Origin of the sequence: Psychrobacter sp. NPDC078409 (genome assembly GCF_050268505.1) — a bacterium.
In the GTDB taxonomy this organism is placed as follows: Bacteria; Pseudomonadota; Gammaproteobacteria; order Pseudomonadales; family Moraxellaceae; genus Psychrobacter.
The window spans coordinates 403,701-461,371 of the sequence record NZ_JBNNGW010000003.1 but is presented as its reverse complement, the minus strand read 5'-3'; the positions used below and the strand labels follow the sequence as shown (position 1 = coordinate 461,371).

Below are 57,671 nucleotides of genomic sequence, written 5' to 3'. Positions count from 1 at the left end.
TGAATAAAAGCAACACCGCCAGTATCTGCGGGGGTAGGCATCCATCATCTAGACAAGTTTATATCATGAACCCACAACTTCGACCAAAAAATATCGTCGCGCATGGTGGTCATCAAGTATTGGACGCAGCTTTATATCCTCTCTTCTTATCTGGCTATGCATTACGCATATTAAGACAGTAGTGACGATAAAAATGTATTTCTACGCGCCCTTTGTCATAAATAACAAAGTGCTTAAGACTTCCCTGCGTCGGTACTAACCGCATCAGGTTCGGCGGGTGATCTCTCAGCGAATGTATCAAGGCGACTACTTTAATAAAGCAAGTTTAGTAAAGTGAGCCAAAAATACACCGCACCCCGAGTCTGTCAGTGTTGTAAATCAGCCTTCATACTAACAAAATTCTGTACCAACGGCTAATGGTATTTGGATACAAATATTCTGCGTCAAACACATGGTTCAATATTTTCGTGAATAATTTTTCTGAGTGTTGATAGATGAGCATGCTTAGTATTATTAGGTTGTAGACAGATTATTCAAATATTATGTAAAGCGAATGAAGGATTCTAGAAGTTGTCATTAAACTGTCATAAAGATTTGGCAAGATAACACGCATATCACAAGCAATGCTTTTTTATACCGTTGTTAAACTTCAGGAGTCCTACATGCGTTATTCGTTATTAGCAGTGGCCGTCAGTTGTACATTAATGCTTACGGCGTGTAATAAGTCAACAGATACGGCGGAGCCAACTGCTGATACTAGCAGTAGCGCTGTGACAACAGCTGAAACAACTTCTCAGACAGCATCTTCTGCTACGTCAGATTTTAAATCTGCTGAAAATATCGCTATGAATATTACAGGTGCAGGTGCGTCGTTCCCGCAGCCTATCTATGCGAAATGGTCATATGACTACAATGCTGCGACCGGCGGCCAAGTCAACTATCAGTCGATTGGCTCGTCTGGTGGTATCAAACAAATCCAGTCAAAAACAGTAGACTTTGGTGCTTCTGATGCACCGATGACGCCTGAAGAATTAGATGAAGCAGGTTTGATCCAGTTCCCAACAGTCATCGGTGGTGTTGTACCAATCGTCAACATTGATGGTGTCGAGCCTGGTGCACTGAAGCTAGACGGCACAACGCTGGCTGATATCTATTTGGGTAAAATCAGTAACTGGAATGACCCTGCAATTAAGGCGATGAACCCAGATTTGACCTTGCCAGATGCCCCAATCACAACAGTATTCCGCTCAGATGGTTCAGGTACGACGTTTAACTTCACTGACTATCTTGCCAAGGTTTCACCAGACTGGAAAGACACCGTTGGTGTTGATAAAACCGTCAAATGGCCGACCTCTGCTACTGGTGCAGGCGGTAAAGGTAACGAAGGCGTATCAAGCTATGTAAACCGCATGAAAAACTCTATCGGCTATGTTGAGTATGCTTACGCTAAGCAAAATAAGATGTCACATACTGCACTGAAAAACGCAGCTGGTAACATCGTACAGCCATCTGCTGAGACGTTTGCTGCGGCAGGTGATATCGATTGGTCACAACAAGAAGGCTTTTATAAAGTCATCACTAACTCTGAAACTGACCAAGCATGGCCTATCGCTGCTGCGACCTTTATCTTGGTCCATAAGCAACCAGAAAATCCTCAGCAAGTCGCTGGCGTGTTGAACTTCTTTGACTGGGCTTATACCCAAGGTGATGACAGCGCCATGGAACTAGACTACGTACCATTCTCTGACACGGCAGTGGCCTTGTTCAAAGAGAAGTGGAACGAAGTAAAAGGTAGCGATGGACAGCCTGTCTACAAGCCAGCTCAGTAATTTGTTTCTGCTAAATACTATTTAGCAACCGACAAGTTATCCTCTCGAATAACTATTCTCCGGTAGTTGTTTGAGGGGTTTTAACACAGTAAATTTGATGAATACATCTCGATAGATATGCTTACTCATACCGTTTAAGTTTGTTGTGTTAAAACCTGAGATACCTCTTTTTAATATTTCGATTCATCCCATTCAATGCTGAGACACTTATGACAGACTTAAGGTCCCAACTGGCTAAACAAAAACGTTACGACGCTTTATTTGTGAATTCTACCAAAGCGTTTGCCATACTCGTCCTCCTATCTTTAGGGGGCATTTTGGTGTCTCTAATTGTTGGAGCATGGCCGAGTATTCAAGAGTTTGGTTTGGGATTTTATACCAGCAATAACTGGGATACAGTCGCCAATGAATACGGTGCATTAGCGCCTATTTACGGTACCTTAGTCACCTCATTTATCGCTATTATTATCGCGGTTCCAGTCAGTTTCGGTATTGCGATATTTTTAACCGAGATGTGCCCTAAGTTCCTCAAAAAGCCACTTGGTATCGCCATTGAGTTGTTGGCTGGTATCCCATCTATCATTTATGGTATGTGGGGATTATTCGTATTTGCGCCGTTCTTTGGTGATCACATTCAGCCATGGTTTATTGAGCACGTCGGCCCTTTGCCCATTATCGGTAAACTGTTTGCAGGTGCGCCTATGGGGCTAGGTATGTTTACCGCCTCCCTAGTGCTTGCCATTATGATCATACCGTTCATCGCTGCCACTATGCGTGATGTTTTCTCTGTTGTACCAGACTTACTGAAAGAGTCAGCCTATGGCATGGGCGCGACGACTTGGGAAGTGATGTTCAAAATTATCCTACCTTATACCAAAGCTGGTGTTGTTGGTGGCGTAATCTTGGGTCTGGGTCGTGCATTGGGTGAGACGATGGCAGTTACTTTCTTGATTGGTAATGCGTTTAATATCAGTCCAAGCCTATTCACGTCTGGTGTGACGATTACTTCGGCCTTGGCAAATGAGTTTGCTGAAGCGTCAAGTGAGCTGCATCTAGCGTCTTTACTACATCTAGGCTTAATCTTATTTGTCATCACCTTCATTGTGCTGTCTTTAGCAAAACTGATGCTCATGCGCATGGATCACAAAGCAGGTAATCGATAGATCTGTTACCGATTTATTGAACCTTGATAGATATTGATAAAAGATATGGGAAATAAATATTATGCCTGCTAACAATGCGATCAATGCACCACTACCTACTAAGCCAAACGGCGCTACCCGCTACAATCAAAGCCTGTATAACAAGCGTCGTTTGACCAACAAGTTAGGTCTAGGCTTTGCTATGTCAGCGATGGTTTTTGGCCTCTTTTGGTTATCATGGATTTTGATGACTTTGTTTGTTGAAGGCTTCCAAGGCATGGTACAGCTGCCAATCTTTACCGCTGATACGCCGCCACCAATGAGTGCAGGCGGTTTGCGCAATGCTATTGTTGGTTCGGTCATGTTGGCGTTTTCAGGCTTGTTTATCGGTGCACCTATTGGTCTTATGACAGGTATTTACTTATCTGAGTTTTCTAAAGGCAGTATGCTTGGCAAGGTCACTCGCTTTTTAAATGATATTCTATTGTCAGCGCCATCGATTGTCATCGGTCTATTTATCTACGCATTGATGGTAAAAGGTCAAAGTTTCTCTGGTTGGGCAGGCGCGTTGGCATTGGCATTGATTGTTATTCCAGTGGTCGTACGTACGACAGAAAACATGCTGAACTTGGTACCTAATAGTCTACGCGAAGCGGCCTATGCGCTAGGTACTCCTAAATGGAAGCTAGTCACTCAGGTCACGGTAAAAGCTGCGCGAGCGGGACTGACCACAGGTGTGCTATTGGCTTTTGCTCGAATCACTGGTGAGACAGCACCGTTACTATTTACCGCACTTAACAATCAATACTTCAGTACAGATATGGGTCAGCCTATTGCTAACTTACCCAATACCATTTACCAGTTTGCGATGAGTCCTTATGACAACTGGCATACATTGGCTTGGGCGGCAGCGCTGCTTATCACAGCATCTGTCCTAGTATTGAATATTTTGGCAAGATTTATCGGTGGTAGAGGTCAGCCCAAATAAGGGCTGAGAGCAGACCAGACTGTAGTACGCTACACGCTAAGCATTTACTTAAACTTATATGAAATTAATTGAGCTAGGTTGAAATATTATGAATGATGTCCTAAGCAACGTCCGTACGAACACGACTGCTGACAACTTTAATACGGCAACAGGCAGCCTATTAAATAGACCCATGTCTACTAGCGCCCAAGCTCAGCAACCAAACACTGCTGATTTTAATAAACAAACGATTCAAGATATTCCTAAGAATATGCCTGCTGCAAAAATGGAAGTTCGAGATCTAAACTTCTATTACGATGATTTTCAGGCATTAAAAAACATCAATATCGATATCGCGGATAAAAAAGTGACTGCTTTTATTGGTCCTTCAGGTTGTGGTAAGTCTACGCTACTACGTACCTTTAACCGCATGTACGATCTATATCCAGGTATGCGTGCAGAGGGCAACATCAATTTGGATGGCAAAAACATCTTGGGTAAAGACATCGATGTGAACTTACTGCGTGCACAAGTTGGTATGGTTTTTCAGAAGCCAACGCCGTTCCCGATGTCAATCTATGACAATGTCGCCTTTGGCGTACGACTGTATGAAAAATTAAGCAAAGACGAGCTGGATCATCGCGTAGAGTGGGCACTGAAAAAATCAGCGCTATGGCCAGAAGTGAAAGACAAGCTAAAAGCATCAGGGTTGTCGTTATCAGGTGGCCAGCAGCAACGTCTGTGTATCGCTCGTAGTGTGGCGACCAAACCTGAAGTGCTGTTGCTTGATGAACCGACATCAGCCCTGGATCCTATCTCGACGGGTGCTATCGAAGATTTGATCGAAGATCTGAAAAACGACTACACCATCGCTATCGTCACTCACAATATGCAGCAAGCAGCTCGCGTCTCTGATTATACGGTCTATATGTATTTGGGCGATATGATTGAGATGGGTGAGACCGATCAGATATTTACCAAACCTACCCAAACCGCGACAGAAGACTATATTACAGGTCGTTATGGCTAACATTGATTGGGATTGAAATCGGTAGAAGCAAACAAAGCTGATTGGCATGTCATAAGCCGACTTTCTAACTTCACAAGCACACCGCGCTATTAAAATATAGATTCTAGGGAATACCTCTCATGCAAAGTGATAAGCATATCTCCAAAAGTTTCGACCAAGATCTTGATGAAGCTATCCGTTTATTTTTATATATGGGTGATAGCGCGGCTAACCAAGTGGCCAAAGCCATTCACGCTCTGATCGATAAAGATGAAACACTGGCACAAGAAGTCATCGATATGGACTTCGATATCAATCGAATGGAAGTTGAGCTCGACGAGCACATTTTATTATTGGTTGCCAAGCGCCAGCCAGCTGCCAGTGATTTGCGCTTAGTCATGTCGATCAGTAAAGGTGTGGTTGATTTGGAACGTATCGGCGATGAAGCAGTAAAAATTGCGCGAATGGCCAGTAAAATAGCGGCAGAAGGCAAATCAGCATACGGCTATGCTGAAGTTCAGCATCTGAGTAATCAAGTTCGTCTGATGCTAAACAACTCGCTAGAAGCTTTTAGTCAATCAAATGCGGAGCAAGCGTTTGAAGTGATGCGTAATGATAGCGTTGTCAATACCGAATATCAGTCAGCCATTCGTGCTTTGATGACCTATATTATGGAAGACTCACGCCATGTATCAAAAGTCATTAATATTATGTGGATATTACGATCGCTTGAGCGTATCGGCGACCATGCACAAAATGTCGCAGAGCTAGTGATTAACTATATCAGTGGGCAAGACGTACGTCATTCAGACTATGCCATGGTCGAAAAAGCGGTGCAGGAAGCCAATGATCGCTTAGCTGCTCGTCAAGTTAGTACATTGTCAACCAATGAGCTAGAAACGTCAGATAGTGATGAAGGCTAATACAAAGAACTATGCTTTTTACCTTATAATAAAAAACGCGCTATAGTAAGCGCGTTTTTTTATAATTACTAAATGTAGCTAGTAGAAAGCTAGTAAATACTAACTTTCTGGTGTCCAGCCTTGTGCACGCTCATAGTCTTCGTTGTCTAAGAACTTATCACGCTGCTCTGTTAAGAACTTTTTAGCGGCAGGATCCATCATGCTGAGATGATTCTCATTGATAAGCATCGTTTGATGCTCAAGCCATTCTTTCCACGCCTTTTCAGATACGGTCTCTTGCAGCTCTTGACCTTTTTTATTAGGGAAGGGTGGATGCGGCATCTTTGGTAAATCTTGCTTATATTTACGACAAAACACAGTATTTACTTGAGGATTAAAAGTCTCAGTCATAAGGCATTCCTTATTCATTATATTAAGTGGTTAAATCAGATATCATATGAGTCTATGATAACGGTCTTGGTAGATTTAGCAAAGGGGACTAATGTATATCGTCAAGCCTCTATCCATTTGTTATAAAGTCGTTGGTAGTTGGTGTGTGACAATATTATCTACATTCAGCCTTTTTATTTAGATTTTCAAAGCTAGTGATATTTTGAAAATGACATTGGCGAAACCAGTAAAGGTAATAGGACAAATAAAAACACCCGCATAGATAGCGGGTGTTAAATTTATATTAGCAGGTTAGCTTTTATTCAAAAGTACTGATTAAGCAAAGGCTTTTAAGCGAGCGCGGCCATTGACCACCGCTTGCTTGACTTGGTTTGGTGCAGTGCCACCTAGATGGTCACGAGCTGCTAATGAGCCTTCTAGCGTTAGATAATCAAAGACATCCTCACCGATAGCATCGCTAAATTGCTGTAGCTGTGCCAATGACAAGTCACTGAGATCAACGCCCTCTTTGATGCCTAAAGCAACAGCGTTACCAACCACTTCATGAGCGTCACGGAATGCTACGCCTTGACGTACTAGGTAATCTGCCAAGTCAGTCGCAGTCGCATAGCCTTTCATTGTAGCAGCACGCATACTTTCTTTATTTGGCGTGATGTTTGGTAGCATATCAGCAAACGCTAATAGCGAACCTGTTAACGTATCAACGCAATCAAACAAAGGCTCTTTGTCTTCTTGATTGTCTTTATTATAGGCGAGCGGCTGGCTCTTCATTAGGCTAAGCAAAGTCATCAACTGACCAAAGACACGTGCCGCTTTACCGCGTACCAACTCAGGTACGTCAGGATTTTTCTTTTGCGGCATGATCGATGAGCCAGTACAGAAGCGATCTGGTATCTGCACAAAATTGAACTGCGCTGACATCCAAAGAATAATCTCTTCGCTCATGCGTGACATATGCATCATCAAGATAGAAGCCGCTGAAGTAAATTCAATCGCAAAGTCACGGTCCGAAACAGCATCGAGTGAGTTTTGACAGATACCTTCAAAACCTAGCAATTCAGCAGTGATGGTACGATCGATTGGGAAAGTCGTACCAGCAAGCGCTGCGCTACCAAGTGGCATCTGATTGATACGGCGACGTGCATCGACAAGACGCTCAGTATCGCGATACAACATCTCAAACCATGCCATCACGTGATGCCCAAAGCTAACAGGCTGTGCCGTTTGCAGATGAGTAAAGCCTGGCATGATAGTATCAGTATGTTGCTCAGCCAAATTAAGCAAGCCACTTTGCAATCGTACTAATAACTCAATAATATTATCAGTCTCTTCGCGCAACCATAGGCGAATGTCTGTGGCTACCTGATCGTTACGGCTACGACCAGTGTGTAGCTTTTTACCAACGGCACCTATAATGTCAGTCAAACGTGACTCGACGTTCATATGCACGTCTTCAAGGGCGATCGACCAGTTAAACTCACCTGCTTCAATCTCGCGCAATACTTGCTGAAGGCCATCAATAATAGTGGCGACTTCATCAGCAGTTAAAATATCACATTCTTTCAGCATCGTTGCATGCGCAATTGAGCCTTGAATATCGTGACGAGCAAAGCGTTGGTCAAAGCCTACAGAAGCAGTAAAGGCGGCAACGAAGCTATCTGTCGCTTCACTAAAACGCCCGCCCCACATTTGTTGGCCTTGGCTACTAGCAGGCGCAGTCTGCGTTGTGGTACTTGTTATAGAAGCATCTGTGCTAAAATCAGAGTCAGATGAACTTTTACTTGATTCAGGATTACTAGGTTTTGAAGAATTGGCGTTCATATCGGTACAAGACAAGTCAAGAGAATAAGAACTCGAGTATAGCAAATGATGAGGTTGCCTTACTAGCTACACGCTTAGAGTTTTTTATTCCTAAACTCATGGAAATCATGAGGCCTTGGCAGTGGCTGACATATATCTTTTTTTGGTCACTGTTTTTGACGGTGATTGAGCGCCATGGTCTATCAGGCTGGTCTGATTTTATTATCAAGTTTTTTTCTCGCGTGATACAAAATGCACTGACAGTTATTCCCGCACTATATTTGGTCGATTATTTGCGTCCTGTCTTCAAAAACGCGAGCATTCCTAGTGTGAGTTTGCGTATTGTCATGCTCATGATGTTTTCTGCCACGGTCTCTATGGTGTTGGTGGTTTTGGTTATGATCAATCTAGGGTGGATGGAGTATAACCGTCAAGCTTTTGTCATTAATTTGCTTTTCAACACAGTGCTTACCGGTGGTTTTACTGCTGTGTTCTTATTGTATTTTTTGCGTAGCTATCGTGAGCTTAATGCGCTTAAGTTGTCCTTTGAATATAAATTGACTGCGCAAAACGATCTAATAAAAGCGCGTACGGCTCCGCACTTTTTCTTCAATACTATCAATACACTCGTATCACTGATTGAGTCAAACCCGCCTAAAGCCGCTGACTTATTACAGCACGTCTCTGCATTGTTCCGTGCTAGTTTTAGTGGTACACGCGAGATTAGCTTCGAAGAAGAGGTCGATCTCTGTGAGCATTATTTGGCGATTGAATCTAGTCGTCTAGCAGATAAGCTCGAAGTCAATTGGAAGTTACCTGAAGAAGATATCATGTACGACATGGTTATCACTGCGCTAACGCTACAAAGCGTGCTAGAGAAAATACTGCTCAATGTGGTAGAGATGACCACAGAAACTATCTGCATTAATATCGAAGTCACGTGGGAACAACACCGAGTTAAAATCATGATTGATGTTGCGCTTCCCAAAAAGACACTAATCATTAATCATGACTTGCGCCAACATATTGATTTCTATATTCAAGCTGATCGTTTGCGCGCCCATTTTGGACAAAGTGCTGATATACAAAGCTCGATAGCCAGTACTCAAATTATCACTATCATCGACTATCCTCTACAAGACGTCGGTTTATAACTTACTGTTCTTTATTAGCTTTCTTCATTTTTTCAACTCCTAAAAGCCTATGTGGCATACTTATTGCATCACCATGTATAGGTATCACAGTTTGTGTTTGATAAATAATGATTACGAATCAGTAATATCATAACTACCGTGAAACACAATTACACCATATAAAATCTACCTATAGCAGGAGTATATTGTCCGCTATAAAAACTGGTAGTTTTCGTCAGAATTTTATTAAATGATTTAGGTTTTATATTCTAAGTGATTGATAATGAGTGCTAATATAGCCGTAATACTATTGAAAAAAATATTAAGTATGTCCTTGGATGGGAGTTTGCATGCGTATCGTAGTTTGTGATGATGAGCCCTTAGCGCGTGAGCGCTTGGTGAGAATTGTACAGGAGTCAGGCCATGAGGTAGTTGCTCAGGCCACAACAGGTGCAGAAGCCATCGTCGCTGTAAAAACCCAGCAGCCAGATATTATATTATTAGATATCCGAATGCCTGAAATGGACGGAGTGCGCTGTGCTCAAGAGCTTGCCAAACTTGAGCATCCACCAGCGATTATATTTGTGACGGCATACGACCATTATGCGATCGCAGCGTTAAAAGCCAATGCAATTGGCTATTTGTTGAAACCTGCAAACAAAGATGAGTTACTAGAGGCATTAAACAAAGCAAAGAACTTAAATGCCGCTCAACTAAATGAAATTCGCAAGCTTGAAGACCCGACAGCACGTCCGATACGTGAACATATCGCTGCTCGTACGCATCGCGGTGTTGAACTGATTAAGCTAAAGGATATCTACTATTTTGCAGCAGATCAAAAATACGTCAAAGTGCGTCACAAAGATGGCATGGTATTGATTGATGAAACGCTAAAAGAGTTAGAGCAAGAGTTTGATGATCGTCTGTTCCGAGTACATCGCAATGCCATTATCAACCTTAGCTATTTAGACTTTCTAGAAACTCTAGACGCAGGTCAGTATCAGATACGTTTTAAAGGTATTGATGAGACGCTAGCGGTCAGTCGTCGTCACTTACCTGCCTTACGTGATAAAATCCAAAGCATGTAATAGGCTGTCCTGATAGCGACCAATCATTCCATATCATCAAACCCTTATTTATGCTTAAATAGGGGTATTTTTTTGCGTCAGCATCTACTATTAATCATTTGAGTCGCCTATTCTTTGGCAAACTTGCCCTATCGAGTAATATCGATATTATTCAGTATAAATATGAATAGTACTGACATAGGGACTATAGCCACTATAGTATTAGTATCGAACTTATTGAGGCCCTTTATGAGCAATCCGCAGCAACCTATTTTGACTACTCTAAATATCGCTACACGTCAAAGTCCTTTAGCCTTATGGCAGGCCGAGCATATCCGTGATCGTTTATTGGCGTTGTATCCTAATCTGACGATTAATTTACTAAAAATTGTCACTAAGGGTGACAAGATTTTGGACACACCTTTGGCCAAAATCGGTGGCAAAGGATTATTTGTAAAAGAGCTTGAACAAGCGCTGTATGACAAACAAGCAGATATTGCAGTGCACTCGCTAAAAGATGTGCCCATGCAGCTTCCCGAAGGCCTCACATTAGGCGTCTACTGTAAACGCGCCTCCCCAACAGATGCCTTTGTCTCAAACACTTATAATAGTATTGATGAGCTACCACAAGGTGCAGTCGTTGGGACATCGAGTTTACGTCGTCAATGCCAGATCAAAGCCTATCGTCCTGACCTGCAAATCAAAACGTTGCGCGGCAATGTAGGCACTCGTTTGGGCAAGCTAGATGCTGGTGAATATGATGCCATTATTCTGGCAACGAGCGGCTTGCAACGTATTGAGCTAAACGCGAGAATACGCGGTGAGCTTGATATCGCAGCTTGCTTACCTGCAGTTGGGCAAGGTGCTTTAGCAATCGAATGCCGTGAAGGCGATGAAGAAGTGCTCAATTTACTTGCACCACTCAATGATGACAAAGCTCGTATTCGACTTATCGCTGAGCGCGCCCTGAACCGTCATTTAGAGGGCGGCTGCCAAGTACCGATTGCCGCTTATGCAGTTCTGCAGACAGCTGAAGAAACCAGTGTTAATAATGACAACAATGGTGATAACGGCAATAACGACAGCGGGAATGTGCTGTGGCTACGTGGTCGAGTGGGTCAGGCCGATGGTAGCGAGTTGTTGAAAGCGGACAAACGAGCTACGTTGGTTGGGACACAAGCTGAGCAAGAAGCCCAAGCCAATCAATTAGGTATCGATGTCGCAGAAATGCTGCTTGCTGATGGCGCAGGCGCTATTTTGTCAGCCATTTATCAGCCTGAGTAGTATAAGTACAGTCGCTATAGGTTTGATTAACCGTAAGATAGGCTGATCTAAGCATCAGCCATTTTTATATACTTAAGCCTTTTTCATTCGTTTTTGTCATGGTATATCGATGTCATCAGTGCCAACTCAAGCTACATACACAACTTCTCATAGGAATTGTTCTAATGAGAAGTCAAAAGTAATGCCGCAAATTGTCATCAATACTCGCCCAGTAGAGCGAGCAACATCGTTGACGCAGCATTTGCAAGCGGCAGGATTGATAGTGGTTGATATGCCAATGTTGACGCTACGACCACGTCAAACAACTGATCTAGATATTGCATTAATGCATCAGTGGATGGCGGGGGAGTACAAAGCACTTGTTGTCGTAAGTCCAACTGCAGCGGCTTCAGGGTTAGCCGTTTGGCAATCACTTGAAAATGAAAAGCGTAAATACAAAGCGAAAGATAGTAATGGCAAGTATGTGCAGAGATTGTCAGAAGGCTTGTCACTACCTAGTCCTCTGGTTGCGGTTGGTAAAGCAACGGCGGCAGAGTTCAGTCAGATGCGTATAGATGCAACAAGCTATCAAATACTTCAGCCTAAGACGGCCAATAACGAAGGCATGCTAGCAATGCCTGAAATTGATAGCTTACAAGCAGGCGATAAATTGCTGATATGGCGCGGGCTTGGTGGACGTCGATTATTGGTTGATACATTGCAGGCGCGCGGTGTACATATCGATAGTATTGCTTGGTATGAGCGTACGATGCCTATCGATGCAATAGCTGAGTATCAGCAGTGGCAACAAGATTTTCTTACTCATAGTACTGCGTCAGATATTGCCCTACTAAAGCAGTCAAAGCCAATAGTCGTAATCAGTAGTGCGGCAGCTTTTGAGCATTGGTCAAATATCGTCAATGATGGCCAATCAAAGATAATAAACAAAGAGCAAGATTCTGATGCAGTGGCTAATACAACACAGCTTCTATCGCTTACGTTAAAAGATTTTTCTTACGTTGTGTTGGGTGAGCGTTTGGCCAATATGGTTGCCGCACAGCAGTTGAGCTACTGGCGAGTAGAGGATTTGTCGCCAGCTACGATTCTCTCAGCTATTCATTCTAAAATATAATACCTTAAACTTCTCATTTACTTTAAACATGTTTATCTATACCAATAACGGTACTGCCTTATGTCAATGAATTCTGAGTCCTTATCTAAGGATCCTTCAACTGTTCAGCAGCGCCGGCAAGCAAATATTTTGCTGCTACGGATGCAATGGCTGGTTATCTTATTACTGATCGCTGCATTATTGTGGCTATATATTAGTCAGCAGCGCTTTCAGCATAGTGTCAACGATCGTTTGCAGAGTAGTGAGCAAGTAATCAGTCGATTAAACGAAATGGACGATCGTCTATTTGCCATGAGTCAGCAGACGTTGCCAGAACCTAGAGTTAAGGCCAGTAGCCAAGCTCAGAATCAGTTGGATCTGTTGCGTATCCAAATCAAAGCTGCTGATAGACTGTTGGCGGATAATAATGACAGTGCCGCGATTGAGTTATTGCGAGGTCTACATTGGCAGTTATCGCAAAGCAGTAATGAGATTGCGCCTGCGTTAACCATCGTTATCAAGCAAAGTTTGCTCAAAGATATTGAGCGTCTGCAGGCCCAAAGCTCGCAGCCAAGCCCGTGGCAAATACAAAATCTGGCGATTCAAAACATTCAGGAGTTTTTGCACAGTCATGAGCGTCTTGGCAGTTATGAAGGTACGGATTTACAGCGTCGAGAGCTGGTAGATGCAGCTACTGAGAACAGACAGCAGCTCAAAGCGAATGATACTTCAGCGACTAGTGATACAAATTTAACGCGTCGTCAGCTCACTATTCATGAAGTCATCATGACGTTAAATTTAGCAAGCCAAGCCAGCAATATGCGTAAGCAGGATCAACTGGTCAGCTATTTGGAGCAAGCACGCAAACAGTTAAAAACGTTGGTGTCTAAGGCCTCAAATAGCGACAATAAAAAGTCAGTACAAGCTGGCGCGATTGGCATTGTACAAGCAGATAAAAAACCAATCGATGGTCAAAGTAATCTTGAGACAATGAAAGCACCGAGTGACATACCAGAAGTAATTGTGTGGCTAAATCAGTTGATTGCTCATGCACCAAAACCAACGCCATTATTGACGACAGAAATTTTGGATAAGCCTCAACGCTAACGGAAGCTAGTCACAATAGTTAATACAGAAAATATAAAATGTAAGGTAAGCAATGACCCATTCCAATGAAAAGTCAGCATCTATGTTTGATACAGCAAACGAACACCGCCCTGAATTACTAGCTCATTATCCTGTTATTCATCATCAGCCGATACAGTGGGGAGAGATGGATGCCTTTAATCACCTGAATAATGTGGTTTACTATCGTTACGCTGAGTCAGCACGCATTAGTTATTTGCATGCGCTAGGTATGTTTGATGGCAATATGGTCACTGTCTTAGCCCAGTCTAGCTGCCAGTATTTACGCCCAGTTACCTATCCTGATACGTTATTATTAGGAGTTCGTTGTAAGCGTTTAGGCAATACGAGTATGGCGATGGAATATAGTTACTATAGTACCGCGCAAGAGATCATCGTTGCTACGGCAGAGGCCGTGGTAGTGCGTCTAGATAGTGATGGAAAAAGTAAATTGCCATGGACGGCGGCAGAGCGTCAACAGCTGTTAGCACTGGAAGCCAAGTTTGGTCATACGCCTGAGCTTTAGGGCATGTTCTATATGAATCGATTACTTATTTTATCGAAAAAGCTATCTTGAATTAAAAGCTAAAAACAAAAAAGGCACGCTAACATAATGTCAGCGTGCCTTTTTTATCACTCATTCTTCAACTAATCTCTTAAACAGTCGTTAGTCTTGTTGCGGCGCATGAACAAAATCAACCACGTTTAGATCAAAACCTGACAATGCAAAAAACTTCATTGGTGATGACAATAAGCGCATATCACGGACACCTAAATGACGTAATATCTGTGCACCAACACCGATACTACGATATGGCTGTTGCGTGATGGTTGATTGCGACTCGTTGTCTGCAGCTTTGTCCAACGCATCTCCCAAATCAACTGGCTGATTGCTACCAATCCATACGAGCACACCGCGATCTGAAGCACTGATTTCTTCTAATGCTGACTGTACGCTCCAACCACTACGGCCAGTCATATCATTTTTAGCTGCAAACAAATCGCGTAATGGGTGGAAACCATGAACACGTACGGTACTGACGCCTTCACTGACATCACCTTTTACCAAGGCTAAATGTGTTTCTTCAGCACCAAACTCACGGAAGCGATGTAGCGTAAAAGTACCGTGTTCAGTTTCAAACGGATGTGACTCAATTTCTTCTACCGTTTGCTCATTAGCGATACGGTAGTTGATAAGGTCAGCAATCGTGCCTATCTTGATGTCATGCTCTTTTGCAAATATTTCAAGGTCGTCACGGCGCGCCATCGTACCATCTGCATTGATAATCTCTACAATTACCGCTGCTGGCTCTAGACCTGCTAAACGTGCTAAATCACAACCCGCTTCTGTATGGCCTGCACGGTGAAGAACACCGCCGTTTTGTGCCATAATTGGAAAAATATGTCCAGGCTGAACAATGTCTTCAGGCTTTGCTGACGAAGATACCGCCGCCTGAATAGTACGTGCACGATCACCAGCAGAAATACCGGTGGTGACGCCTTCAGCCGCTTCAATAGATACAGTAAAGTTGGTGCTAAACTTCGCCTCGTTACGATCTGACATCAGTGGCAGTGCTAATTGCTGGCAACGTGCTTGTGATAAGGTCAAACAAACCAAGCCACGCGCGTGAGTAATCATAAAGTTAATATCTTCAGGGCGTACATGGGTCGCTGCCATGATGATATCACCTTCGTTTTCGCGGTCTTCATCATCCATCAAGATGACCATTTTTCCAGCACGAATGTCTTCGATAATCTCAGGGATTGCATTTAAACTCATAGTAAATCTCAATATTTTATTATTTATAAATAGGTGTCATTTGGAATATAGGGCTCTATCTGCTTATTGTAGCAGTAGGTAATACAAAGCGCTGTTACGGTCAAGCAAAGCGCTACTACGGTCAAGTAAGTCGCGCTATAAGCAATATAATTTGATATAAAAGTGACTCGCTTAATTGCTTGTATATATCATTATGAGGTTATTTTAACGCTTTTCAGCGTCACGTGCTGCGCCATCTTCCCACTATATCGTTCAGTATGTCAAAAATAGTCATAAATATTATCAATGAACATTAAAACTGACTCATAAATCTGTGCGTTAACTTTTTTATTAACTTAGATTTTACGCGATTACTCATTACTTGCTGCTTGAGTTTTTAGCCAATCCATAAATTGCTTACTATGCTGCTCACGCTGATTATCTGCAAACTCGTAAAAACTGGTACCAACCAAATTATCTGGTAAGTAGCTTTGTGGATAGTAATGGTTAGGATAATCATGCGGATAAGCATAACCTTGACCGTAGCCTTGACTACGCATCAGTTTGGTCACGCCATTGCGCAAGTGTAGCGGTACAGGTGAGGCATCTTTTTCAGCCAACGCCATCGCAGCATTGATTGCTTTATAAGTGCTATTGCTTTTGGCACTGGTCGCTAAATACACCACGACTTGACCTAAAATAATACGCGCTTCTGGCATGCCAATAGATTGCACACTACGCAATGCTGCATCAGCTAGGAGTAAGGCATTAGGATTGGCATTACCAATATCTTCACTGGCCAAAATCACCAAGCGCCGCGCAATAAAATCAGCAGGTTCGCCGCCTACGAGCATACGTGCCATCCAATACAATGCCGCATCCGGATCGGAGCCACGGACTGACTTTATCATCGCTGAGATAATATCGTAATGCTGCTCACCATCTTTGTCATATCTCACCAAAGCAGTCTGGGCTACTCGGCTGACCAATTCATCATCGATAATCACTGGCAACTGCTTAGCATCAGCGGTCTGAATGGCTAACTCTAATAAGTTTAGCGCTTTTCTAGCATCACCGTGGGCCAGCTGACTGATGGTATCTTTTGCTTGTAAGTCGACGGTTAGTTTTTTGAGTATATTATCTTCTGAAAGCGCTCGTTGTAGCACGGTACTTATCTGCTCAGGTGTTAACGGCTCTAAACGATATACTTGGCAACGTGATAGTAGAGCGTTATTGACACTAAAAGATGGGTTTTCAGTGGTAGCACCAATCAAAGTAATATCACCAGACTCTACCGCACCTAATAGAGCATCTTGCTGTGCTTTATTAAAGCGATGAATTTCATCAATGAAGACCACAGGTGATTCAAACGCCAACGAATCTTTATTATCTAGGACTTCGCGTAACTGTTTGACACCAGTATTTAACGCGGAGAGCGCATGAAAAGGTCGATTAACGGCATCGGCTAACAACATCGCAATGGTTGTTTTGCCAATACCTGCTTCACCGTGCAGGATAATAGATGGCAGATGCCCTTGCTCTACCAAACGGCGTAACGGTGCACCAGCTGCCAGCAAATGCTCTTGACCAATAATATCAGTAAGAGAAGTAGGGCGCATACGCTGAGCAAGTGGGGTATCGGCGTGGAAGTTAGGTGGCATAAGACTCTCTATCGGAAAATAAAAAAACTATCTACTAGCTGCAATGGTAGTAATGGCAAGGCATCTATAGCTAAACCCAAATAACATCATACTAAGCTACCTTTATGATTTTCATTGGGTTTCGACACTCATATACGTTTGGCATGATTTTCGCAGCAATTTTATAATATTAATGAGTATTAGACATCAGCAGTAGAAGTAGGCTAGTTTATAAGGATGGTACTTGTTACAAATCATACGTGCTAGGTTAACGCAAAAATATGTTAATGAAAGCTAACTAAGCGTATAGCTTGTGTCCGGAGCACTTTAGTTTTCGTCATTCATCTATATTAACGGCTCTACTATTAACAGTTCTACCGTATCGATGGGAAAAGCTGGCCAATCGCGACCATTAACTATTAGAAGTAGCTTACCAAAGATGTAGCTTATCAAATATAAGGTATTACATTAACGATGTCTGAACCGATTCTTAAACGCTTATTCAATCGTTACGTGCGTAGTGATACAGGCAAGCAGCAGTCACGTTATCTGACAGCTGGCGAGATAGCGTTGGCGTATTCAGTATTTGGTGACAGCATCAAACTTGATGAAGTGCAGTTGAAGACAGCGTGGTGGGTACTAAAACATTATGCAGTCAGTCCTAATGGCAATATTTATTTTAATTCAGTCGATTGGATTACGGATTTTAGCGAAGCTCCACTGAGCAAACAAAGCTGGCTCATACACGAGCTAACGCACATATGGCAGTTACAGCAAGGCTTAAAGGTTGTACGCGGAGCGATCATCAACCGAAAATACGACTACGTGTTAGAAACAGGTAAATCATTTTTTAAATATGGTATTGAGCAGCAGGCACGCATGGTTCAAGACTATTTTGTACGTCGTCAGCGTGGTCAGAACTGCCAAGAGTGGGAAGCTTGTATTCCATTCTTGACGGTGCAGTCTATTGTTAAGGCAGAAAGTACTGATGGTGCATCAATCATCTAATTTTTAAAAGTAACAGTAAGCTTGGCTATGATAAGTCATAACCGAACTATAGAACTATAGAACAATTGAGCTCTACATTAATTGAAACATATGGCAGTTGGATAAATACTGGATAACTATATTGGACGATTTAACAGTCAACTGTGTCGCTAAAAAACAAAGAATAATGAACCGCAATTGTAATTTACCCTTTAATAATTTTGCTTTACCAAAGGATATGTACTCTCATGTTTAAATTTTTGTCAGTAAAGCCTAATGTTGATACTCGATATCCACCGACCTTGCTTGTAGCCGCACTGTCAGGAGTGTTGTTTTTGACAGGCTGTCAGCAGTCTGACACATCACCTGTAGCTGATGACAGTCAAACCAGTGAAAAAACAAGCGTAGAAGACAGTCAGCCTATGCCAAAAAGTGACTCAGCTGCGGCGCGCATAAAACAATTCCAGCCGATATATGTCGCACAGGCGCAAAGTTTACAGAGACGATTGCAAGCAGAGTATGAGTCATTGCAAGCGGCAGATGCGTCAGACAGTGAGGAGCTTTTATTACTGAATACTAATAATAGTGAAAATACAGATAGTAATAACGAAGTAGCGACCGATAATACCGCTCCTAACGCAAATACTACCGCTACCAGTCCTGAAGAAGTGGTGCCATCGGGTAGTTCAGAGGTTGACACGAAAGATGTAGATGCAGAGGTTGACGTCAATACTAGCACTGAAGTTGGTGAGCGTGACTTAACGGTTTTAAAACGTATCAGTCTTGAGCCGCGTAAACCTGTTATGTTGACCGAGGACCAAATCATAGAACGCTATCAGCAGACCATGGACGCTTTATATCAACCGGTGACAACACCGCTCAGTGCAGAGGATTCTGATACATTAATCAATGTGGCGACCTTGGTTCCGCAGTTATTTGAGCATGCAGAGATTGCTGGTAGAGTGAGTGCGAAAAGTCCGGCACTTGCCCGTTTAATCATTCAGCATCAGGTATGGGAACAAATAGAAGCTCAACAAGTGGTTGATATGCAGCAAATGAAACAGCAGCAGCAACAAGAGTTTGAAGCGCTAATGGCTAAATTTAATGAAACCATCGAAGGATACGATGAGCAGATTGCCAAATATGAGCAAACGTTAAAAGAGTTTCAGTAACTGACTATAATTTTACAAACTCACTTAGTTAGTCATTTCTCATAAAACAGCCAGTATCTAATAAAGAGAGTTAAGACAACAAAAAATCCCGCACGATGGCGGGATTTTTTATTGGATAACGATTATTTTTGCTTACTTGCGATCTTCAACTTTTACAAAATCACGGCGCGTTTCACCAGTGTATAACTGACGTGGACGACCGATTTTGAACGGTGCACTGTGCATTTCTAACCAATGGCTGATCCAACCTGAAGTACGAGCCAATGCAAAGATTACGGTAAACATTGACGTTGGGATACCAATGGCTTTCAAGATGATACCAGAGTAGAAATCAACGTTTGGATATAGGTTACGCTCGATGAAGAACGGATCTTCTAACGCAATTTTTTCTAGTGCCATTGCCAATTCAAGCTTAGGATCGTTGATACCTAGTGCTTCTAGTACTTCATCACAAGTCTCTTTCATTACTTGAGCACGTGGATCGAAGTTTTTGTAAACACGGTGACCAAAGCCCATTAGCTTCACTTCACGGCTTTTCACTTTTTCCATGAATTCAGGCACGTTCTCAACAGTACCGATTTCGTCTAGCATCTCAAGAACAGCTTCGTTCGCGCCGCCATGTGATGGTCCCCAAAGGGCTGCGATACCAGCAGCGATACACGCATAAGGGTTTGCACCAGTAGAACCAGCTAAACGTACCGTTGACGTAGAAGCATTTTGCTCGTGGTCAGCGTGCAAGGTAAAGATTTTGTCCATTGCGCGAGTGATAACGTCGTTTTTCTCGTAGTCTACGTCAGCAGGCGTTGCAAACATCATGTATAAGAAGTTTTCTGCGTAGTTGAAGTCGTTACGCGGATACATGAACGGTTCGCCTTGTGAGTATTTATAACTCATTGCAGCAAGCGTAGGCATCTTAGCAATCAAACGAATAGCTGTGATTTCGCGATGTTCTTCATTGCTCACGTCTAGGTCTTCATGATAGAACGCTGATAAGGCACCAACGACACCAACCATGATAGCCATTGGATGCGCGTCACGGCGAAAGCCTTCAAAGAACTTACGCAATTGATCGTGAACAGGAGTATGCTCGCGGATTTTTTCAAAAAATTCTGCTTTTTGCTCAGCAGTAGGTAGGTCACCATGTAAAAGTGCATAAGCAACTTCTAGGTATTCAGCATTGTTCGCTAGCTCGTCGATAGGGTAGCCGCGGTGTAATAACTCGCCTTTGCCACCATCAATATAAGTAATCTTTGATTCAACAGGAGCAGTTACTTTAAAACCAGGGTCATAAGACCAAAATCCTGAGTCTTGTAAAGCAGCAATATCGATAACTGGGCGCCCTAAAGTACCTTTAATAATAGGAAGTTCGTATTCTTCACCATTCACGGTTAGTTTGGCATTAGTATCAGCCATAAATTGCTCTCCATTGGTTTGACTTGTTAGAATAAATTACTACAGACGCATACCCTCGCGTCATTGTCGGTTGAACGGTAAAAGTGCATTCAACTCATTTAGTACGCAGGGTATATTAGCAGCAATTCTTTATGATTTGAAAAAACTTTTATGGACCATGTGTCCAATTGGCGCGGTGTGGCGGTAGTTATTCGCTGTAATTTTTGTATCAAAATATGTCTGTCAGGTTATTTTGCTTAAAATTCATCTGTTTTTGAGCAAGTTTATAGCAGCATTATCGAGCCAATATTTTGGGTTCTTAAATATATTTTAGAGACAAATCTCATAAATAATGACACCAAAAACTGGCAGACTATACCTAGTAAGCGGATTAAAGTTTGTCATAATAATCACTATTAAAACCAGTATTATTCTTATCCATTCATTTATTGATTAAATATGTATATATTCTTACTGAATGGATAAATTTGTAATTATTGCTCAGGCATTTTATAATTGTAGGAATTAACTGGCACTAGCTTTGCGCGAATTAATAAATGACCATGTTATAGTGTCGTTCAGAGCGTCTTCTATTCATGCTTATTTACGATTGTCTGGTGTTACGATAGACCAAACCGCATTCTATGGTTTGAATTTTCTTCTTAACCAATCTTTTTTATTTGTTTGGCACAAGATTTCAAGTGCCCAATATAGGGTCTGCTCTGATATGGAAGACATATTAACGTTGTCTTACTATTCATACGACCTCTAAAATAGACTGGTTAGTCGATATTACTCATGTTTATTTTCTTTGTTGTATAATAGATAGGTTGTTTGATAGGCCTGTCGATTCGACAAGCGACATTGAACAGTCTATCAATACCTTTATATACATAATCCTTTCTTCATATTTAGCGCAAACTAAACGAAGTCAGCTAGCTCTTCCTTACTTTATTCGTCTCGTGTGTTGCTCAATGCTCAATTGACACTATTTATGTCATGCGTTGATAGCAGATACAGGAGTATAACCGCAAAAGGATGCCCGCTGTGAAAAGCAACCGACCTATTGATCTGCCTTTAAGCCAAGTGATTAGCGTTAATCGCTCACCGATCGCGATCGCCTCTATCTTGCATCGTATCTCTGGCATTATTCTATTTTTATTGATTCCTGTCATGTTATGGATACTACAGAACTCATTGGCATCGCCTGAGAGTTTTGCGACCGTATTTGACAACGTACTTGTGCGCTTTTTGGCATGGATATTTGTTGCCGCCATTGCATATCATTTTGTAATGGGTATCAAACATTTATTTGCTGATATGGGCATGAACGAAGAGCTAAAATCTGGCCGCACTGCCTCTATGGTAAGTTTTGTGATTGCAGCGATTTTAGTTGTCGCGTCATTTGTATGGGTGATGTTCTAATGAGAAAAAATGATTCAGGAATCAAAAGTGCTACTGGTCTGACAGGTTCAGGCTCACGTGATTGGATTGTCCAGCGTATTAGTGCTGTTGTTTTAGCCGTTTATAGTGTGGTATTGCTGGGCTTCTTTTTGACCCATGGCGATGTCACTTTTGTTGAATGGTCATCATTTATGACCAGCCTACCAATGCGTCTATTCAGCTTGGTTGCAGTACTTGCATTAGCTGGTCATGCTTGGGTTGGGATGTGGACAGTATTTACTGACTATATTACATCTGGCAAGATGGGTGAAAGTGCGCCAAGACTACGTTTGGTATTACAGACTTTGATGATTATCGCTATTTTAGTATTTCTATTTTGGGGCATCATGATTTTTTGGGGTAACGGTTTCGGTATCGCTGCCGTTTAACCATCTCATAAAAAGCTCTGATATCTATATATAACGACGGATGCATCCAACTGATACATTAGTTGGCAAAGTGTTTTTAGAGTCATCCGTTGATAGCCAAGAATAGTCATAGCATTGGACTGGCATTACTGATCAGCTAATCTGATTATAGTTGAGTAGGCTTAGTTCAGTATAACGATAGATATGCAAATTAAGTGGTTAACGACTATTAAGACTCTTTATTTTATAAGCGTATGAAATGGCCAAATAGTAAGCCTTTATAGCTGTAATAGAGATGTCTCAAAAAGTCTTTGATTTACTTTTACGCATTAACAGGCATTAGGAAAACCGTAATGGCAACTAGACAAGACAATACCATTAGTAATATCAAGACCCTAAACTACGATGCAGTTATCGTTGGTGGCGGCGGCTCAGGTATGCGTGCTTCATTGCATTTAGCGGAAGCGGGCATGAAGGTTGCAGTCCTTACCAAAGTATTCCCAACGCGTTCGCACACAGTTGCCGCTCAGGGTGGTATCGGTGCAAGTTTGGGTAACATGAGCAATGACAACTGGCACTTTCACTTCTATGATACCGTTAAAGGATCAGATTGGTTGGGTGACCAAGACGCTATCGAATATATGTGCCGTGAAGCGCCAAAAGTAGTCTATGAGCTTGAGCACATGGGCATGCCGTTTGACCGTAACGAAGACGGTACGATCTATCAACGTCCATTCGGTGGTCATACGTCTAACTATGGCGAAAAAGCAGTACAACGTGCTTGTGCCGCTGCTGACCGTACAGGTCATGCACTACTACATACGCTATATCAGAAAAACCTAGAGCAGGGTACTGAGTTCTTTATCGAGTGGATTGCCCTTGACTTGATCAAAGACGAAGCTGGTAATATCAACGGTGTCGTCGCACTTGAGCAAGAGACGGGTACGATTGCAGTATTCCAGTCACCAATTACTGTCCTAGCGACAGGTGGTGCTGGTCGTATCTTCGCAGCTTCTACCAATGCTTATATCAATACTGGTGACGGTATTGGCATGGCAGTACGTGCTGGTATTCCATTACAAGACATGGAGTTCTGGCAGTTCCACCCAACTGGTGTCCATGGTGCAGGTGTACTATTGACTGAAGGTTGCCGTGGTGAAGGTGCTATCTTGCGTAACAAAGATGGCGAAGCGTTCATGGAGCGTTATGCACCAACCGTGAAAGACTTGGCACCACGTGATCTCGTATCGCGCTCAATGGACCAAGAAATCAAAGAAGGCCGTGGTTGTGGTCCTAATGCTGATCATATCGTAATGGATATGACGCATCTAGGTGTTGAAACCATTATGAAGCGTCTACCATCAGTATTTGAGATTGGTAAAAACTTCGCCAACGTTGACATCACTAAAGAGCCAATTCCAGTAATCCCAACCATTCACTATATGATGGGCGGTATTCCAACCACTATTCATGGTCAAGTGATTGTGCCGGATCTAGAAGCAGGTACTGATGAAGACGGCCTATATGCTAAAGGCAACGTCGTTAAAGGTCTTTATGCAATCGGCGAATGTGCTTGCGTAAGTGTACATGGTGCTAACCGTCTAGGTACGAACTCTCTACTAGATCTATTGGTATTTGGCCGTGCAGCTGGTAAGCATATCGTTGATGAGTTCCATCATGCAGATCACAACTACAAGCCGCTTGATCCACGTGTACTTGATTTTACAGTGAAGCGTTTAGACAAACTGCAACAGTCTACTGAAGGCTACAATGCTCAAGACGTGGCTGATGAGATTCGTGCTACGATGCAAAAACACGCTAGTGTATTCCGTACGCAAGCGATGATGGACGAAGGCGTTGAGAAGATTTTAGCGCTAGGTGAAAAAATCAACAAGATCCATCTTGGCGATAAATCACAAGTGTTCAACACAGCACGTATTGAAGCATTCGAAGTTGCTAACTTGTATGAAGTAGCGAAAGCGACAATGATATCTGCAGCGAAGCGTCATGAAAGCCGCGGCGCACACAGTGTATCTGACTATGATCGTCCAGAAGATGATGATTACGCACCTAACGGCCGTAATGACCACGATTGGATGAAGCATACCTTATGGTACTCTGAAGGCAATCGCATCATTTATAAGCCAGTACGTAAAGTGCCATTAACCGTTGATTATATCGAACCAAAAGTTCGCGTCTACTAATTCTAGACTGCATACTTTATATATAGTTGATAGATAACAGCACTGTTAACGTTTTATCCCTTATTAATTTATTAAAAAGGTGACCGCCAGCTACATGCTCATGCCAGCGCTACGACGCTATTAATTGGTATCCGATATTGGTTATCAGTACTGATTAATAGCTAGCGCAAATATGTTGCAATCTTTGTATGCCCGCCATCACCTACGTGTGGAGTTTAGCATTATGAGCCGAGGTACTCGCACCATCGAAATCTATCGCTACGATCCTGATCTGGACGCAGCGCCACGCATGCAAACTTATACGATTGAGCTACTTGATTCAGATCGTATGTTGCTTGACGTGTTATTACGCCTAAAAAAGGAAGATGAAACACTGACCTTCCGTCGCTCTTGCCGTGAAGGCATCTGTGGCTCTGATGGCATGAACATTAATGGTAAAAACGGTCTAGCATGTCTAATCAACATGAACACGCTACCAGAAAAAGTAACGGTTCGTCCGCTACCTGGTTTGCCAGTAGTTCGTGATTTGGTTGTTGATATGAACCAGTTCTATGAGCAGTATGAAAAAGTACATCCGTACTTAATCAATGATCAGCCAGCACCGCCAACAGAGCGTTTACAGTCACCTGAACAGCGTGAAAAACTGAACGGTCTATACGAATGTATTCTATGTGCTTGTTGTTCAACCAGCTGCCCATCTTTCTGGTGGAACCCTGATAAGTTCCTAGGTCCATCAGCGTTACTGCATGCTTATCGCTTCGTTGCCGATAGCCGTGACGGTGATACTCAAGCACGTTTAGCTCGCTTAGACGATCCGTTTAGCTTGTTCCGTTGCCGCGGTATCATGAACTGTGTATCAGTTTGTCCAAAAGGCTTGAATCCAACCAAAGCGATCGGTCATTTACGTAATATGTTGATTGACCAAGCTGGTTAAGCATAAATAATTGATCTTTATAGTTACTATACGAAAAACACCACCTACATATTAGGTGGTGTTTTTGTTAGTTAAAAAGCTGATACATAGGTTTACTACTCTTTATAGCTAACTTGTCATTTAAAAAATATGGTGAATTTAGCCTATTAAAAAATAGGTATTAAATGATTTATGAGTAAAACTGTATGGTCAATACGTTGGTCGTATGTAAGAAGAAATAATATATAGACAATCACCCTATATAATCGAATATAGACATAGTCGAATTTTGTTATAATTGTATTTGGTATTTAATAAGATGGTTAGAGCGTCTTTTTTAGCGCTTAATATGTGCCGTTTGAACACATTATGACATTATCGGGCTAAAATACTATGCGCACAATGATTATGCGTTTATAATTGATGATAGATATTCATTACATAAATACCTAGTATTGAACAAACAAACTATGTCGCAAAAAATGGGCATGATAATCTATACAGCAATGTATGTCTGTCTGAAAAGGCAGGGTTTATCAGCAAATTTAGGGTAATTCAGCATCAATAACCAGTTCATAGGTTAGCTGAAAATATAATTATCTATTAATAGCTTATCATTAATGGATCGGTTATGACTCAAAGAAGTATATATAAATTAATGTTGTGAAACGAGCTAGATAAGAAAACTGAGCGTTCACAAATAGTTTTATTTTTAGACGGGTATTGCAATAAGACTTGTTACCACTATTTAGCATCACTTGCTCTTGTAGACAATGACAGCAATATTCTATGGTGATGGCAATACTTAGGGATAAAAGTGTTTTATCGAATAGTATTTAACAGGATATGACACATTGTCTAACTACCTGGGCATACAACGACTGACACAATAATAAGCACGATTCCATTCATTTATCTATCAAATAGACGATTATTATGAATAGTATAACCAAAGAAAAATCTGGCCAAGTACATACCGAATTGGCTGCCGATAACGCCAACTATATAGAAGCTCTCTACGAGCAATACCTAACAGACCCTGATAGTGTTGATACTGACTGGCAAACGTACTTTGAACAGTATAAGTCGCAGAACGATGCTCAGCACAACGCTATCAAAGATCAGTTCTTACTACTTGCTCGTAATCAAACGGCAAATAAAGGTAGCAGTACTGACACCGACTCTAGCAGCTCTGCCAACTGTGATCCTAAGCAGATGGGCGTACAGCAACTAATCTCAGCATATCGTCGTCGCGGTCATCGCCGTGCCAAGCTTGATCCTTTAGATTTGCATCCACGTGCAGAAGTAGAAGATTTGACGCTTGCTTATCATAATCTGTCAGAAGCTGATCTTGATACCGTATTCCCGACCAATGATTTAGTCATCGGTAAAGATGAAGCGACATTGCGCGAAATCATCGAAATCATGGAACGTGTTTACTGTGGCCATATCGGTGTCGAGTATATGCACGTTACCACCAGTACCGAAAAACGCTGGATGGAAGAATACCTAGAAACCAATCTAGGCTATATCAAATTCGATAAAGAAAAACGTTTATCTATCCTTGAGCGTTTAACGGCTGCTGAAGGTCTAGAAAAATACCTTGCTCGTAAATACACGGGTGTTAAGCGTTTTGGTTTGGAAGGGGGCGAGAGCTTCATTCCTGCGATCAATGAAATCATTCAACGTGCTGGCGGATATGGCACAAAAGAAATGGTTATTGGTATGGCTCACCGTGGCCGTCTAAACCTATTAGTCAACATCTTAGGTAAAAACCCTGCAGACTTGTTTGATGAGTTTGATGGTAAAGTACAGCCAGAAAAAGGCTCAGGTGACGTTAAATACCACAATGGTTTTTCATCTAATGTGATGACACCAGGTGGCGAAGCGCATTTGGCTTTAGCATTTAACCCATCGCATCTTGAAATTGTCGCGCCAGTACTACAAGGCTCAGTACGTGCCCGTCAAGTACGCCGTAACGATCAGCCACTACTAGATAATACTGGTGGTAATTCAGTATTACCTATCGTGATTCATGGTGATGCTGCTTTTGCTGGTCAAGGTGTGGTCCAAGAAACCTTCCAGATGTCACAGACCCGTGCTTATACCACTGGCGGTACTGTGCATATCGTAATCAATAACCAAGTTGGCTTTACTACTAGCCGTCAAGAAGATGTTCGTTCAACTGAATATTGTACTGATGTCGCTAAAATGGTTCATGCTCCTATCCTACATGTAAACGGTGATGATCCTGAAGCAGTCGTATTTGCCGCTCAGTTAGCATTAGATTATCGCCATAAGTTTGATAAAGACATCATCATTGATTTGTTCTGCTATCGTCGTAATGGCCACAACGAAGCAGATGAGCCATCTGCAACTCAGCCATTAATGTATGCTGTTATTAAGAAGCTTCCGACTACTCGTACTCTTTATGCGCAAAAACTTATCGCAGAAGGTATCTTGAATGCTGAAGAAGAGAAACAGTACGAAGATGACTATCGTGAGTCTTTAGACCGTGGTGATTATGTTGTTAGCTCATTGGTTCAAGAGCCTAACGAACAGTTATTTGTAGATTGGAAACCTTATCTAGGTCATGACTTGGTTGATGACTGGGATACCAGTGTTGATATCGAAAAGCTCAAAGGTTATGGACGCCGTATGGCCGAAATGCCAGAAGGCTACAAGTTACAACGTCAGGTTCAAAAAGTCGTTGAGCAGCGTCTAGCGATGCAAACTGGCGAAGAGCCTCTTAACTGGGGTGCAGCTGAGACATTGGCTTATGCATCATTGGTCGATAACGATGGCGTATTAGTACGTATTACTGGTGAAGATGTAGGCCGTGGTACTTTCTCACATCGTCATAGTGAAATATATAATGTGAATGATGGCAGCATGTATGTGCCGTTGTCTCATTTGAGTGAAAATCAAGCGCGCTTTGCTACTTACAACTCATTGTTGTCAGAAGAAGCGGTACTAGCCTTTGAATATGGTTACGCGACCACCGTACCGAACGCATTGATCGTTTGGGAAGCACAGTTTGGTGATTTCGTGAACGGTGCTCAGGTTGTGATTGACCAGTTCATCTCAAGCGGCGAAACCAAGTGGCAGCGTGTTTGTGGTTTGACGATGTTGTTACCACATGGTTTCGAAGGTCAAGGCCCTGAGCATTCATCTGCACGTCTAGAGCGCTTCTTACAGTTATGTGCTGAAGACAACATGCAGGTCATTACCCCAACGACTCCTGCGCAAATTTATCATGCATTACGTCGTCAGGCTGTACGTCCTATTCGTAAGCCACTGATCGTTATGTCACCAAAGAGCTTATTACGTCATAAGCTAGCGACTTCTAATCTAGAAGAGCTTGCTAACGGTAAGTTTGAGACGGTATTGCCAGAGATGGACGATCACAACGCAGATAAAGTGACCCGTATGGTTCTGTGTGGTGGTAAGGTTTATTATGATTTGTTAGAGCAGCGCCGCGCATTAGGTCTTGATCATGTGGCTATCGTTCGTATTGAACAGTTGTATCCATTGCCAGAGACTCGCTTAATCGCTGAAATCGAAAAGTACAGTAACCTGACTGAAATCGTATGGACGCAAGAAGAGCCATTGAACCAAGGCGCTTGGTACTATTTAGCACCGCATATGTTCCGTATTGTCGTACCGCATCCAACCAAAGCAAAAGTCATGGAGCCAGTAGCGCGTCCTCCTAGTGCAGCCCCTGCAACAGGATCACCGAAACTACATGCTCAACAACAGCAAGCACTCATTGCTGGTGGTCTTGGCATAAGTGTTGATGAATTAGCTTAGTAATACCTTGTCTAATCAAAAGATTATAGAAGATAAATGAATCAGGCGATGACAGTCAGTGTTTTTTAATAAAATATAAGCAAAGTTATTAGAAAACTACTGACTGCCTATCACGACTTAATAATAAGTATGAATATCCAAATCTAAGGAGTATATCGATGGCTGACATCAAAGCCCCCGTTTTTCCAGAATCGGTTGCCGATGGCACAATCGTTGAGTGGCACGTCACTGAAGGTCAACAAGTTAATCGTGATGACCTATTGGCTGAAATTGAAACTGATAAAGTTGTTTTAGAAGTTGTGGCACCTGATGATGGTGTATTGACCAAAATCGTAAAGCAAGTTGACGATACTGTATTGTCTGATGAGCTTATCGCTCAGTTTGAAGCCGGTGCAAGTGCTAGTGCTAGCGCAGAAGAAGCGCCAGCAGTAGATCCAGATCAACCAGCTGCGCCAGTTCAAGCAAAACAAGCTGCCGATGGTGGTGAGCCTGTTCAAGCAACAGATAAGAAAGGCGAAGCTGATCATAAAGATCAAAGCCCAGCAGTTCGTAAAGCAGCAAAAGAGTCAGGCGTAGATCCTAAAGAAGTTGAAGGTAGTGGCCGCGGTGGTCGTGTAACCAAAACTGATATGGCTAACCCAACATTGAAATCAGACAGCAGCATCAAATCTGATAGCGGCCGTCCAGTTGCTGAATCAATGGGTGAGCGTACTGAAAAACGTGTTCCAATGACTCGTCTTCGTAAGCGTGTTGCTGAGCGTCTACTATCAGCATCACAAGATACAGCAATGTTGACGACGTTTAACGAAGTGAACATGAAGCCATTAATGGACATGCGCGCTAAGTACAAAGAGAAGTTTGAAAAACGTCATGGCGTACGTTTAGGCTTTATGTCGTTATTCGTAAAAGCAGCGACAGAAGCACTAAAACGCTTCCCAGCAGTAAACGCTTCACTAGATGGTGATGACATTGTTTATCATGGTTTTTATGATATCGGTGTAGCAGTATCTTCAGATCGCGGTTTGGTTGTTCCAGTACTACGTGATACTGATCGCATGAGCATGGCTGACGTTGAAAGCACAATCCGTGAATTTGGCGGTAAAGCACAGCAAGGTAAGCTTGGTCTAGAAGACATGACTGGCGGTACGTTCACTATCTCTAACGGTGGTGTATTTGGTTCATTGATGTCAACACCTATCTTGAACCCACCACAAACTGCTATCCTAGGTATGCACGCTATCAATGACCGTCCAATGGCTGTCGATGGCAAAGTTGAAATCTTACCAATGATGTACCTAGCACTATCTTATGACCATCGTATGATCGATGGTAAAGAAGCAGTACAGTTCTTGGTAACTATCAAAGAGTTGGTCGAAGACCCTGCAATGCTACTACTAGACCTGTAAGCTTTTAAGCTTGTATTGGCAACCGCTGATACAAGCTTTTTAACTTTGGTATAGATAATGATTTTTATTAATCAGCGATCGCTTGATGCGCTGATAACTGTATTTAAATAAATTTAATAATGGTGACTTGCTATCGATTATCGATGAGTGAGTCTATCTCATTGACATAGTGTATTAACTATCCAGTGTAGATAACGCTGATCTATCAGCGAGATAACAACCAGTTTAAATGACACATACAATTAAAAATAGGAACGTACTATGAAAGACAATTATGATTTAGTCGTCATCGGCGGCGGTCCTGGTGGTTACGAAGCAGCTATTCGTGCAGGCCAGCTCGGTATGAGTGTTGCTTGTATCGAAAAGCGCGTTTATAAAGGCGAGCCAGCACTTGGCGGTACTTGCTTAAACGTTGGTTGTATCCCATCAAAAGCCCTACTTGACAGCTCACATCGTTACGAAGCTACTAAGCATGACCTTGACGAGCACGGTATCAGTACTGGTGACGTTGCTATCAATATCGAAAAAATGATAGAGCGTAAAGAAGGTATTGTTAAGCAGTTGACGGGCGGCGTTGCAGCGTTGCTAAAAGGTAACGGCGTTGATTGGCTACAAGGCTGGGGTACTTTAGTTGATGGCACGGGCACTGACAAAAAAGTCAAATTTACTGCTTTAGAAGACGAAAGCGAAACAACGATCACTGCTAAGAATGTCATTCTTGCGGCAGGTTCTGTGCCTATCGAGATTCCTGTTGCCAAAACTGACGGTGACCGTATTGTTGATTCAACTGGCGCACTTGATTTCACTGAAGTACCTAAGCGTTTAGGCGTTATTGGTGCTGGTGTTATCGGTCTTGAGCTTGGTTCAGTATGGCGTCGTCTAGGTGCAGAAGTAGTCGTATATGAAGCATTGCCTAGTTTCTTAGCTGCTGCTGACAAAGATATCTCAAAAGAAGCTGGCAAAATGCTGAAGAAGCAAGGTCTTGATATCCGTGTCGATACCAAAGTAACCAATGCTGAAGTTCAAGGTGACCAAGTTGTCGTCACTAGCGAAAGCAAAGGTGAATCGAGCGAGGAGAGCTTTGATAAGCTAATCGTTTGTGTTGGTCGCCGCGCTTATTCTGAAAAACTGCTTGGCGATGACAGCGGTATCACGTTGACTGAACGTGGTCTTATCGATGTCAATGACCAGTGCAAAACTAACCTTGATGGCGTTTATGCTATCGGTGATTTGGTCCGTGGTCCTATGCTTGCGCACAAAGCAATGGAAGAGGGCATGATGGCTGTTGAGCGTATTCATGGCGAAAAACCTCAAGTTAACTATGACACTATCATCAATGTCATTTATACTCACCCAGAAATCGCATGGGTAGGTTTGACTGAGCAAGAAGCTGAAGAAGCTGGCTATGAAGTTAAAACAGGTGCTTTCAACTTAGCTGCTAACGGTCGTGCATTAGCGCAAAGCGAAGCGCAAGGTTCTGTGAAAGTAGTTGCTGATGCGAAAACAGATCGTCTATTAGGTATGCATGCTATCGCTGCTGGTGCTGGTGATATCGTCCATCAAGGTATGATCGCGATGGAATTTGTTTCTAGCATTGAAGACTTGCAGTTGATGACGTTTGCTCATCCAACTATTTCAGAAGCAGTACATGAAGCTGCTCTATCTGCAGATGGTCGTGCTATTCACGCTATCCAGCGCAAAAAGCGTAAGAAATAAGTAGTTGCTCGTTTAGTTATTATCGATTTACAACCTGATTGGGGTATCGCTATCTTGGTGATGCCACGATCATGAGTGCGTCAGACGTATGATTAATATGTATATGTGCGCACTTGATTTCACTTTTTATTAATTGTAAAAAATAAAGGATACAATCAATGAATTTACATGAGTATCAAGCAAAAGAGCTATTAAAAAGCTACGGTTTGCCAATTCAAGAAGGCATCATCGCTCATAATGGCGAAGAAGCTGCAGCAGCTTTTGATAAAACCCCAACTGACATTGCGGTAATTAAAGCGCAGGTACATGCTGGTGGTCGCGGTAAAGCTGGTGGTGTAAAGCTAGTTAAAACTCGTGAAGAAGCTAAGCAAGTTGCTGAAGAACTGATCGGTACTAACCTAGTAACGTTCCAAACTGATGCTGATGGTCAGCCAGTAAACTTCGTATTGGTTGCAGAAGACATGTATCCAGTACAAACTGAGCTATATCTTGGCGCAGTCGTTGATCGTGCAACTCGTCGTGTAACTTTCATGGCATCTACCGAAGGTGGCGTAGATATCGAAGAAGTAGCACACAGCACTCCAGAAAAAATCTTCAAAGTAAATGTTGATCCTTTAGTTGGTTTAATGCCTTTCCAAGCGCGCGACGTTGCGTTCAAACTTGGTCTAGAAGGTAAGCAAATCAATCAATTCGTTAAATTGATGACTGGCGCTTATAAAGCATTCGTTGAAAACGACTTTGCTCTAATGGAAATTAACCCATTAGCTGTTCGTGAAAATGGCGAAATCGTTTGTGTTGATGGCAAAATCGGTATCGATTCAAACGCACTATATCGTCTGCCAAAAATCGCAGCGCTACAAGACAAGACTCAAGAAAATGAGCGTGAGCTTAAAGCTGCTGAATTTGACCTAAACTATGTTGCTCTAGAAGGTAACATCGGTTGTATGGTTAACGGTGCTGGTCTTGCAATGGCGACCATGGACATCATCAAATTGTATGGCGGCAAGCCTGCTAACTTCTTGGACGTTGGCGGCGGCGCAACTAAAGATCGCGTTGTTGAGGCGTTCAAAATTATCCTAGAAGACAGCAGTGTTGAAGGTGTTCTAATCAACATCTTCGGCGGTATCGTACGTTGTGACATGATTGCAGAAGCTATTATCGCTGCTATCAAAGAAGTTGACGTACAAGTACCAGTTGTCGTTCGTTTAGAAGGTAACAACGCTGAACTAGGCGCACAAATCCTAGAAGAGTCTGGTCTGAAATTGATTTCAGCTCAAGGTTTATCTGACGCGGCTCAAAAAATTGTCGATGCTGTTAAAGCGTAAGTCTTTAAATATAAGTGTTTAGAGATAGACGCTTAGGCATAGTAGTCAAATCGTAATAGTGGTTTTTATAATAAAGGTTGGTTATCAAAATCCGGTAACAATAGTTATAAAGGCCCCTGTTACAAGACAACCGAATACAAGGAAAATATAATGAGTGTATTAATCGATAAAGATACCAAAGTATTGGTACAAGGTTTTACTGGTAAAAATGGTACGTTCCATTCTGAACAAGCCATCGAATATGGTACAAAAGTAGTTGGTGGTGTGACTCCAGGTAAAGGCGGTCAAACGCACCTAGGCCTACCAGTATTCAACACCATGGCGGAAGCCATGGAAGCGACTCAAGCTGACGCTTCTGTTATCTACGTACCAGCACCATTTGTACTAGATTCTATCGTTGAAGCAATCGATGCTGGCGTTAAGTTGATCGTTGTGATCACTGAAGGCGTACCGACTATCGATATGCTAAAAGCAAAACGCTATCTTGAAGAAGCTGGTGACGTACGTTTGGTTGGTCCTAACTGCCCAGGCGTTATTACTCCAGGTCAGTGCAAAATCGGTATCATGCCAGGCCATATCCATCAGCCAGGTAAAGTGGGCATCATCTCACGTTCTGGTACATTGACTTACGAAGCTGTAGCTCAAACTACTAAGCTAGGTTTTGGTCAGTCAACTTGTATCGGTATCGGTGGTGATCCTATCCCTGGTATGAACCAGATTGACGCACTGAAACTGTTTGAAGCTGATCCACAAACTGAAGCTATCATCCTAATCGGTGAGATCGGTGGTACTGCTGAAGAAGAAGCGGCTGCTTACATCAAAGACCATGTGACTAAGCCAGTTGTTGGGTATATCGCTGGTGTTACTGCTCCAGAAGGCAAGCGTATGGGCCATGCTGGCGCTATCATCTCTGGTGGCCAAGGTACTGCTGAAGAGAAGTTCAAAGCGTTTGAAGATGCTGGTATCGCGTATACACGTGACCCATCTAAACTTGGCGATAAGCTAAAAGAAGTTACTGGTTGGTAAGATAGGCATTAGTCTACTAACTACTAAAACTCTATTGAATTACTGATAAGACACCCCTACAATGGGGTGTCTTTTTTTATGGCTGAAAATTATTATGAAAAATAAGATATTAGTCACGGGTGGGGCAGGCTATATTGGTACGCATACCTGTATAGCATTGTATGAAGCAGGCTATGATGTTGTTGTGTACGATAACTTATCTAATAGTAGCCGTGAGGCAATTAACCGTGTCTCTACGCTTATTGGACAGACAATTGAGTTTATTAAAAGTGATATCCGCGATGCTGAAGTGCTAAGACAAGTATTTGCTGACCATCAATTCTTTGGCGTGATTCATTTTGCTGGGTTAAAAGCAGTTGGAGAGTCTGTCTCCAAGCCATTGCTATATTATAATAATAATGTTGGCGGTACCATAACCTTACTAGAAGTTATGGCAGAATATAATGTGAAGAATTTGGTCTTTTCATCGTCTGCTACTGTTTATGGTGACCCTGAAAACCTACCTATCAATGAAGAATCACCACGCTCTTGTACCAACCCTTATGGGCAAAGCAAGCTTGCTGTCGAGTATATTCTAGAAGATTTAGCCATCTCTGATAATAGCTGGAATTTAATTGCTCTAAGGTATTTTAACCCAGTAGGGGCACATTCATCTGGGCAGATTGGCGAAGATCCCAATGACATTCCTAACAATTTGATGCCTTATATTTCTCAAGTAGCCGTTGGCAAACTTGATAAGCTTAGTATCTTTGGTAATGACTACCCTACCGTAGATGGGACAGGCGTTCGTGATTTTATTCATGTCACTGATTTGGCGCAAGGACATGTAGCAGCGCTTAATTATTTAGAGCAGCGAACCAGTTCAATAAACCCTTCATGTATGACAAAACCAGTAGGTTTTCTACCGATTAACCTAGGAACTGGTAAAGGTACATCTGTATTAGAGTTAGTTAATGCTTTCACTGAAGTGACTGGAAGAGATATTCCTTATCAATTTACAGGTCGTCGTGCTGGTGATATTGCCAGTTGTTATGCCAGTGCTGATAAAGCAAAATCATTGTTAGGATGGCAAGCCAAATTATCCGTTACTGACATGTGTAAAGACACATGGCTTTGGCAGAGTATGAATCCGAATGGATTTGAAGTCTAAAATTAGAAGAGGCCTAAGATAAAGATGAAGAAAATAATATTACAACTGCATGATATAAAAGATCCAGTTAATTATTCTATTAATTTCTTAAATAAAGTACAAGAGGCTATAGGTAAGATCGAAGTCTTGATTCTTGTACCTTGTCTTAGTCAAAACATGATTAATCATGTTAACGCAGCATTTAAATACAAGATACTTATTACTAACGAGTATCTTAAACAAGATATAAGCTTGGAAAATGTAAGTGTTTCAGATTTTGACCTACAGAGCTGTCAGCTGCAGCAAAAGGTTTTTGAAAAAATAGGTAAGATGCTACCTTTTCAATCAATTATTAAAAGTCATATAGCTTATAGTACGCTGTACAAAAAAATTATTGAAAACTACGCTCCTGATTTTTGTGTTTGTTGGAATGGCCAAGTGCATATTGATCAAACTACCTTTAGAGATACCTGTAGCAATTTGAATTTAGATATGTTGTTCTTAGAAAGAGGGTTGATACCTAACTCTGTTTTTTACGATAGTGAAGGAGTAAATGCTACTTCTAGTGTGGCAAAATGGGATATCAAAGAATATAAAGATACTGATCATAAAGAGAGCTATGGGCTATTACAAGACTATCTTAAAAAAGAAGGGGTTGCGGTAGTTAAGGTCAAGCAGAAAAGACAAAAGTTTCTAATTCCCTATGTATTGTTCCCTCTACAGAGAGATTCAGATAGTAATCTCGTGTCTAATTCAAAATACTTTAAGAATATGTATACAATATTGAAGCAAATTGATCAATCGGACTTGCCAATACCTGTACATTACAGAGCTCACCCAGAAGATCCTAAAAGTCATTATACGAAAAGCTTAAATTTTAAGAATAAATACTTGGAAGAAAAATCAAATATAGATTTAGAGCAGCACCTAATGAATAGTGCGGCAGTTATGACAATTAATTCAACAATTGGTTTTTCAGCTCTTTTAAAAGATAAAATTGTAATAACTTTGGGTGAAAGTTTATATGCTGATAAGGGTTTTACAATTGATTACAAAGACTATCGATCTTTTCAAAAAATATTAACTAATATTGACCAGCATAAACTTACTGAAGAGATGAAAGAGATGAAAGATAAATTTGTTTCGAAAGTAATTACAGAAAGACATCTTGTTTTTAACAGCTCTCGTTTATCTTTTATTCAAACTAACAACTTAAAAAATTATATTGACTGTGTTTTGGGAGAGCAAAAATGATTAAGTTAGACATTATTGTAGTTGAAGAAAAGGACGTCGATGAGCTTGATAAATATCGAACACAAAGATCAATAGACTTAGTAGTTGAAAATTTAAAAGGTATAAAAATAGATTTAAAATTTCTGAGTATCTCGGAACTTAATAGTTTATACATGCAAGGGGATATTTGCCTATTTATGGTAGTAGGCGATTTATTAGAGTCTGAATATTTAGAAGAAATTAAAAATAACTATATACCTGATAGCAAGCTTCTTCTACAGCCAGGATATTCTTATAGTTTTAGTAAAACATTGAGACAGGTCTCAAAAAACATAGATATTTATGCAGATATGGCGTGTTATGATGTTTTAGCTATAAGATATTTTGCTTCAAGGCATTTTGTTAGCCAAACTAAGCACTTTAATTCCTTTTTAGCATCTCATGCTCATTTAGGGAGTGCTTTTATCTGGTCTTATCTGCTATATCTTCTTAGTGATAGCCATATATTGATGTGTCTTGGAGATACAGTTAGCTTTGAGAATCTTGATAGTGAGCTGAGCTCTCGTAAAATAAAGAATTATGGTGTTTGGTCTGTTAACCCTCCTTTATCTGATAGGTTTTCTTATTCAAAAGTCTTAGAGAGACAAAATATCAACAATGTTAAAGTAAAAGAAAAAATGGAATCCAAAGATAGAGAAGCTAATATACCGCTTAAGCCTAGCTCACAATCAGCATCTCTAGCAACCAAAATTATAAAGGCTGAGTCGGTAACTGCTGCATCGGCATTAGACTATGTTGAGACGGTACCAAAGAAAGTTTCTCAACATACCTTAGACGAAGCGATTAGACATGATGGTTTCGTCAGAGGAGTTAACTTAACTACTGCTAGGCTATTGAATAGAGCAAAGATAAGCGTTAAGAATAAGCAGTTTTCAGTAAGGGATAAATTAGCTATTACTGCCAAAGATATTAAGAATACTTTAAATATTAAATAATATTAATTAGGATGTGAGATGTTACCTTTAAGCCCTGAAGTTATAAGTTATAACTCAAAATCGAAAAATGGATTACCAATTTCAACGTTAAATGCTATTCATAAAATGAATGATATTAACCCTAGAGTTTACCCTCCTTTTAAAGGCTGTAGTATAGAGTTTGATTACTATAATAAGGTTATAGATAGTGCTTATTCCCAGTTTGTTTTAGCTGCTGGAGAAGCAGAATATGATGGTATAGTATTTATTCCGAGAATTAGAACAGGTGGTACTGATAAACTATTAAAGTCTTATTTGAAAGTATTATCTGTGGTTATGAAGCTCAAAATATTAATCGTATGTGAAGACTCAACTAAGAGTGCATGGACAGAAAGTTTCGAAGAACTAGCAGATGTTTTATACTTAGATGAAAGCTACGATAATAATACTCCAAATACATATATAATAGCTTCAATACACTACTATATAATTCAATTAGCGCCTAAGTTTATATGGGGATTTAACTCAAGACTTGCTTACTTATTGATAGGTACATATGGGGCATCGCTCTCTCAGTATACAGATATATGGGTCGTAACTTTTGCACATTGGATCCATGAAATTTCTTACCGAGAGTTTGGTATGATTCACGACTATATGACAAGTTGTAATGATCATATAAAGTATATTATTTCAGATAACTCCAAATTTGTGAATAAATTAAACAAACAATATAATTTGGAAGTTGATAAGCTAATACATATTCCTAGTCCAAATTCGTTAATTCCAATTGAATTCGAACCAAAGGTTAAAAGAGAAAAAATAAAGATTCTCTGGGCCTCTGGTATTGAGTGGAATAAAGGTGTAGATACACTAAGTACAATAGCAGAAGAACTTTACACTAGAGGTGTTCATCTACATATAGATGTATATGGAACACCCAAAAATAATAAAGGTTCTCAGCTTCTTAATAGTTTTAATAATGAAGTCAAGTCATTAAATAATATAACATACAAATCGGCTTTTAATAGCTTTGATGGTTTAGATCCAAAAGATTATGACCTATTCTTATTTACAAGTATGATCGAAGGTATGCCCAATATTTTATTAGAAGCAGCAGAAAATCAGATGTTTATTATAGCCCCAGATGTTGGGGGTGTAAGCGATTTAATAATAAACAGAGAAACTGGATTCTTAATTAAAGATAGCTTAGACTCTGGTGAGTACGTAAATAGGATTGACGATTTTATTAACTTAGACGAGCATGATTTCAATAAGATTAGAAGCAATCTTGTAAATCATTATAATAAATTTTATACGGTCGAAAATGCTCATGGTCTATTTAAGTCGATAATAAAGCCAGCCTTGTGAGTGTTACCTCTAAGAACTGAAAATTTATTATTGTTCTGTGACACACGACTAGTATGATTATAAATCTGTATTGGTCTTACTTCTAACTAAAGGTAACGTATGGATAAGATAGAGAACAATTATACGTTAGTAACTTTATTCAAGCAGAAAAAATACTTTGATATTATTGATATTTTTGCTAATGAATATAGTTTAAATAAAAGTAATTACGAAGTTATCTTTTATTATGCACATTCTTTGTTAAATACGAATAAGACTGGGCTTTCTAAAGAGGTATTCCAAGTAATCATTGAGCGTTTTCCTGAAAAGTATCAGGGGTATGAAGGTCTATATTTAGTAGCAGAAAAAGAGAATAAGCTTGATATAGCGCAGTCTATTCTATCTGAGTTATTATTAAATTATCCTAAAAATGTAGGTCTTCATCTAAAGTATGCTTTATTAGTAGTAAAGATCAAAGGTTTTGAGGAATCAAAAAAAGTATTTGAAAGTTTTATTTATCAGCTTGATCAGTCGGAATTGCTTTTAGCATGTTATGCCACCCAAGCTCAGCTTGCTAAAGATTGGAAGCTAGCCAATACATTGTTAGAAAAGTTGATTAAAAAATATCCTCTTAACCATTCATACTACTATAAGTATGGCAAGAATTTACAAAAAACACATAGTATTTCTACTATGAAATTATATTTCGAAGAAATAGTCGACTCTAATGTTTTTTCGTATATTCTTACTAAAGGCTATGTTGAATCGCTCTTATTATCTAAGGAATGGTCTGATGTATTAATAGCTATTGAAAAAGTGGTTGAACATGGAACGCCTCCTCAAATAGCTGAAATCCTATTATTAGGAAGAATGGCATATATAAATCTGAAAAAATCTGAAATACTTGAAGATCTTATCAATGTTTTTTTGAATATCCATAAAGGTTTTTATTTAGCTTGGAAAGCCTATGCTTTACTACCATATTTACTTTATGATGGGGAGATTGAAAAAATTGAACAGGCATATGAACGAAGTAAGGAGGTTGTAAAATACTTTCCAAATAATTTAGATGCCAAAATAATGCTCGGTACTAGATGTATGGATATGTATAGCTTTAAAGAAGCTGAAGATTTATTTAGAAATCTTACAATAGATAATCCAGATAACTTTATAGTTTTTAAAAAATGGGTCTTAATTCCTTTTTACGAGAAAAATTACGATGTTTTCAATGATAGGGTTAATATTTATAAGAAGAAATTTCCTAGGAAGGTTCGTGATATACAATGGCATATATCTGTTTCTTTACTTGCTTGTGAACGAAAAGAAGAATTCTTGCGTAGTTATCTGGAACAAATTAGAGGCTCTTTTTTTAAGCTTATTACAGAAAATCCTGTTAATTGGCTAGATTTTGAAAAAAATAAAATAAATCAGATTTTTGTTAAGAAAAATGCTATTAGTATTCAGGATGTAAAAAATAACTTACAGTCAAGAGTTGATTACCTTCCTGAGCCTGAAACTAAAAATATATCATCCTATATAAAAAATTCTTTTGAAAATAAGACACTGATTGTTTGTTTTTCGGGTATGGATGGTAAAAGAACTGCAGAACATTTCAATTATAAAGAGCTGAAAGATTTGAATGAGGTTGTTAGTTATTCCCAAGGCGATTTTGACTATCATGGATTTGCAAAAGGTAATAAAGACTATAACTTTCTTTTAATAAAAGACTTGTATAACTGTTGGTATCAGATACATACTCAAAGGTATATCGAGTTGATTGAAAGAATATACTTGGACGGTGGATACAATAAACTAGTTTGTATAGGCACAAGTGCTGGTGGTTTTGGGGCTCTTATGTTTGGTCAATTGCTAAAAAGCCACTTAGTTTTTGCTTATGGACCTCAAACTCTTGCATGGACAACCTACTCTACGCTTTTCAATAAAGCTTGTGAAATGTGTATCGTTCCCGATAACCCTCATTTATTTGATATTGGTCAACTTCAATATGACTCTAATGGGTTTGTGCCTCAAGTCAAGATAAGTTTGTGTGAAAACAATGCTATAGATAAGTTTGCACTTTCCAATCTCGATTTGAATGACTTGAACTTGACTGTCATGGAATATAAAGGTGATTCCCACGCGATGTATCAAGTTATCGGTAAGAGGAAAATGTTTGCCAAAATCTGTCAAGATATAGAATCTTATGTTACCTGTCACGAGGCTATTACAGGTAATCCTATTACTACCTATAAACAAATTTTACATTAAAGAGCATGCTATGAATGAAACTATCACATGCAGTTTAAACACGATTGATATAGAAATAAATGCTTTAAAAACTTTGAAGTTACAGATTAATAATAGCTTTTCCGAAGCTTGTAATGAAATTATAAAATGTAATGGTCGTTTGATTATAACTGGTATGGGCAAGTCAGGTCTTGTTGGTCGTAAAATAGCTGCGACGATGGCTTCTACTGGTACCCCAGCGTTTTTTGTCCATCCTGGTGAAGCAGGTCATGGCGATCTTGGAATGATCGTGAAAGGTGATGTTGTTTTAGCTATTTCGAACTCAGGTAATAGTGATGAAATCAATGTTTTATTACCAGTTATTAAAAAGCTAGACTTACCTTTAATAAGTATCACTAAGAATTTATTAGGTAGATTAGCTCAAGAAGCAGACGTAGCTTTGACGCTTGGTGACTTTGAAGAGGCTTGTCCGATGGGCCTAGCTCCCACCTCTAGTACCACAGCCACTATGGTGTTAGGTGATGCACTTGCTATTGCATTGCTAGAAGCACGCGGTTTTAAGTCTGATGATTTTGCCTTATCTCATCCTGCTGGTTCTCTTGGTAAGAAACTATTAACTGATGTGTCTGATATCATGAAGTCTGGTGATGAAGTTCCTGTTGTTACTGGTGATACTAGTATTATAGATGCTTTGTTTGAAATCACAGAAAAAAGATTGGGCATGACGGTGGTGGTAGATGGTGAAAATAACTATGGAGTTTTGACAGATGGTGATATACGTCGACTGCTAACGATAAACCAAGATATGAGCCAACCAATTGCTAGTGTTATGAAAACCACACCTATTACTACGACGCCTAATACGAAGGCATCAGAAGCACTTAACATTATGAGACAACAGAAAGTTAACCAGCTCATAGTGTTAGATAGTGATACGTTAGTCGGTGTACTTGCATTACGTGACCTAGTACAAGCTGGCATCAGTTAAATAAACACTAATATTTATAGTTTTTGAGAGTATTTAATGAAAGTTACGGAAAATATAACGGTTGGCAATGATCAACCTTTTGTACTGTTTGGCGGTATTAATGTCATCGAATCAAGAGATCTTGCCCTAAAGGCATGCGAAGCGTATGTGGAAATTACGCAAAAGCTTGGCATACCTTATGTATTTAAAGCCAGCTTCGATAAAGCCAATAGATCTTCGATCCATTCTTTCCGTGGGCCAGGATTAGACGAAGGATTAAAGATTTTACAAGAAGTAAAAGAAACTTTCGGCGTGCCGATTATCTCAGACGTACATGAAATAGTTCAGTGTCAGCCAGCTGCTGAAGTTATTGATATTTTACAACTGCCTGCATTTTTGGCGCGTCAAACTGATTTGGTTAAAGCGTTAGCAGAGACTGGTCGTCCAATTAATATTAAGAAGCCACAGTTTCTTAGCCCAGAGCAGATGAAAAATATCATTAATAAGTTTCATGAAATGGGCAATGATAAACTCATGCTTTGTGAACGTGGCAGCTGTTTTGGTTACGATAATCTAGTCGTTGATATGCTGGGACTAGGCGTAATGAAGCGCATTAGTAATAATGCACCTATTATCTTTGACGTGACTCATGCACTACAAACCAGAAGCTCAGGCAGTGATGCATCAGGAGGCCGTAGAGACCAAATTATAGAACTGGCTCGTTCCGGCATGGCAGCTGGACTTGCAGGACTGTTTTTAGAGGCGCATCCAAATCCTAGTGAAGCTAAATGTGACGGACCAAGTGCGTTGCCGTTAGATAAGCTGGAGCCATTTTTACAACAGATGAAGCAGGTGGATGATTTAATTAAATCATTACCAAGCATTGATATTCAGTAAGTATATATAAAGGTGTATTAGATGGACTCTGTTGCTATTATTATCCCTGCACGTTATGCGTCTTCACGATTTCCTGGTAAGCCACTTGCTGATATTTTGGGTAAACCGATGATTCAGCATGTATATGAGAAAGCTCAATCAGTCAAAAATGTTGAAGTAATAGTAGCAACCGATGATGAGAGGATACTTGAGACAGTTGCAAATTTTGGCGGTGAAGGGGTACTGACTGCCTCAACTCATATTTCAGGTACTGATAGGCTCGTGGAAGTGATGAGTAAGGTAGATGCTGATTTATATATCAATTTACAAGGTGATGAACCCTTAGTACGTTCTGATGATATTGAAATGTTGATTAACGCCATGCGTAGCGATGAGTCAATTGAAGTTGGAACACTTTATCACTCTATCCATGAACGCCAAGCTCAAGACCCTAATACCGTTAAAGTGGTCACGTCACATAGCGGCCGTGCGTGCTACTTTAGTCGCTCTCCAATACCTTTTATTCGAAACAACGATGTACAAATTAATTATAAGCAGCACGTTGGTGTATATGCCTATCGCAAGTCTGTCTTAGAACGATATGCACAATTACCTGAATCTAATGTCGAATCAGCAGAGCAATTAGAACAATTAAGATTATTAGATAGCGATATAGATATTTATGCGTTTGAAGTAATGAAGACAGGGCCTGGTGTAGATACTCCTGAAGACCTTCAAAAAGTAATCGCTATTCTTCAAGGTAAACAGTCAGAGAGTGACAAGTCTTTACTCTCCAATATCGAACTTGTTATTACTGATATTGATGGCGTATTGACAGATGGTGGTATTTACTATGATGAACATGGTGAATGCATGAAGCGCTTTCATGTACGTGATGGTTTAGGTATCAAGCTGTTACAACAGGCAGGTATTCAAGTAGCTGTACTATCAGGTAAAGACTCTAAACCCTTGCGCAAAAGAATTTCTGATTTGGGCATTGATATTTTTATGCTAGGTATCAAAAATAAAGAAGTAGCCTGTAAGGAAATTATTAAGCAGGCAGGCACTACCAAAGTGAATACTGTGTATATCGGAGATGACACCATTGATTTGCCAGCTTTTATCAGTTGTGGTGTTGCAGTGGCTGTCGCTGATGCTCCTGAATACGTCAAAGCTAAATGTGATTTAGTGCTGGAGACCAAGGGTGGTTTTGGCGCTTTACGTGAAATAGCTGATAAAATCTTGATTGAGCAGGGTTACTCTAAGTTAATAGAAGATCCTACTACATTCTTGAAGATTCATGCCAATGTAACACAATGATTTTGTTTGCTATATAGGTAGCATAATAGAAAGTACTGATGTTTGGTGCTCTCTGTTTTACAGAGGTTTTTATAAAAAGGTCGCCCTAATACGGTGACCTTTTTGCCTCTCAATAATGCTTCAAATCCACCTAACGATGTAATCGTATAGACATGATCGATAGTTTCCAATGCGTCAACCAAATGTATAGATTGAGTGAGGATAAGGCAATCTAGTTCGATGAGTGTACTAACAATGTCAGCGTTGTCTAACGTCATTGGATGTGGTTTAACGATTATCTGAGCGTCAGGATTTTCTTTGATTGCCTTCTTCACTACATCAAGTAAAGTAATACCCTCACCGCCACCGTATTTCAGTGAGTCATCATGTGGTACTTGACCTAATACCAGAATACGTTCTTTACCCTTAGTACCATATATTGGGGTGACATCGACATAAGGTTGATGATTATATTTGCTCACTCTATGCGATACATAATAATCAAGCATCTCTTGTGCTAGCACCTCATCATAGTTATCCTGCTCAAAGTCAAAACTTGCAATGAGGTCTGTCAGATCGTTTGGTCGCGTTGTATCAAAATAGGGGGCTTGGCTATCCAATACGATAGATAATGGCGGCGCGCTGCTATCGTCGTTAGGGCCTGAACGGATAAAACCATCTTCTAAGAAAAAAATATCTAAACCTTGGGCGCGGACATACTCAATAAAGTATTGAGGTGCTTTATAGCCCCAAATATAGATGACGGGATTGACCTTTTGGATAAAAGGTTTGAGCAAAAGATTGAAATATTGCTTATCAAAGTGTCGTTGTATTTGTATATGTGCCGACTCAAATACCCATTCGTTGACGATATCTTTCCATGGCAGCATACCAACCACTAGCGCCAAACGCTGGTTAGGGTAGCGATAGTGTTTATAGTAACCTGACAATAGTGGCTTGAAGTAATTGCTGAATTTCATGACGTAGTCGACGGCTTGGGTTGGTAGTGGAAAGTTGGATATATTATTAATATATTTACGTTGGCAATGTATCATAGTTCCCAGTATAGTTGCATTTATGAGCAAAGACGAATAACTAATTCATAAAGTAACGGATCGATGTTATGAAAAATAAAATATTAGTTACTGGTGGTGCTGGATATATCGGTTCGCATACTTGTATAGCACTACACGAAGCAGGCTATGATATTGTTGTATACGATAACTTAGCTAATAGTAGCCATGAAGCGATTAATCGTGTTTCTACTCTCATTGGACAGACAATTGAGTTTATCGAAGGGGATGTACGAGATCCTGAGTTACTGAGAGAAGTCTTTGCTTCGCACGAATTCTTTGGGGTGATTCATTTTGCTGGGTTAAAAGCAGTTGGAGAGTCAGTAGCAAAGCCATTGCTGTATTATAATAACAACGTCAGCGGTACCATCACATTATTAGAAGTTATGGCAGAATATAATGTGAAGAATTTAGTTTTTTCATCATCTGCCACTGTCTATGGTGATCCTGAATCCTTACCCATCGATGAGAGCTCGAAGCGCGCTTGTACCAATCCTTATGGACAAAGTAAGCTGACAGCTGAACATATCCTGGAAGACCTAGCTGTGCCTGATGACAGCTGGAACCTGATAGCTCTCAGATATTTTAATCCAGTAGGGGCACATCCATCAGGACAGATTGGCGAAGACCCCAATGATATTCCTAACAACTTGATGCCTTATATTTCTCAAGTGGCCGTCGGCAAACTTGATAAGCTCAGTATCTTTGGTAATGACTATCCTACTGTCGATGGAACAGGTGTCCGTGACTTTATTCATGTTACTGATTTGGCTCAAGGTCACGTGGCTGCACTAAATTATCTAGATAAACAAACCAGATCAAACGGAAGTGGTACGACAAAAAAGAACTCAGTAGGCTTTTTACCTATCAACTTAGGCACTGGCAAAGGTACGTCTGTATTAGAATTGGTATCTGCATTTTCTGATGTATCTGGTCAGAGCATTCCTTATCAGTTTGCAGAACGTCGTGTAGGGGATATCGCGAGTTGTTATGCCAGTGCCGATAAGGCGAAAATGCTGTTAGGGTGGCAAGCTGAGTTATCAATTAATGATATGTGTCAAGATACATGGCGTTGGCAGAGCATGAACCCGAGTGGATACAATATATCTTGATACTTGTTAAGTTATCATCGTTTATCTACTACCTTATTCTCACTTAACTTTTGAAACAATCTTATTTATATGAAAAAAATCACTCACGCCGTTATTCCTGTCGCAGGCTTTGGTACTCGTATGTTGCCGTTGTCAAAATCTGTACCAAAAGAGTTGTTACCGCTTGGCAATCGCCCTGCTATTCATTACGTGGTAGAAGAGGCTATCGCTGCGGGTATTAAGCATATTGTCTTGGTCGGTCATGCACAAAAAAGCGCGATTGAAAACTACTTTGATATCAATGCCGAATTGGACAATCAATTGCGCCATAAGGGCAAAGATGAGTTGGCTGATAGCTTAAACTGGTTGCCAGAGGATGTGACTGTGTCGATGATACGTCAAGGTAAGGCGTTAGGTTTGGGACATGCAGTACTAGCTGCTCGACCAATCATTGGTGAGCATGACTTTGCCGTATTGTTACCTGATGTCGTGCTTGATCCATTTACCACTGATATGTCAGCTGATAATTTGGCCTTTATGTTAGATGCCTTTGCTACAGATGGTCACTCACAGATATTGGTTGATCAAGTAGCGGATGAAGACGTACATAAGTATGGTATCGCTCGACTAGATGAAAAGCTCAGTGATACTAATGATATTAATGAAGAAATAAATATTAATGCTAGCTTTAAAGTGGCTGGTTTTGTGGAAAAGCCCAACTTAGCCGCTGCTCCTTCAAACCTAGCTGTAGTTGGCCGCTATGTATTTAGCAACCATATCTTTGATTACTTAGCCAATACTAAAGCTTCAGTCGGTGGTGAAATTCAGCTGACAGATGCGATTGACGCGCTCATTAGTGAATATGGTGTCCATGTCACAACTATGCGCGGCAATAGCTACGATGCAGGCGATATGCGCTCGTATATGCAGGCGTTCATCTACTTCGCCGAGCAGCAATTAGCAGATGATGAGTAGCTGATGAATGAGATAATGGGCGACAAGGTATATAGCAGTGCTCGACATTCTAAATACTGGCAGCAACTACAGATGCTTGCAAAGCACCCGTGGTCGCTTGCACAGCTATTTGCGCAAGATGATAATCGCGCTAAGCATTTTAGCGTGCAGGCTGGCGCGCTGTATATGGACTTTAGTAAGCAGCGTATCGATCAGACAGTATTGTCTAATTTACTGAGTTTGGCCGATAGTTGTGAGCTGGATGCTCGTATTGATTCGTTATTACAAGGGGCGATGGTAAATACCAGCGAGCAGCGAGCTGCATTGCACACAGCATTACGATTGCCAGAGACAGCGACATTACAAGTCGATGAACAAAATATTGTCGCTGATGTACATCATAGTTTGTCACAAGTAGCACGCTTATCAGAGCGCGTGCGCAATGGTACATGGCGCGGGTTTTCGGGCAAAGCAATTACAGATGTTGTCAATATTGGGGTTGGGGGTTCTGATCTTGGACCACTTATGGCAACTACGGCACTCGATGAATGGGCAGATACCAATATTGAAGTGCATTTTGTCTCCAATATGGACGGTACTCAACTTGATAATTTGCTCAAGCATTTAAATCCTGAAACCACACTATTTATTATCTCTTCCAAATCCTTTGGTACGGTTGATACTTTATCAAATGCTAAGACAGCATTATCTTGGCTACTTGCAACAGCAAAACTCCGTGCAGGCACAGAGGATAGTGTATTGCGTCGGCATTTTATCGGCATTTCAGCCAATAGTGAAAAAATGAGTGCTTGGGGAATTCATCCTGAGCATCAGTTGCAGCTTTGGGAGTGGGTCGGCGGTCGATTTTCTCTATGGTCAGCAATTGGCCTTGCCATTGCTATTCGTATCGGTATGAATGGCTTTAAGGCTTTATTAAGTGGTGCTCATAGTATGGATGAGCATTTTGCACAGGCGGACTTTGCTGATAACTTGCCCGTACTGCTAGGCTTGCTAGCTGTTTGGAACAGTACTTTTTTACAAGTAAATGCGCATACCGTATTGCCTTATGATGGTAGGCTAGGCTATCTACCTAGCTATCTTACCCAACTAGAGATGGAGAGTAATGGTAAGTCCGTTACTCGGAATGGGGATCACATTGACTATGATACTTGCCCAATTCTATGGGGTGAAATTGGCTCAAATGCGCAACATGCATTCTATCAGCTGCTACACCAAGGCACGCAGCAGGTTTCCTGTGACTTTATCGCTTGTATACGTCGCTACGGTGATGAGGCGCGAAACTCCTCATTGCAACAACAGCACGAATTGTCTTTAGCCAACTGTCTGGCGCAAAGTCGAGTATTGGCATTTGGCAATGCTGCTGTGACAGATCTGGTCGATCCACAGACAGTTTCCGAAGCAGACAAATATAAGTACTACCGTGGTAACCAACCGTCAACCACATTACTGATTGATGAGCTGACGCCGCATAGCTTAGGCGCATTGATAGCGCTCTACGAGCATAAGGTCTATGTCATGGCCAGCATTTGGGATATCAATCCGTTTGATCAATGGGGCGTCGAGATGGGCAAGCAGATGGCAAACTCCGTACACCATGCTATGCAGCATATCCAGAAAGACTCTCAAGGTCTATTCGATACATCTACTGACCAATTACTACAGCGTATTAAGCAGCTGTCTTAGTAGTATTGATACGTCAATAATATAGGAAAGCACGCTCATGGAGACGGATCTAGATGGTAGCCATATGAATAAAAACAACAATAAATCTGAACCAAACCAATTAACTGATTCCACAGTCTGTGTGCTTATCGGTCATAGCATAGAGACGATTACCAGTGCAGTGGTGCTGGCAAGTTTCGGTCAGTGTGTACATCTTTATGCAGACAAGACGCTACTGACGCAGCAAATCCAGCAATATGGTTTTGAGCATCATCTGCAAGCCCTATGGCAAATGTATGAGCAGCAGCAGGTTATTATTAGTAAGGAATTGCCAGCTAGTGCTGATATGCTAATAAAGGGCTATGAAGCAGCTAGTCATAACGAAACTGATATTCAAAGTACGGTGACGCTTTATTGGTTGTTTTTAGACAGTGTCAAGCTAGCATGGACAGAAGACAGTTGGATTACCGCGTTTAATCAAAGCCATCAGCAGGCGCTACCTGTGATTATGAGCGGCATTGAGCAATTAGGCCATGTAGCCGATTTGGCTCAGCGTTTACGACGTGCTTGGGTCTATTATGTGCCATTTGTATTCTTACAAGACGGCGATGCGTATAGCTCGATGTTGAATCCTTCGTTATGGCTACTGGGTGAAAAGACAGCAAGTAGTAGCCAGCACTTAGATGTATTGAAGCCTTTAATGCAGCATGCACGCGCTACTCATCATGCGGATATCGCAACGATAGAGTTTGCCCGCAGTAGCATCATGGCGATGCTAGCAACCAGAGTAAGCTTTATGAATGAGATGTCACGTTTGGCTGATAGTCAAAATGTCGATATCAGTCAAGTCAGTCGTATAATGGGATTGGATGAGCGAGTAGGCAGCAGTTATTTAAAAGCAGGGTGGGGATTCGGTGGTAATACTTTGCCCACTGAGCTGGCTAAATTGCAACAATCAAGCCGTACACACAGTTTGGATATGCCTCTATTACAATCTATCGTGCATATCAATGAAGATCAAAAAGAGCTAATATTCCGTAAATTCTGGCAATATTTCGATGGTTTTATCGATAATAAAACAGTCATGATTTGGGGCGGTAGTTATAAGTCAGGTTCAGGACGTACCGCTGGTTCAGCTATCCATCCGTTGTTAGCATTACTGTGGTCTTATAATATTCGCACACTGGTTTATAGCGATAAGGCACAGAATGAACTTGCCGAGCTCTATCAACAACAACCTTTGCTTGAGCTTATTACTAGTCCCTATCAACAGCTTTGCGATACCCATGCTATTTTCATCATTAGTTGGTCACCGCGAGATCAATTAAATATCGCCCAAATCAATCAACAAGCCATGCCCGTATTTGATGCGCAAAATGCCCTGACACGTTCACAAATTAATAGCTTAGTAGGTGACTATATGGGTATTGGTCGAACTAAATAGTTTGATTTAACGTTTTCTGTGTATAGAAAAAAGGCTCGCTAACACTCATTAGCGAGCCTTTTTCGACTGACAATCAGAACTGTTTTACTGGGTCAATCACTTTATGTTGGTACGGCACCTTGAGTTGCTAGCCATTGCTGAATTTCTTGAGTTTTAGCAGCTAGTAACGGTTGATCGCCGCGACTTTCGATATTCAATCTGATAAGCGGCTCGGTATTCGATGCTCGCAGATTGAAGCGCCAGTCACCAAAATTCAGACTAAGACCATCAAGCGTCGATTTAACTGGGCTTTGCGTACTAAACTTTTCTTCAATCGCGCTAATAATTGTTGGTGCGTCATAGGTTGTAAGACGAAAGTTTAATTCACCTGAGCTGGGATAGGCGGCAATATAGCCTGTGACCAATTCGGATAGTGTTTTACCAGTGATAGACAACAGCTCAATGGTCAATAACCATGGAATCATGCCACTATCGCAATAGAAGAAGTCGCGGAAATAGTGATGGGCAGACATTTCACCGCCGTACACAGCACCTGAGTCCCGCATGACTTGCTTGATAAATGAGTGTCCAGATTTACTAATGACAGCCTTACCCGTGTGTTCCTCTATCACTGCTTCGGTATTATAAATCACTCGCGGATCATAGACGATTGATTCACTTGGATATTTGTTTAAAAAAGCTTGCGCGAGCATACCGACGATGTAGCTACCATCAATAAATTCACCACGTTCATCAAATAAGAAGCAGCGATCAAAGTCACCATCAAAAGCGATGCCCAGATCCGCGTTGTTTTCCAAAACGGCTTGCTGCGTAGCCACTCTATTGGCTTCAATCATTGGATTGGGGATGCCATTAGGGAAGCTACCATCTGGTGTATGATGTAATTTAATGACTTCAATTGGTGCATCTGCTTGTGCTAGCTTATCAATTAATAAATCGACCACAGGACCTGCGCTACCATTGCCTGAGTTAACGACCAGTTTGAGTGGTTTTAGTTTATCAGTATCGATAAAAGTCATAACATGATCGATGTACGCGCTTTTATCCGTCAATAACTGTAATTTGCCTGATTGATTATCCGTAGTGAACTGCCCAGATTCTGCCAGTGCTTGAATCTCTGCCAAACCATCATCAGCACTGATTGGTTTTGAATGTTCTTTAACCAGTTTTAGGCCATTATAATTGATAGGGTTATGACTGGCAGTAACCTCAATACCACCTAACGCCTGATAGTGACTGGTGGCAAAATATACTTCTTCGGTACCACTCATGCCCAAATCAATCACATCAACGCCAGCATCCATCATACCAGTGATAGCGGCTTGTTTTAATTGCTCACTAGAGTGGCGAATATCGCTACCGATAACGATAGCAGGTTTTAAAGTTGCTATATCATCGGCTTGGGTTTGAGCTGCTGCCTGATAACGCTGATATAAAATCTGTGCGAACGCGCGCCCGATACGGTAGGCAATCTCTTCATCGAGATTGACCCCAAGTTCACCCCGAATGTCATAGGCTTTAAATGAGCTGATAGTAATAGGGTCGAATGTTGCGGTTGGTTGATAGTTGGTGGTCGCAGAAGTGGACATAATGATAAAGTTCCTCGCGCATGAGCAGTGGTAAAATGAAGAGGTTAGTAGCACAATTATAAGCCAAGCTGTGTTCAATGATACACTAACTATTAGACGAATCAGCAAACAACACATAAAACGATAAGAGCCATCCTTATGAGTATTTCAGACAATAAAGTTACCGTGCCTGTACCAGTACAAGGAACACCAGAAGCCACTGGCCAGCTTGATGATTTGTTAGCGTTGATGGCACGACTAAGGGTAGACTGTCCGTGGGACAAAAAGCAAACCAATCATAGTCTTATTCCTTATGCCATCGAAGAGGCTTATGAGCTAGGCGAAGCGGTACAAAGCGACGATGATGAAGACATCAAAGGTGAGCTTGGCGATGTGTTGCTGCAAGTGGTGTTTCATTGTCAGATGTATGCGGAGCAAGGGCGCTTTGATATGAGCGATGTTATTACGACCTTACAAGAGAAGCTGGTTCGCCGTCATCCACATGTGTTTGAAGCCGAAACGCTCAAAGACGATGCGGCAGTAAAAGTACGCTGGGACGAAATCAAGCTTGAGGAGCAGCAGGCACGCGAAGCACGTGGTAAATCAAAGCGTCGCTTAGATCAAGTCAAAGCGGGTAGCGCATTGATGCAGGCGCAAGATGTACAAAAGCAAGCGTCAAAGTTAGGTTTTGATTGGGAAGGTATTGCAGGTGCCGTAGATAAGTTAGACGAAGAGATTGCTGAGCTAAAACACGAGCTAACAGATAAGTCTACAGCTGAGGTCAAAGCTAACATCAGAGAGGTCGAAAAAGAATTAGGCGACTGTATTTTTGCCCTAGTTAATGTTGCACGTAAACTAAACCTCGATGCAGAAGCGGCTACCTTAACCTGCGTGCACAAGTTTAAATCTCGCTTTGGCTACATTGAAACGCAATTGGCTGCTGCTGGAAAGCAGTTAGAGGACAGTGACTTAACTGAAATGGATGCACTGTGGGAAGCGGCGAAACAACATGAACGCTCATCGTAAATTTTCATTTGCCAGCTTACTGACGACCACAGCTTTTAGTCTCCTATTGTCTGTGGTCGCACTCAGTAATGCGAATGCAGATCCGTGTTTTGACGACCCTAAACTTGCTTATGAGTATTTGATCGCGAAAGAAAAAGCTGTTACACAAGCGCGTGAGCAAAAAGTCATCAATATCAATCGAGCCAATGAAGGCGAGCTGGTTTCGTTAGATGGTATCGGTAGCAGTAAAGCGCAGGCGATAATTTTATATCGTGATATGTTTGGCGATTTTAAGACAGTGGGCGAGTTAGCAAAGGTGAAAGGTATCGGTGCAAAAACGGTCGAGAAAAACCGAAGACGTTTAAGCGTGCGCGATTAATGACGATGTTTTGCATTAATTAACCCCAATATTGACAAAATAGCATGTAAGTAAATGTCATAACACCCCCAGTAGGTCCAAAATTTGTTAAACTAGCGGGTACATCCGCCTGATAAACGCTGTGTTATTCAGGGGTAGTTAAAGAATACCGGCGAGGAGTAGATGCATGGCCGAGCGTGCCGCCAAGCAGTTAGAACTGAACAAATCTGAATTACCCAATTCCATTACTGAAGTGATTGCCACATTGACCCGTGCTGGGTTTGATGCGTATATCGTCGGTGGTGGTGTGCGCGATACTTTATTAGGTCTGCGCCCGAAAGACTTTGATGCCGTCACCGATGCCAAGCCGCATGAGATTAAAGATGTCTTTGGTAAGCGCTGCCGCATTATCGGTCGCCGCTTCCAGTTAGCGCATGTGTATTCAGGTCGCGAGTTGATTGAAGTTGCTACTTTCCGTGGTCCACCAACCAGTGATGCTAATACCAATCAAGACGGTATGATTCTACGCGACAATGTTTGGGGCGATATTCAACAAGATTTCTCCCGTCGCGATTTCTCTATTAATGCGCTTTATTATCAACCGCTCAAAGGCATCGTCCATGATTTCTGCGGCGCGCTTGATGATATTGATAACAGAATCATTCGTCTATTGGGCAATGCGCCAGTACGTATCGAAGAAGATCCTGTGCGCTTGTTACGTGCCTTACGTTTCAAAGCCAAGTTGGGTTTTGAGTTTGATGAAGCATTATCTCAGCAGTTTAACGACGGAAACTGGGCGCTGCTTGAGCAAATATCACCGCATCGTCTCTATGATGAAACGCAAAAGATGTTTACCGGTGGCTATCTAGTACCCCTATTGCCATTATTGTTTGAATCAGGTGCGATTGATAGTCTCATTATCTATCCACCGTCTGAGCCAAGTGCTTTAGTCAATCAGGTAGCTATCAATACCGATAAGCGTATTGCAGCGGGCAAGAGTATCAACCCTGCGTTCTTCTATGCTGCCTTATTGTGGGAAAATTACCTGCATCAATTGGCAAAAGCCAAGAAGCGTAATATGCCGTTTGCCGAAGCGCAAATGCATGCGGCTGGTAAAGTCATTGACCGTCAGCGTATCAAAACCGCTATTCCGAAATTTGCTGAGCAATTTATCCGTGATATCTGGATATTGCAGCCGAAACTTGCAGCCCCGCGTAGCAAACAAATCGTTCAGCTATCAGAGCATCCGCGTTTCCGTGCGGGCTTTGACTTTTTGTTATTGCGTGAGCAATGTGGCGATGCAGAGCATCCGCTATCAGAGTCAACCAACGATATGGGTGACTGGTGGCAGACGTATCAAACCTTGTCTGAACAAGAGCAGCAGCAGGCGATTGATGAATTTGACGAAAATATTCGCCGAGGTGCTTATAAAAAAGGGCAACGTGGTCGCGGACGTAATCGTCAAGAATCAAAAACACAGACTACTGATAATGCAGCACCCAATCAGAACAGTACAAAGCAAAACAAAGCCGATGACCGTCCTGAAAAAGGTAGAAATGATCAAACAATGGTAAATGATTCGTCAAATATTCCAGCCCGCCGCCGCCGCGCTGCCAGCCAAACTAAAGCTGGCCGCACTGACAGCGGAAGACAAAACGTGCAGCAACAAGTAGAGCAAGACAATAACGAGCTTGCTCAGCTAAAGCAGTTGTCTCTTGCTAATAACAAACAATCGGCAAGTCAACAGGCAAAGCCTAAGCCGTTATTTGTTATAGAGCACGAGAACGTAGTGCCACCATTGCAGAAGCAACTGTCAGCTGATGATACATCGAAGCGCAGCAAAGCACCTGTACGAAAGCCAGCATCAACTAATCAAAATGCACCAAAACAAGTGGCTAAAGCTGAGCGCGTAGATAGTAGCACTCAGCCGTCTAATACTAACCAGTCAGAAGCTCAAGCGTCAGCTAGTCAGGCTAGACCAGCTCGCTCGATCGCAAGATCACCTGCGTTAGTCAGTATGAATAACGAGCCGATCCCGCATAAGCGTCGCCGTCGTCAACCTACTGTAGATAGTGCGAGCAATATCGAAGTACAAGGCAGTAATAATTCGAAGGGCAGTAATGGCAAAGCACAGCCAGCAGCGAAGTATGCGAAAAAAGCGCCTAAACCTGCAGTTGAATCGACTGATAAAAGCGATACTAAAAGTGTAAAGGAAGTAGGTAGCAAGGCAGTAGATAGCAAAGACGCTACAAAAACCGCTGCACCTGCGAGAGCCAAGAAATCGGTGAAAGCAACTACTACAAAGGCTACTAAAGCGAAGCAAGATACGAGCGATCAGATACCTGCTATAAAAGTAACTGATAACAAAGGCCCTGTACCATCGAAGCGCCGCCGCCGTCAGCCTAGTACTGAAAGCGCATAATATGAATAACAGTACAGATAATAGTAACTGGGTTACCTGTTATGTGGGCTTGGGTAGCAACCTCGCTAATGAGCTAGGTTCGCCTGCCGATCATTTGCAGCAGGCACTTGCAGTAATGCGAGAACATGAGCAGGTACGTGAAGTAAGTGTCTCTTCTTTTTACGCTTCAGCACCGATGGGTCCGCAAGATCAGCCAGATTTTGTTAATGCAGTAGCTGGTTTTGAAACGACACTTACCCCTTATGAGCTGCTTGCTTTTTGTCAGCAGTTAGAGAGCATGGCCAAGCGGGCACGTTTGCGTCGTTGGGGTGAACGTAGTCTAGATGTTGATATTTTGCTATACGGCGAGAAACAGATTACTGATCCAACACTGACAATACCGCATGCTGGCTTAAGTGAGCGCAATTTTGTCTTAATACCACTGCGAGAATTGGCACCAAACTTAACCATCGCCGGTAAGTTGATAAGTGACTATTCACAAAGTCGCGATTGGACAGGTTTAACATTATTATCAAGCGATTGATTATAAGTAAATGATGCTGAGTGATAGATGTTAAATGTTTGAAAGATTCATCTAACGTATTTCAAGTCTAGCTCTGATAGTAGCAATATTGATAATTAAAGGCATTGCAGATTAATTGAGGGTCATATGACGACATTATCTACTCTAAATAAGTTTAAAAAAGACGGTACCAAGTTCACTTGCTTGACCTGTTATGACTCGATGTTTGCACGAATGATGGAAAAAGCCGAAATTGATACGATTTTAATTGGGGATAGCTTGGGTATGGTTGTACAAGGCCATGACTCAACATTACCTGTGAAAGTCAATGATATGGCTTATCACACTGCCAATATTGCCCGTAGTAATAAGCACGCGTTGATATTGGCTGATCTACCTTTCATGAGTTATGTGACACTACCAGAAGCCGTTGCTAATAGCCGCACGCTAATGCAAGCAGGGGCGCATGTCATAAAAATCGAAGGTGGTAGCGAGCTGTGTGAATTGGTAACGACCTTGGCGCAAGCAGGTACACCAACTTGTGTGCATCTTGGTTTGACTCCGCAATCAGTCAAC

General features: G+C 41.4%; 46 protein-coding genes and 1 riboswitch (1 of these 47 only partly in view). Of the genes, 39 read left to right on the top strand and 7 right to left on the bottom strand.

Annotated features, from left to right (window positions below; translation table 11 throughout):
* Window positions 1–224 precede the first annotated feature (224 nt).
* Window positions 225–369, bottom strand: a riboswitch (TPP riboswitch).
* A gap of 293 nt (window positions 370–662) precedes the next feature.
* From pstS to phoU, 5 genes are all read left to right on the top strand, one after another.
* Window positions 663–1,829: a phosphate ABC transporter substrate-binding protein PstS gene (pstS, locus tag ACQKC9_RS07935; RefSeq protein ID WP_057757805.1), complete on the top strand. Its 1,167-nt coding sequence runs from the start codon at window positions 663–665 to the stop codon at window positions 1,827–1,829.
* A 209-nt stretch (window positions 1,830–2,038) separates the two neighbouring features.
* Window positions 2,039–2,992 carry a phosphate ABC transporter permease subunit PstC gene (pstC, locus tag ACQKC9_RS07930; protein WP_191114511.1) on the top strand — a complete coding sequence of 318 codons (954 nt, stop codon included), beginning with the start codon at window positions 2,039–2,041 and terminating at the stop codon, window positions 2,990–2,992.
* A 61-nt stretch (window positions 2,993–3,053) separates the two neighbouring features.
* A complete protein-coding gene (pstA, locus tag ACQKC9_RS07925) occupies window positions 3,054–3,959 on the top strand; it encodes a phosphate ABC transporter permease PstA (RefSeq protein ID WP_427621285.1) in 906 nt (301 codons plus the stop codon).
* A 172-nt stretch (window positions 3,960–4,131) separates the two neighbouring features.
* Window positions 4,132–4,968, top strand: coding sequence for a phosphate ABC transporter ATP-binding protein PstB (gene pstB / locus ACQKC9_RS07920; protein ID WP_101204716.1), 837 nt, complete (start codon window positions 4,132–4,134; stop codon window positions 4,966–4,968).
* 119 nt (window positions 4,969–5,087) lie between these two features.
* On the top strand, window positions 5,088–5,870 hold the full coding sequence (gene phoU, locus ACQKC9_RS07915) for a phosphate signaling complex protein PhoU (RefSeq protein WP_427621284.1): 783 nt from the start codon (window positions 5,088–5,090) through the stop codon (window positions 5,868–5,870).
* 99 nt (window positions 5,871–5,969) lie between these two features.
* On the opposite strand, the gene ACQKC9_RS07910 is transcribed toward phoU, so the two are convergent.
* Window positions 5,970–6,260 carry an oxidative damage protection protein gene (locus tag ACQKC9_RS07910; protein WP_427621282.1) on the bottom strand — a complete coding sequence of 97 codons (291 nt, stop codon included), beginning with the start codon at window positions 6,258–6,260 and terminating at the stop codon, window positions 5,970–5,972.
* 315 nt (window positions 6,261–6,575) lie between these two features.
* Window positions 6,576–7,949: an argininosuccinate lyase gene (argH, locus tag ACQKC9_RS07905; protein WP_427621424.1), complete on the bottom strand. Its 1,374-nt coding sequence runs from the start codon at window positions 7,947–7,949 to the stop codon at window positions 6,576–6,578.
* A 239-nt stretch (window positions 7,950–8,188) separates the two neighbouring features.
* Here argH and ACQKC9_RS07900 point away from each other — a divergent pair, with 239 nt between their 5' ends.
* From ACQKC9_RS07900 to ACQKC9_RS07875, 6 genes are all read left to right on the top strand, one after another.
* A complete protein-coding gene (locus ACQKC9_RS07900) occupies window positions 8,189–9,214 on the top strand; it encodes a histidine kinase (protein WP_427621281.1) in 1,026 nt (341 codons plus the stop codon).
* Between the two features lie 329 nt (window positions 9,215–9,543).
* A complete protein-coding gene (locus tag ACQKC9_RS07895; RefSeq protein WP_102078269.1) occupies window positions 9,544–10,281 on the top strand; it encodes a LytR/AlgR family response regulator transcription factor in 738 nt (245 codons plus the stop codon).
* Window positions 10,282–10,509: 228 nt separating this feature from the next.
* A complete protein-coding gene (gene hemC, locus ACQKC9_RS07890) occupies window positions 10,510–11,544 on the top strand; it encodes a hydroxymethylbilane synthase (protein ID WP_427621279.1) in 1,035 nt (344 codons plus the stop codon).
* Between the two features lie 181 nt (window positions 11,545–11,725).
* Window positions 11,726–12,655: a uroporphyrinogen-III synthase gene (locus ACQKC9_RS07885; RefSeq protein WP_427621277.1), complete on the top strand. Its 930-nt coding sequence runs from the start codon at window positions 11,726–11,728 to the stop codon at window positions 12,653–12,655.
* Window positions 12,656–12,715: 60 nt separating this feature from the next.
* On the top strand, window positions 12,716–13,741 hold the full coding sequence (locus ACQKC9_RS07880) for a hypothetical protein (RefSeq protein ID WP_427621275.1): 1,026 nt from the start codon (window positions 12,716–12,718) through the stop codon (window positions 13,739–13,741).
* 52 nt (window positions 13,742–13,793) lie between these two features.
* Window positions 13,794–14,285: an acyl-CoA thioesterase gene (locus tag ACQKC9_RS07875; RefSeq protein ID WP_427621274.1), complete on the top strand. Its 492-nt coding sequence runs from the start codon at window positions 13,794–13,796 to the stop codon at window positions 14,283–14,285.
* A gap of 141 nt (window positions 14,286–14,426) precedes the next feature.
* Here the strand turns inward: ACQKC9_RS07875 and ribBA are convergent, their stop codons facing one another.
* Both ribBA and ACQKC9_RS07865 read right to left on the bottom strand, forming a co-directional pair.
* Window positions 14,427–15,539 carry a bifunctional 3,4-dihydroxy-2-butanone-4-phosphate synthase/GTP cyclohydrolase II gene (ribBA, locus tag ACQKC9_RS07870; protein WP_057757842.1) on the bottom strand — a complete coding sequence of 371 codons (1,113 nt, stop codon included), beginning with the start codon at window positions 15,537–15,539 and terminating at the stop codon, window positions 14,427–14,429.
* Window positions 15,540–15,889: 350 nt separating this feature from the next.
* Window positions 15,890–17,179, bottom strand: a complete 1,290-nt coding sequence (locus ACQKC9_RS07865) for a replication-associated recombination protein A (protein WP_427621272.1) — start codon at window positions 17,177–17,179, stop codon at window positions 15,890–15,892.
* 453 nt (window positions 17,180–17,632) lie between these two features.
* On the opposite strand from ACQKC9_RS07865, the gene ACQKC9_RS07860 reads away from it, so the two are divergent.
* Window positions 17,633–18,166 (top strand): type IV secretion protein Rhs, encoded by a 534-nt coding sequence (locus ACQKC9_RS07860; protein WP_427621271.1) that lies wholly within the window; start codon window positions 17,633–17,635, stop codon window positions 18,164–18,166.
* 227 nt (window positions 18,167–18,393) lie between these two features.
* The gene (locus ACQKC9_RS07855; protein WP_427621270.1) at window positions 18,394–19,317 is read left to right on the top strand and encodes a hypothetical protein; all 924 of its coding nucleotides are present in this window, start codon (window positions 18,394–18,396) and stop codon (window positions 19,315–19,317) included.
* A gap of 132 nt (window positions 19,318–19,449) precedes the next feature.
* Here ACQKC9_RS07855 and gltA read toward each other — a convergent pair whose 3' ends face one another.
* Complete coding sequence (gltA, locus tag ACQKC9_RS07850; protein ID WP_347162661.1) at window positions 19,450–20,730, bottom strand: citrate synthase; 1,281 nt, start codon at window positions 20,728–20,730, stop codon at window positions 19,450–19,452.
* 1,017 nt (window positions 20,731–21,747) lie between these two features.
* On the opposite strand from gltA, the gene sdhC reads away from it, so the two are divergent.
* From sdhC to kdsB, 17 genes are all read left to right on the top strand, one after another.
* A complete protein-coding gene (sdhC, locus tag ACQKC9_RS07845; protein WP_082624524.1) occupies window positions 21,748–22,134 on the top strand; it encodes a succinate dehydrogenase, cytochrome b556 subunit in 387 nt (128 codons plus the stop codon).
* On the top strand, window positions 22,134–22,541 hold the full coding sequence (gene sdhD / locus ACQKC9_RS07840) for a succinate dehydrogenase, hydrophobic membrane anchor protein (protein ID WP_201547480.1): 408 nt from the start codon (window positions 22,134–22,136) through the stop codon (window positions 22,539–22,541). The genes sdhC and sdhD overlap by 1 nt, the downstream gene beginning before the upstream one ends.
* A gap of 332 nt (window positions 22,542–22,873) precedes the next feature.
* The gene (gene sdhA / locus ACQKC9_RS07835; protein ID WP_427621268.1) at window positions 22,874–24,724 is read left to right on the top strand and encodes a succinate dehydrogenase flavoprotein subunit; all 1,851 of its coding nucleotides are present in this window, start codon (window positions 22,874–22,876) and stop codon (window positions 24,722–24,724) included.
* Between the two features lie 223 nt (window positions 24,725–24,947).
* Window positions 24,948–25,658: a succinate dehydrogenase iron-sulfur subunit gene (locus tag ACQKC9_RS07830; protein WP_055123743.1), complete on the top strand. Its 711-nt coding sequence runs from the start codon at window positions 24,948–24,950 to the stop codon at window positions 25,656–25,658.
* 915 nt (window positions 25,659–26,573) lie between these two features.
* On the top strand, window positions 26,574–29,447 hold the full coding sequence (locus tag ACQKC9_RS07825) for a 2-oxoglutarate dehydrogenase E1 component (protein ID WP_427621267.1): 2,874 nt from the start codon (window positions 26,574–26,576) through the stop codon (window positions 29,445–29,447).
* 158 nt (window positions 29,448–29,605) lie between these two features.
* Window positions 29,606–30,853 carry a 2-oxoglutarate dehydrogenase complex dihydrolipoyllysine-residue succinyltransferase gene (odhB, locus tag ACQKC9_RS07820; RefSeq protein WP_191114522.1) on the top strand — a complete coding sequence of 416 codons (1,248 nt, stop codon included), beginning with the start codon at window positions 29,606–29,608 and terminating at the stop codon, window positions 30,851–30,853.
* 261 nt (window positions 30,854–31,114) lie between these two features.
* Window positions 31,115–32,569, top strand: coding sequence for a dihydrolipoyl dehydrogenase (lpdA, locus tag ACQKC9_RS07815; protein ID WP_427621266.1), 1,455 nt, complete (start codon window positions 31,115–31,117; stop codon window positions 32,567–32,569).
* Window positions 32,570–32,727: 158 nt separating this feature from the next.
* Window positions 32,728–33,894 carry an ADP-forming succinate--CoA ligase subunit beta gene (sucC, locus tag ACQKC9_RS07810; RefSeq protein ID WP_057757869.1) on the top strand — a complete coding sequence of 389 codons (1,167 nt, stop codon included), beginning with the start codon at window positions 32,728–32,730 and terminating at the stop codon, window positions 33,892–33,894.
* 150 nt (window positions 33,895–34,044) lie between these two features.
* The gene (gene sucD, locus ACQKC9_RS07805) at window positions 34,045–34,920 is read left to right on the top strand and encodes a succinate--CoA ligase subunit alpha (protein WP_101204626.1); all 876 of its coding nucleotides are present in this window, start codon (window positions 34,045–34,047) and stop codon (window positions 34,918–34,920) included.
* A 94-nt stretch (window positions 34,921–35,014) separates the two neighbouring features.
* Window positions 35,015–36,070: a UDP-glucose 4-epimerase GalE gene (gene galE / locus ACQKC9_RS07800; protein ID WP_427621265.1), complete on the top strand. Its 1,056-nt coding sequence runs from the start codon at window positions 35,015–35,017 to the stop codon at window positions 36,068–36,070.
* A gap of 24 nt (window positions 36,071–36,094) precedes the next feature.
* The gene (locus ACQKC9_RS07795; RefSeq protein ID WP_427621264.1) at window positions 36,095–37,303 is read left to right on the top strand and encodes a hypothetical protein; all 1,209 of its coding nucleotides are present in this window, start codon (window positions 36,095–36,097) and stop codon (window positions 37,301–37,303) included.
* Window positions 37,300–38,277, top strand: a complete 978-nt coding sequence (locus ACQKC9_RS07790) for a hypothetical protein (protein WP_427621262.1) — start codon at window positions 37,300–37,302, stop codon at window positions 38,275–38,277. The genes ACQKC9_RS07795 and ACQKC9_RS07790 overlap by 4 nt, the downstream gene beginning before the upstream one ends.
* An 18-nt stretch (window positions 38,278–38,295) precedes the next feature.
* Window positions 38,296–39,627, top strand: a complete 1,332-nt coding sequence (locus tag ACQKC9_RS07785; protein ID WP_427621261.1) for a glycosyltransferase — start codon at window positions 38,296–38,298, stop codon at window positions 39,625–39,627.
* 99 nt (window positions 39,628–39,726) lie between these two features.
* Complete coding sequence (locus tag ACQKC9_RS07780; RefSeq protein ID WP_427621259.1) at window positions 39,727–41,874, top strand: tetratricopeptide repeat protein; 2,148 nt, start codon at window positions 39,727–39,729, stop codon at window positions 41,872–41,874.
* 10 nt (window positions 41,875–41,884) lie between these two features.
* Window positions 41,885–42,841, top strand: a complete 957-nt coding sequence (locus ACQKC9_RS07775; protein WP_427621257.1) for a KpsF/GutQ family sugar-phosphate isomerase — start codon at window positions 41,885–41,887, stop codon at window positions 42,839–42,841.
* Between the two features lie 36 nt (window positions 42,842–42,877).
* Entirely contained in the window at window positions 42,878–43,717 is an 840-nt protein-coding gene (gene kdsA / locus ACQKC9_RS07770) for a 3-deoxy-8-phosphooctulonate synthase (protein ID WP_414559578.1), read from the top strand.
* A 21-nt stretch (window positions 43,718–43,738) separates the two neighbouring features.
* Window positions 43,739–45,016, top strand: coding sequence for a 3-deoxy-manno-octulosonate cytidylyltransferase (gene kdsB / locus ACQKC9_RS07765; protein ID WP_427621256.1), 1,278 nt, complete (start codon window positions 43,739–43,741; stop codon window positions 45,014–45,016).
* Here the strand turns inward: kdsB and ACQKC9_RS07760 are convergent.
* On the bottom strand, window positions 44,995–45,975 hold the full coding sequence (locus ACQKC9_RS07760; RefSeq protein WP_427621255.1) for a hypothetical protein: 981 nt from the start codon (window positions 45,973–45,975) through the stop codon (window positions 44,995–44,997). The two genes, kdsB and ACQKC9_RS07760, sit on opposite strands and share 22 nt — an antisense overlap.
* A gap of 143 nt (window positions 45,976–46,118) precedes the next feature.
* Between ACQKC9_RS07760 and galE (ACQKC9_RS07755) the strand changes: the two genes are divergently transcribed.
* The 4 genes from galE (ACQKC9_RS07755) to ACQKC9_RS07740 all read left to right on the top strand — a co-directional run bounded on the left by galE (ACQKC9_RS07755) (window position 46,119) and on the right by ACQKC9_RS07740 (window position 51,240).
* Window positions 46,119–47,180, top strand: a complete 1,062-nt coding sequence (gene galE, locus ACQKC9_RS07755) for a UDP-glucose 4-epimerase GalE (protein WP_427621254.1) — start codon at window positions 46,119–46,121, stop codon at window positions 47,178–47,180.
* A gap of 69 nt (window positions 47,181–47,249) precedes the next feature.
* Entirely contained in the window at window positions 47,250–48,134 is an 885-nt protein-coding gene (locus ACQKC9_RS07750; RefSeq protein ID WP_427621252.1) for a UTP--glucose-1-phosphate uridylyltransferase, read from the top strand.
* Between the two features lie 3 nt (window positions 48,135–48,137).
* Entirely contained in the window at window positions 48,138–49,817 is a 1,680-nt protein-coding gene (gene pgi, locus ACQKC9_RS07745; RefSeq protein ID WP_427621251.1) for a glucose-6-phosphate isomerase, read from the top strand.
* Between the two features lie 37 nt (window positions 49,818–49,854).
* Complete coding sequence (locus ACQKC9_RS07740) at window positions 49,855–51,240, top strand: UDP-glucose/GDP-mannose dehydrogenase family protein (protein WP_427621250.1); 1,386 nt, start codon at window positions 49,855–49,857, stop codon at window positions 51,238–51,240.
* A gap of 101 nt (window positions 51,241–51,341) precedes the next feature.
* Here ACQKC9_RS07740 and ACQKC9_RS07735 read toward each other — a convergent pair whose 3' ends face one another.
* A complete protein-coding gene (locus ACQKC9_RS07735; RefSeq protein ID WP_427621249.1) occupies window positions 51,342–52,829 on the bottom strand; it encodes a phosphomannomutase CpsG in 1,488 nt (495 codons plus the stop codon).
* Between the two features lie 138 nt (window positions 52,830–52,967).
* On the opposite strand from ACQKC9_RS07735, the gene mazG reads away from it, so the two are divergent.
* From mazG to panB, 5 genes are all read left to right on the top strand, one after another.
* The gene (gene mazG, locus ACQKC9_RS07730; RefSeq protein ID WP_427621248.1) at window positions 52,968–53,834 is read left to right on the top strand and encodes a nucleoside triphosphate pyrophosphohydrolase; all 867 of its coding nucleotides are present in this window, start codon (window positions 52,968–52,970) and stop codon (window positions 53,832–53,834) included.
* The gene (locus ACQKC9_RS07725; RefSeq protein ID WP_427621247.1) at window positions 53,818–54,192 is read left to right on the top strand and encodes a ComEA family DNA-binding protein; all 375 of its coding nucleotides are present in this window, start codon (window positions 53,818–53,820) and stop codon (window positions 54,190–54,192) included. The genes mazG and ACQKC9_RS07725 overlap by 17 nt, the downstream gene beginning before the upstream one ends.
* 166 nt (window positions 54,193–54,358) lie before the next feature.
* Window positions 54,359–56,593 (top strand): polynucleotide adenylyltransferase PcnB, encoded by a 2,235-nt coding sequence (gene pcnB / locus ACQKC9_RS07720; protein WP_427621246.1) that lies wholly within the window; start codon window positions 54,359–54,361, stop codon window positions 56,591–56,593.
* 1 nt (window position 56,594) lies between these two features.
* Complete coding sequence (gene folK, locus ACQKC9_RS07715) at window positions 56,595–57,116, top strand: 2-amino-4-hydroxy-6-hydroxymethyldihydropteridine diphosphokinase (protein ID WP_427621245.1); 522 nt, start codon at window positions 56,595–56,597, stop codon at window positions 57,114–57,116.
* A 126-nt stretch (window positions 57,117–57,242) separates the two neighbouring features.
* Window positions 57,243–57,671, top strand: the 5' portion of a protein-coding gene (gene panB, locus ACQKC9_RS07710; protein ID WP_427621243.1) for a 3-methyl-2-oxobutanoate hydroxymethyltransferase. 372 nt of this gene lie beyond the right edge of the window; the window shows 429 of its 801 coding nt (coding positions 1–429); its start codon is at window positions 57,243–57,245; its stop codon lies off the right edge, out of view.

What these genes read in the sequence shown, in the direction of transcription:
- pstS (WP_057757805.1), top strand. Translation starts at nt 663, where the DNA reads ATGCGTTATTCGTTATTAGCAGTGGCCGTCAGTTGTACATTAATGCTT.
- pstC (WP_191114511.1), top strand. Translation starts at nt 2,039, where the DNA reads ATGACAGACTTAAGGTCCCAACTGGCTAAACAAAAACGTTACGACGCT.
- pstA (WP_427621285.1), top strand. Translation starts at nt 3,054, where the DNA reads ATGCCTGCTAACAATGCGATCAATGCACCACTACCTACTAAGCCAAAC.
- pstB (WP_101204716.1), top strand. Translation starts at nt 4,132, where the DNA reads ATGTCTACTAGCGCCCAAGCTCAGCAACCAAACACTGCTGATTTTAAT.
- phoU (WP_427621284.1), top strand. Translation starts at nt 5,088, where the DNA reads ATGCAAAGTGATAAGCATATCTCCAAAAGTTTCGACCAAGATCTTGAT.
- ACQKC9_RS07910 (WP_427621282.1), bottom strand. Translation starts at nt 6,260, where the DNA reads ATGACTGAGACTTTTAATCCTCAAGTAAATACTGTGTTTTGTCGTAAA.
- argH (WP_427621424.1), bottom strand. Translation starts at nt 7,949, where the DNA reads ATGTGGGGCGGGCGTTTTAGTGAAGCGACAGATAGCTTCGTTGCCGCC.
- ACQKC9_RS07900 (WP_427621281.1), top strand. Translation starts at nt 8,189, where the DNA reads ATGAGGCCTTGGCAGTGGCTGACATATATCTTTTTTTGGTCACTGTTT.
- ACQKC9_RS07895 (WP_102078269.1), top strand. Translation starts at nt 9,544, where the DNA reads ATGCGTATCGTAGTTTGTGATGATGAGCCCTTAGCGCGTGAGCGCTTG.
- hemC (WP_427621279.1), top strand. Translation starts at nt 10,510, where the DNA reads ATGAGCAATCCGCAGCAACCTATTTTGACTACTCTAAATATCGCTACA.
- ACQKC9_RS07885 (WP_427621277.1), top strand. Translation starts at nt 11,726, where the DNA reads ATGCCGCAAATTGTCATCAATACTCGCCCAGTAGAGCGAGCAACATCG.
- ACQKC9_RS07880 (WP_427621275.1), top strand. Translation starts at nt 12,716, where the DNA reads ATGTCAATGAATTCTGAGTCCTTATCTAAGGATCCTTCAACTGTTCAG.
- ACQKC9_RS07875 (WP_427621274.1), top strand. Translation starts at nt 13,794, where the DNA reads ATGACCCATTCCAATGAAAAGTCAGCATCTATGTTTGATACAGCAAAC.
- ribBA (WP_057757842.1), bottom strand. Translation starts at nt 15,539, where the DNA reads ATGAGTTTAAATGCAATCCCTGAGATTATCGAAGACATTCGTGCTGGA.
- ACQKC9_RS07865 (WP_427621272.1), bottom strand. Translation starts at nt 17,179, where the DNA reads ATGCCACCTAACTTCCACGCCGATACCCCACTTGCTCAGCGTATGCGC.
- ACQKC9_RS07860 (WP_427621271.1), top strand. Translation starts at nt 17,633, where the DNA reads ATGTCTGAACCGATTCTTAAACGCTTATTCAATCGTTACGTGCGTAGT.
- ACQKC9_RS07855 (WP_427621270.1), top strand. Translation starts at nt 18,394, where the DNA reads ATGTTTAAATTTTTGTCAGTAAAGCCTAATGTTGATACTCGATATCCA.
- gltA (WP_347162661.1), bottom strand. Translation starts at nt 20,730, where the DNA reads ATGGCTGATACTAATGCCAAACTAACCGTGAATGGTGAAGAATACGAA.
- sdhC (WP_082624524.1), top strand. Translation starts at nt 21,748, where the DNA reads ATGCCCGCTGTGAAAAGCAACCGACCTATTGATCTGCCTTTAAGCCAA.
- sdhD (WP_201547480.1), top strand. Translation starts at nt 22,134, where the DNA reads ATGAGAAAAAATGATTCAGGAATCAAAAGTGCTACTGGTCTGACAGGT.
- sdhA (WP_427621268.1), top strand. Translation starts at nt 22,874, where the DNA reads ATGGCAACTAGACAAGACAATACCATTAGTAATATCAAGACCCTAAAC.
- ACQKC9_RS07830 (WP_055123743.1), top strand. Translation starts at nt 24,948, where the DNA reads ATGAGCCGAGGTACTCGCACCATCGAAATCTATCGCTACGATCCTGAT.
- ACQKC9_RS07825 (WP_427621267.1), top strand. Translation starts at nt 26,574, where the DNA reads ATGAATAGTATAACCAAAGAAAAATCTGGCCAAGTACATACCGAATTG.
- odhB (WP_191114522.1), top strand. Translation starts at nt 29,606, where the DNA reads ATGGCTGACATCAAAGCCCCCGTTTTTCCAGAATCGGTTGCCGATGGC.
- lpdA (WP_427621266.1), top strand. Translation starts at nt 31,115, where the DNA reads ATGAAAGACAATTATGATTTAGTCGTCATCGGCGGCGGTCCTGGTGGT.
- sucC (WP_057757869.1), top strand. Translation starts at nt 32,728, where the DNA reads ATGAATTTACATGAGTATCAAGCAAAAGAGCTATTAAAAAGCTACGGT.
- sucD (WP_101204626.1), top strand. Translation starts at nt 34,045, where the DNA reads ATGAGTGTATTAATCGATAAAGATACCAAAGTATTGGTACAAGGTTTT.
- galE (WP_427621265.1), top strand. Translation starts at nt 35,015, where the DNA reads ATGAAAAATAAGATATTAGTCACGGGTGGGGCAGGCTATATTGGTACG.
- ACQKC9_RS07795 (WP_427621264.1), top strand. Translation starts at nt 36,095, where the DNA reads ATGAAGAAAATAATATTACAACTGCATGATATAAAAGATCCAGTTAAT.
- ACQKC9_RS07790 (WP_427621262.1), top strand. Translation starts at nt 37,300, where the DNA reads ATGATTAAGTTAGACATTATTGTAGTTGAAGAAAAGGACGTCGATGAG.
- ACQKC9_RS07785 (WP_427621261.1), top strand. Translation starts at nt 38,296, where the DNA reads ATGTTACCTTTAAGCCCTGAAGTTATAAGTTATAACTCAAAATCGAAA.
- ACQKC9_RS07780 (WP_427621259.1), top strand. Translation starts at nt 39,727, where the DNA reads ATGGATAAGATAGAGAACAATTATACGTTAGTAACTTTATTCAAGCAG.
- ACQKC9_RS07775 (WP_427621257.1), top strand. Translation starts at nt 41,885, where the DNA reads ATGAATGAAACTATCACATGCAGTTTAAACACGATTGATATAGAAATA.
- kdsA (WP_414559578.1), top strand. Translation starts at nt 42,878, where the DNA reads ATGAAAGTTACGGAAAATATAACGGTTGGCAATGATCAACCTTTTGTA.
- kdsB (WP_427621256.1), top strand. Translation starts at nt 43,739, where the DNA reads ATGGACTCTGTTGCTATTATTATCCCTGCACGTTATGCGTCTTCACGA.
- ACQKC9_RS07760 (WP_427621255.1), bottom strand. Translation starts at nt 45,975, where the DNA reads ATGAAATTCAGCAATTACTTCAAGCCACTATTGTCAGGTTACTATAAA.
- galE (WP_427621254.1), top strand. Translation starts at nt 46,119, where the DNA reads ATGAAAAATAAAATATTAGTTACTGGTGGTGCTGGATATATCGGTTCG.
- ACQKC9_RS07750 (WP_427621252.1), top strand. Translation starts at nt 47,250, where the DNA reads ATGAAAAAAATCACTCACGCCGTTATTCCTGTCGCAGGCTTTGGTACT.
- pgi (WP_427621251.1), top strand. Translation starts at nt 48,138, where the DNA reads ATGAATGAGATAATGGGCGACAAGGTATATAGCAGTGCTCGACATTCT.
- ACQKC9_RS07740 (WP_427621250.1), top strand. Translation starts at nt 49,855, where the DNA reads ATGGAGACGGATCTAGATGGTAGCCATATGAATAAAAACAACAATAAA.
- ACQKC9_RS07735 (WP_427621249.1), bottom strand. Translation starts at nt 52,829, where the DNA reads ATGTCCACTTCTGCGACCACCAACTATCAACCAACCGCAACATTCGAC.
- mazG (WP_427621248.1), top strand. Translation starts at nt 52,968, where the DNA reads ATGAGTATTTCAGACAATAAAGTTACCGTGCCTGTACCAGTACAAGGA.
- ACQKC9_RS07725 (WP_427621247.1), top strand. Translation starts at nt 53,818, where the DNA reads ATGAACGCTCATCGTAAATTTTCATTTGCCAGCTTACTGACGACCACA.
- pcnB (WP_427621246.1), top strand. Translation starts at nt 54,359, where the DNA reads ATGGCCGAGCGTGCCGCCAAGCAGTTAGAACTGAACAAATCTGAATTA.
- folK (WP_427621245.1), top strand. Translation starts at nt 56,595, where the DNA reads ATGAATAACAGTACAGATAATAGTAACTGGGTTACCTGTTATGTGGGC.